Source organism: Bifidobacterium sp., from assembly GCF_022640935.1.
Classification (GTDB): Bacteria; Actinomycetota; Actinomycetes; order Actinomycetales; family Bifidobacteriaceae; genus Bifidobacterium.
This window is the reverse complement of sequence record NZ_JALCCV010000002.1, coordinates 115343-173013: the sequence shown is the minus strand read 5'-3', so window position 1 is coordinate 173013 and position 57671 is coordinate 115343. Positions and strand designations below refer to the sequence as shown.

53 protein-coding genes, 1 tRNA gene and 1 pseudogene (2 of these 55 running past the window's edge) are annotated in these 57671 nt (G+C 60.8%); 44 read left to right on the top strand and 11 right to left on the bottom strand.

Translation table 11 applies throughout. The features are described from left to right. Positions 1 to 107, bottom strand: the 5' end (the start) of a protein-coding gene (locus LKG04_RS01590; protein WP_291758954.1) for a peptidase A24. 373 nt of this gene lie to the left of the window's left edge; the window shows 107 of its 480 coding nt (coding positions 1–107); it begins with the start codon at positions 105 to 107; its stop codon lies beyond the left edge, outside the window. A gap of 44 nt (positions 108 to 151) precedes the next feature. On the opposite strand from LKG04_RS01590, the gene aroC reads away from it, so the two are divergent. The 12 genes from aroC (at position 152) to LKG04_RS01530 (ending at position 12736) form a co-directional block, all read left to right on the top strand. Next, on the top strand, positions 152 to 1339 hold the full coding sequence (aroC, locus tag LKG04_RS01585; RefSeq protein ID WP_291758950.1) for a chorismate synthase: 1188 nt from the start codon (positions 152 to 154) through the stop codon (positions 1337 to 1339). Positions 1340 to 1420: 81 nt separating this feature from the next. Then, a complete protein-coding gene (locus tag LKG04_RS01580) occupies positions 1421 to 3061 on the top strand; it encodes a bifunctional shikimate kinase/3-dehydroquinate synthase (protein WP_291758947.1) in 1641 nt (546 codons plus the stop codon). A 116-nt stretch (positions 3062 to 3177) separates the two neighbouring features. Beyond that, positions 3178 to 3633 (top strand): type II 3-dehydroquinate dehydratase, encoded by a 456-nt coding sequence (locus LKG04_RS01575; protein WP_291759341.1) that lies wholly within the window; start codon positions 3178 to 3180, stop codon positions 3631 to 3633. A 654-nt stretch (positions 3634 to 4287) separates the two neighbouring features. Then, a complete protein-coding gene (locus tag LKG04_RS01570) occupies positions 4288 to 4800 on the top strand; it encodes a ComEA family DNA-binding protein (RefSeq protein ID WP_291763171.1) in 513 nt (170 codons plus the stop codon). A 362-nt stretch (positions 4801 to 5162) separates the two neighbouring features. Beyond that, the gene (locus LKG04_RS01565) at positions 5163 to 6638 is read left to right on the top strand and encodes a ComEC/Rec2 family competence protein (protein WP_291758943.1); all 1476 of its coding nucleotides are present in this window, start codon (positions 5163 to 5165) and stop codon (positions 6636 to 6638) included. A gap of 110 nt (positions 6639 to 6748) precedes the next feature. Continuing rightward, positions 6749 to 7729 carry a DNA polymerase III subunit delta gene (gene holA, locus LKG04_RS01560; RefSeq protein WP_291758941.1) on the top strand — a complete coding sequence of 327 codons (981 nt, stop codon included), beginning with the start codon at positions 6749 to 6751 and terminating at the stop codon, positions 7727 to 7729. Positions 7730 to 8019: 290 nt separating this feature from the next. Then, positions 8020 to 8643, top strand: coding sequence for a tRNA (adenosine(37)-N6)-threonylcarbamoyltransferase complex ATPase subunit type 1 TsaE (gene tsaE, locus LKG04_RS01555; protein WP_291759338.1), 624 nt, complete (start codon positions 8020 to 8022; stop codon positions 8641 to 8643). Further along, on the top strand, positions 8640 to 9575 hold the full coding sequence (gene tsaB / locus LKG04_RS01550; RefSeq protein WP_291758938.1) for a tRNA (adenosine(37)-N6)-threonylcarbamoyltransferase complex dimerization subunit type 1 TsaB: 936 nt from the start codon (positions 8640 to 8642) through the stop codon (positions 9573 to 9575). The genes tsaE and tsaB overlap by 4 nt, the downstream gene beginning before the upstream one ends. Next, a complete protein-coding gene (rimI, locus tag LKG04_RS01545) occupies positions 9576 to 10202 on the top strand; it encodes a ribosomal protein S18-alanine N-acetyltransferase (protein WP_291758935.1) in 627 nt (208 codons plus the stop codon). It begins immediately after the preceding gene. Between the two features lie 55 nt (positions 10203 to 10257). Continuing rightward, positions 10258 to 11301 (top strand): tRNA (adenosine(37)-N6)-threonylcarbamoyltransferase complex transferase subunit TsaD, encoded by a 1044-nt coding sequence (tsaD, locus tag LKG04_RS01540; RefSeq protein ID WP_291758932.1) that lies wholly within the window; start codon positions 10258 to 10260, stop codon positions 11299 to 11301. Positions 11302 to 11467: 166 nt separating this feature from the next. Then, a complete protein-coding gene (locus tag LKG04_RS01535) occupies positions 11468 to 12115 on the top strand; it encodes a DUF1345 domain-containing protein (RefSeq protein ID WP_291758929.1) in 648 nt (215 codons plus the stop codon). A gap of 141 nt (positions 12116 to 12256) precedes the next feature. After that, a complete protein-coding gene (locus LKG04_RS01530) occupies positions 12257 to 12736 on the top strand; it encodes a hypothetical protein (RefSeq protein WP_291758927.1) in 480 nt (159 codons plus the stop codon). A 221-nt stretch (positions 12737 to 12957) separates the two neighbouring features. On the opposite strand, the gene LKG04_RS01525 is transcribed toward LKG04_RS01530, so the two are convergent. Then, positions 12958 to 13030: transfer RNA gene (locus tag LKG04_RS01525), tRNA-Asn, on the bottom strand. Between the two features lie 443 nt (positions 13031 to 13473). Between LKG04_RS01525 and LKG04_RS01520 the strand changes: the two genes are divergently transcribed. From LKG04_RS01520 to LKG04_RS01505, 4 genes are all read left to right on the top strand, one after another. Continuing rightward, a complete protein-coding gene (locus LKG04_RS01520; RefSeq protein WP_291758924.1) occupies positions 13474 to 15261 on the top strand; it encodes an oleate hydratase in 1788 nt (595 codons plus the stop codon). 119 nt (positions 15262 to 15380) lie between these two features. Further along, a complete protein-coding gene (locus LKG04_RS01515) occupies positions 15381 to 16682 on the top strand; it encodes an FAD-binding oxidoreductase (RefSeq protein WP_291758921.1) in 1302 nt (433 codons plus the stop codon). Next, the gene (locus tag LKG04_RS01510) at positions 16636 to 17163 is read left to right on the top strand and encodes a TIGR02328 family protein (protein ID WP_291758917.1); all 528 of its coding nucleotides are present in this window, start codon (positions 16636 to 16638) and stop codon (positions 17161 to 17163) included. Before LKG04_RS01515 ends, LKG04_RS01510 begins: the two co-directional genes overlap by 47 nt. Before the next feature lie 63 nt (positions 17164 to 17226). Then, positions 17227 to 18255 (top strand): alpha/beta hydrolase, encoded by a 1029-nt coding sequence (locus LKG04_RS01505; protein ID WP_291758914.1) that lies wholly within the window; start codon positions 17227 to 17229, stop codon positions 18253 to 18255. Between the two features lie 10 nt (positions 18256 to 18265). On the opposite strand, the gene LKG04_RS01500 is transcribed toward LKG04_RS01505, so the two are convergent. Further along, entirely contained in the window at positions 18266 to 19171 is a 906-nt protein-coding gene (locus LKG04_RS01500) for an EamA family transporter (RefSeq protein WP_291763168.1), read from the bottom strand. Positions 19172 to 19495: 324 nt separating this feature from the next. Here LKG04_RS01500 and LKG04_RS01495 point away from each other — a divergent pair, with 324 nt between their 5' ends. Both LKG04_RS01495 and LKG04_RS01490 read left to right on the top strand, forming a co-directional pair. After that, positions 19496 to 20173 carry a M23 family metallopeptidase gene (locus tag LKG04_RS01495; RefSeq protein ID WP_291758909.1) on the top strand — a complete coding sequence of 226 codons (678 nt, stop codon included), beginning with the start codon at positions 19496 to 19498 and terminating at the stop codon, positions 20171 to 20173. 87 nt (positions 20174 to 20260) lie between these two features. Continuing rightward, complete coding sequence (locus LKG04_RS01490; protein ID WP_291758906.1) at positions 20261 to 22078, top strand: AMP-dependent synthetase/ligase; 1818 nt, start codon at positions 20261 to 20263, stop codon at positions 22076 to 22078. 76 nt (positions 22079 to 22154) lie between these two features. Here the strand turns inward: LKG04_RS01490 and LKG04_RS01485 are convergent, their stop codons facing one another. Both LKG04_RS01485 and LKG04_RS01480 read right to left on the bottom strand, forming a co-directional pair. After that, on the bottom strand, positions 22155 to 23795 hold the full coding sequence (locus tag LKG04_RS01485) for a hypothetical protein (RefSeq protein WP_291758903.1): 1641 nt from the start codon (positions 23793 to 23795) through the stop codon (positions 22155 to 22157). 144 nt (positions 23796 to 23939) lie between these two features. Then, positions 23940 to 25166, bottom strand: coding sequence for an NADP-dependent isocitrate dehydrogenase (locus tag LKG04_RS01480; RefSeq protein WP_291758899.1), 1227 nt, complete (start codon positions 25164 to 25166; stop codon positions 23940 to 23942). 127 nt (positions 25167 to 25293) lie between these two features. Between LKG04_RS01480 and LKG04_RS01475 the strand changes: the two genes are divergently transcribed. The 26 genes and pseudogenes from LKG04_RS01475 (at position 25294) to LKG04_RS01350 (ending at position 50314) form a co-directional block, all read left to right on the top strand. After that, positions 25294 to 26418, top strand: coding sequence for a GuaB3 family IMP dehydrogenase-related protein (locus tag LKG04_RS01475; RefSeq protein ID WP_291758897.1), 1125 nt, complete (start codon positions 25294 to 25296; stop codon positions 26416 to 26418). Between the two features lie 334 nt (positions 26419 to 26752). Continuing rightward, a complete protein-coding gene (locus tag LKG04_RS01470) occupies positions 26753 to 27244 on the top strand; it encodes a hypothetical protein (protein ID WP_291758894.1) in 492 nt (163 codons plus the stop codon). A gap of 40 nt (positions 27245 to 27284) precedes the next feature. Continuing rightward, entirely contained in the window at positions 27285 to 29405 is a 2121-nt protein-coding gene (locus LKG04_RS01465) for an AMP-dependent synthetase/ligase (RefSeq protein WP_291758891.1), read from the top strand. Between the two features lie 195 nt (positions 29406 to 29600). Beyond that, positions 29601 to 30083 carry a peptide deformylase gene (locus LKG04_RS01460; RefSeq protein WP_291758889.1) on the top strand — a complete coding sequence of 161 codons (483 nt, stop codon included), beginning with the start codon at positions 29601 to 29603 and terminating at the stop codon, positions 30081 to 30083. 284 nt (positions 30084 to 30367) lie between these two features. Then, complete coding sequence (gene rpsB, locus LKG04_RS01455) at positions 30368 to 31246, top strand: 30S ribosomal protein S2 (RefSeq protein ID WP_291758886.1); 879 nt, start codon at positions 30368 to 30370, stop codon at positions 31244 to 31246. Between the two features lie 109 nt (positions 31247 to 31355). Then, the gene (tsf, locus tag LKG04_RS01450; protein WP_291758881.1) at positions 31356 to 32207 is read left to right on the top strand and encodes a translation elongation factor Ts; all 852 of its coding nucleotides are present in this window, start codon (positions 31356 to 31358) and stop codon (positions 32205 to 32207) included. 385 nt (positions 32208 to 32592) lie between these two features. Then, positions 32593 to 33339 (top strand): UMP kinase, encoded by a 747-nt coding sequence (gene pyrH / locus LKG04_RS01445; protein WP_291758878.1) that lies wholly within the window; start codon positions 32593 to 32595, stop codon positions 33337 to 33339. A 229-nt stretch (positions 33340 to 33568) separates the two neighbouring features. Continuing rightward, complete coding sequence (gene frr, locus LKG04_RS01440) at positions 33569 to 34123, top strand: ribosome recycling factor (protein WP_291758875.1); 555 nt, start codon at positions 33569 to 33571, stop codon at positions 34121 to 34123. A 68-nt stretch (positions 34124 to 34191) separates the two neighbouring features. Further along, on the top strand, positions 34192 to 35166 hold the full coding sequence (locus tag LKG04_RS01435) for a phosphatidate cytidylyltransferase (protein ID WP_291758873.1): 975 nt from the start codon (positions 34192 to 34194) through the stop codon (positions 35164 to 35166). 60 nt (positions 35167 to 35226) lie between these two features. Then, positions 35227 to 36417, top strand: coding sequence for a 23S rRNA (adenine(2503)-C(2))-methyltransferase RlmN (rlmN, locus tag LKG04_RS01430; protein WP_291759335.1), 1191 nt, complete (start codon positions 35227 to 35229; stop codon positions 36415 to 36417). Positions 36418 to 36514: 97 nt separating this feature from the next. Then, on the top strand, positions 36515 to 37285 hold the full coding sequence (gene hisF / locus LKG04_RS01425) for an imidazole glycerol phosphate synthase subunit HisF (RefSeq protein ID WP_291758870.1): 771 nt from the start codon (positions 36515 to 36517) through the stop codon (positions 37283 to 37285). Between the two features lie 63 nt (positions 37286 to 37348). Next, positions 37349 to 37723: pseudogene (hisI, locus tag LKG04_RS01420) on the top strand (phosphoribosyl-AMP cyclohydrolase); the annotation flags it as partial. Between the two features lie 98 nt (positions 37724 to 37821). After that, on the top strand, positions 37822 to 39384 hold the full coding sequence (locus LKG04_RS01415; RefSeq protein WP_291758868.1) for a chorismate-binding protein: 1563 nt from the start codon (positions 37822 to 37824) through the stop codon (positions 39382 to 39384). A gap of 77 nt (positions 39385 to 39461) precedes the next feature. After that, a complete protein-coding gene (locus LKG04_RS01410; protein WP_291758865.1) occupies positions 39462 to 41585 on the top strand; it encodes a bifunctional indole-3-glycerol phosphate synthase/tryptophan synthase subunit beta in 2124 nt (707 codons plus the stop codon). 1 nt (position 41586) lies between these two features. Beyond that, positions 41587 to 42492, top strand: a complete 906-nt coding sequence (gene trpA / locus LKG04_RS01405) for a tryptophan synthase subunit alpha (protein ID WP_291758862.1) — start codon at positions 41587 to 41589, stop codon at positions 42490 to 42492. 179 nt (positions 42493 to 42671) lie between these two features. Beyond that, positions 42672 to 43589 (top strand): prolipoprotein diacylglyceryl transferase, encoded by a 918-nt coding sequence (gene lgt, locus LKG04_RS01400; RefSeq protein WP_291759332.1) that lies wholly within the window; start codon positions 42672 to 42674, stop codon positions 43587 to 43589. 94 nt (positions 43590 to 43683) lie between these two features. Continuing rightward, entirely contained in the window at positions 43684 to 44358 is a 675-nt protein-coding gene (rpe, locus tag LKG04_RS01395; protein ID WP_291758859.1) for a ribulose-phosphate 3-epimerase, read from the top strand. Between the two features lie 183 nt (positions 44359 to 44541). Beyond that, a complete protein-coding gene (locus LKG04_RS01390; protein ID WP_291758858.1) occupies positions 44542 to 44805 on the top strand; it encodes a phosphoribosyl-ATP diphosphatase in 264 nt (87 codons plus the stop codon). Positions 44806 to 44843: 38 nt separating this feature from the next. Next, entirely contained in the window at positions 44844 to 45695 is an 852-nt protein-coding gene (gene hisG / locus LKG04_RS01385) for an ATP phosphoribosyltransferase (protein ID WP_291758856.1), read from the top strand. An 11-nt stretch (positions 45696 to 45706) separates the two neighbouring features. Continuing rightward, positions 45707 to 46306 carry a CDP-alcohol phosphatidyltransferase family protein gene (locus LKG04_RS01380; RefSeq protein ID WP_291758853.1) on the top strand — a complete coding sequence of 200 codons (600 nt, stop codon included), beginning with the start codon at positions 45707 to 45709 and terminating at the stop codon, positions 46304 to 46306. Beyond that, positions 46303 to 47430 carry a DUF881 domain-containing protein gene (locus LKG04_RS01375; RefSeq protein ID WP_363300626.1) on the top strand — a complete coding sequence of 376 codons (1128 nt, stop codon included), beginning with the start codon at positions 46303 to 46305 and terminating at the stop codon, positions 47428 to 47430. Before LKG04_RS01380 ends, LKG04_RS01375 begins: the two co-directional genes overlap by 4 nt. Continuing rightward, on the top strand, positions 47431 to 47763 hold the full coding sequence (locus LKG04_RS01370) for a small basic family protein (RefSeq protein WP_291758850.1): 333 nt from the start codon (positions 47431 to 47433) through the stop codon (positions 47761 to 47763). Positions 47764 to 47767: 4 nt separating this feature from the next. After that, a complete protein-coding gene (locus LKG04_RS01365; protein ID WP_291758847.1) occupies positions 47768 to 48589 on the top strand; it encodes a DUF881 domain-containing protein in 822 nt (273 codons plus the stop codon). A gap of 5 nt (positions 48590 to 48594) precedes the next feature. After that, positions 48595 to 49032 carry an FHA domain-containing protein gene (locus LKG04_RS01360; protein WP_291758845.1) on the top strand — a complete coding sequence of 146 codons (438 nt, stop codon included), beginning with the start codon at positions 48595 to 48597 and terminating at the stop codon, positions 49030 to 49032. A 127-nt stretch (positions 49033 to 49159) separates the two neighbouring features. Further along, entirely contained in the window at positions 49160 to 49822 is a 663-nt protein-coding gene (locus tag LKG04_RS01355; protein WP_291759327.1) for a MerR family transcriptional regulator, read from the top strand. Positions 49823 to 50014: 192 nt separating this feature from the next. Then, positions 50015 to 50314 (top strand): hypothetical protein, encoded by a 300-nt coding sequence (locus LKG04_RS01350; RefSeq protein ID WP_291758843.1) that lies wholly within the window; start codon positions 50015 to 50017, stop codon positions 50312 to 50314. A gap of 123 nt (positions 50315 to 50437) precedes the next feature. Here LKG04_RS01350 and LKG04_RS01345 read toward each other — a convergent pair whose 3' ends face one another. The 6 genes from LKG04_RS01345 to LKG04_RS01320 all read right to left on the bottom strand — a co-directional run. Then, positions 50438 to 51169: an HAD hydrolase-like protein gene (locus tag LKG04_RS01345; protein WP_434734830.1), complete on the bottom strand. Its 732-nt coding sequence runs from the start codon at positions 51167 to 51169 to the stop codon at positions 50438 to 50440. Positions 51170 to 51219: 50 nt separating this feature from the next. Continuing rightward, entirely contained in the window at positions 51220 to 51567 is a 348-nt protein-coding gene (locus LKG04_RS01340; protein ID WP_291758839.1) for an RNA polymerase-binding protein RbpA, read from the bottom strand. A 92-nt stretch (positions 51568 to 51659) separates the two neighbouring features. Then, positions 51660 to 54464, bottom strand: a complete 2805-nt coding sequence (locus tag LKG04_RS01335; protein WP_291758838.1) for a DEAD/DEAH box helicase — start codon at positions 54462 to 54464, stop codon at positions 51660 to 51662. A gap of 13 nt (positions 54465 to 54477) precedes the next feature. Further along, a complete protein-coding gene (locus LKG04_RS01330) occupies positions 54478 to 54798 on the bottom strand; it encodes a hypothetical protein (protein WP_291758836.1) in 321 nt (106 codons plus the stop codon). Between the two features lie 9 nt (positions 54799 to 54807). Continuing rightward, the gene (locus LKG04_RS01325) at positions 54808 to 56763 is read right to left on the bottom strand and encodes a helix-turn-helix transcriptional regulator (RefSeq protein ID WP_291758834.1); all 1956 of its coding nucleotides are present in this window, start codon (positions 56761 to 56763) and stop codon (positions 54808 to 54810) included. Positions 56764 to 56899: 136 nt separating this feature from the next. Continuing rightward, a protein-coding gene (locus tag LKG04_RS01320) for a UTP--glucose-1-phosphate uridylyltransferase (protein WP_363300621.1) crosses the window boundary here: on the bottom strand, positions 56900 to 57671 show its 3' portion. 656 nt of this gene lie beyond the right edge of the window; only the last 772 of its 1428 coding nucleotides appear in the window; its start codon lies beyond the right edge, outside the window — the gene reads right to left on this strand; its stop codon occupies positions 56900 to 56902.

The window sequence follows — 57671 nt, the reverse complement described above, 5'->3', positions numbered from 1 at the left end:
AGCATGCCTGCGCCGACCCAAGCGCGGGGCACGCGCCGGCTGCGGATATCCTCGAGGATCAGCAGGCATCCGCATATGAGACTGGGCAGAAGACAGAAGTAGGGCATGACAGTAAGATAGGGGAAGTTGTCCGCAGACGGAAGGAGAAGGCATGTTGCGCTGGCAGACTGCAGGCGAATCGCATGGCGAGGCGCTGGTGGCCATGATCGAGGGGATGCCCGCTGGAGTGCGCGTCACAAGCGCGGACGTCGCCGATGCACTGGCGCGACGCCGCTTGGGTTACGGGCGCGGTTCCCGGATGAAGTTTGAACAGGACAAGATCCGGCTGCTCACCGGCGTGCGCCACGGGCTGACGATCGGTTCGCCGATCTCCATCGAAATAGCCAACACCGAATGGCCCAAATGGACGGAAGTGATGAGCGCCGACCCGCTTGACCGCGAGCTGCCCGATACCGGCCGCAACGCGCCATTGACCCGGCCGCGCCCAGGGCACGCCGACCTGACTGGCATGCGCAAATACGGTTTCGTCGATGTGCGCGAGGTGCTCGAACGATCCAGCGCGCGCGAGACCGCATCCCGTGTGGCATTAGGCGCGGTTGCGGCGCGATTCCTAGAGCAATCGCTCGGCGTGCGCACTGTCTCGCATGTCATTTCGATCGGCGGAGTGGGCGTCGGCGACGACTATGAGCTGCCCACCCCGGACGATTTGGATGCGCTCGACGCCTCGCCGGTACGTACCTTGGACGCCGAAGCCGCGCGGCGCATGATGGCGCGCATCGACGAAGGCAAGGCCGCAGCCGACACGATTGGCGGCGTCGTCGAAGTGCTCGCCTACGGCATGCCCGCTGGCGTGGGCACCTACGTGGAATCCGACCGCCGGCTTGACGGGGCGCTGGCAGGCGCGCTCATGGGCATCCAGGCGATCAAAGGCGTCGAGATCGGCGACGGGTTCCGCGAGGCTGAACGCTTCGGCTCGCAGGCGCACGACGAAATGGTCCCGGGCGAAAACGGACGCATCACGCGACTGAGCAATCGCGCCGGCGGCATCGAGGGCGGCATGTCGAACGGCGAGACCATCCGTGTGCGGGCCGCGATGAAGCCTATTCCTTCGATCCCGCGCGCGCTGCGTACTGTCGACGTGCATACAGGCGAGGCTGCGCAGGCCATCAACCAGCGTTCCGACAGCACAGCGGTGCCCGCCGCCTCGGTGGTGTGCGAGGCGATGGTGAGGCTTACGCTGGCTGCATTCGCACTCGACAAGTTCGGCGGCGACAGCGTCGACGAAACCAAGCGAAACGCCGAGCAGTACCTCGCTTCTTGGCCGAAGCACATGTGCTGAACGGCTTCGTCTCTCACCGCGGCATCAGCACGGAATAACGCCCGACGAAATACCGGCAGACAGCTGAACAAAAGGATCGCCATGACATCACATCGACCGCTGGCCGTCATCATAGGCATGCCCGGAGCGGGCAAAACGCGCGTGGGGCGTCAGGCCGCCGCATTGCTCGGCGCGCCGTTCATCGACGCCGACCAGCGCATCGAAGATGAGATCGGCATGGGCATCGCCCAATACTTCGAACGGCACGGCGAAACTGCCTTCCGCAGCGTGGAAGCATCGCTGATCCAAGGCCTGCTTGAGGACTATGACGGCATACTCTCGCTTGGCGGGGGCGCGCCAATGACAACGGAGACGAGAAGGGCACTGAGACAATATGTGGCCGATGGCGGCAAACTGGTGTATTTGCAGGCCGATCCACGCGAGGCCATGGAGCGGGCACGACGGGGAGGCAACCGGCCTATGCTCAGCGGCGATGCCGATGCACGCTGGAAACAGCTGTTCGAACAGCGCGACCCGGTTTTCACGGCCTTGTCGAACCTGCATGTGCGCACGCACGGCTCGACACCGCATATGGCCGCGAAAAAACTGACGGAGGCGATCATGCAGCGAACGATTCACATCACCGGCAAGGCCATCGAAGCCTACGACGTGCGCGTCGGCGAAAGCTCGATGCGCCAGCTGCCCGAGACCTTAGGGGATAACCCTACGAAAGTGGCGCTGATCCACACCCAGCCGGTCCAGCGGCACGCCGACCATGCCAGGGCGTTGCTGCGGCAATCCGGGTATCTCGTTTCCGACGTCGTCATTCCGGATGCCGAGGCGGGCAAAACCGTGCAGGTGGCCAACGGCATCTGGGAGCGCTTGGGCCGCGAAGGATTCACCCGCTCCGACGCGATCGTAGGGCTGGGCGGGGGAGCGGCTACTGATCTGGCCGGATTCGTGGCAGCGACCTGGATGCGCGGCATTCGCTATGTGAACTGCCCGACCTCACTGCTGGCGATGGTCGATGCCTCGACCGGCGGCAAAACCGGCGTCAACACAACGCAAGGCAAGAATCTGGTCGGATCCTTCTACACGCCTGCCGGAGTGCTCGCCGATCTCAGGACACTCGAAACGCTGCCCAACGACATCTTCATCGAAGGCCTTGGCGAAGTCGCCAAATCCGGCCTCATCATGGATGAGGGCATTCTCGATCTGCTCGAAGACCACGCTGACGAGCTGCGCGGCTTCGATGGCGGATCGTTCATCGACTCGCCGTTGGAGCCGGTGGTCTCCGAACTGATTGAGCGGACCGTGCGCGTCAAGGCCTATCATGTTTCCAACGATCTCAAAGAGGCCGGGCTGCGCGAGTTCCTCAATTACGGGCACACGTTGGCCCACGCCATCGAAACGCTCGAGCATTTCACGTGGCGTCACGGCAACGCAGTGGCGGTCGGATGCGTGTACGCGGCCGAGCTGGCGCATCTTCTGGGCTATATCGACCAAGATCTGGTCGACTATCACCGCTCATTGCTCAGGTCTCTTGGCCTGCCCGTCGCGTGGCAGCACGAAAATTGGGATGAGGTGCTCGATCTCATGCATCGCGACAAAAAGGCGCGCGGCGACACGCTTCGATTCGTGATCTTGGACGGCATCGGCCACCCCATCCACCTCGATGACCCGCCACAAGAAGCCGTGCACGAGGCGTTCGTGCGCGTTCAGCAGGATCCGGCAGACAAGTAGCGCGCCGGTTCGGCCGGCCATGCAGCTATGAGCATGAGCGGCGGAACACGGGATTGCGAGCAGGAATCATGAAACAAGAAAGCAGGACAGCCATGGAAATGACTCGCAGCGAGGTCATGCGCACGGTCACACGCAACGTCATCGTCGTCAACGGACCGAATCTGGGTCGGCTTGGGGTACGGGAGCCCGATGTCTACGGGAACGAGGACATGGCTTCGTTGACCAAGCAGTGCGAACGCTGGGGACGTGAGCTCGGTCTGCACGTCGAGGTGCGGCAGAGCGATGACGAGGCCGAGATGATCGGGTGGATGCATCGGGCCGTCGACGAGAAAACGCCGGTGGTGATGAACCCCGCGGCATTCACCCATTACAGTTACGGCCTGTCCGATGCCGCCCACATGGTCACTGATGCCGGATTGCCTTTGCTGGAAGTCCATATTTCCAATCCGTCGGCGCGCGATGCCTTCCGCAAACACAGCGTCATCTCCCCGGTAGCCACCGGCACCATCACCGGCATGGGCTTCTATGGTTACCGGCTGGCATTGGAAGCCGTCGCGCATCTCATCGAGTGAGAAGGCATTGGCTGCCGGTTTTACGGCTCGACGTTCCTGTCCTCGGGCGTGCCGAAGACATAATCTGGTTCCTATTGGGCAGGGCTCAGCCACAGGCTGAGTCCTTCGCGCCCTTGGCAGGCGCTCGGTCGAGGCTACGAGCAGCGCGGTGCGCTGCTCGTAGCCTCGACACTCCAGTGCTGTGGATAAGCCCAGGCGTTTGACCACAAAGGTCGTTGCGGGTGGAGTGCATGGGATTCCTGCTTTATACAGGATGGTATGAGCCTCTTTGCACAACCGAGCGCAGCGAATCAGTCTGCGGATGCGTGGAACGGTCAGGACCGCCGAAGGCGCCGCCGCCACGCATCATTGCGTGCCGGCGCGCCAAAAGAGGAATCCCGGGGCGCGCTCCGCCTAGCCGAGTTGGACGGCTCTGTCAATGCTCTTCAGCACCACCAGCGTGAATTTCCGGGCCAAGCCTTCCGACAAGGTCGGCATCCCGATGTGAACAGCGCAGTTCACGATCCAATCCAGACATCCGGATTCGATTTGCTATACCAATATCCGTCGCCCCTGGTGCCTGCCGATAATGCCGGAAAAGAGGAAACGTCACCTGGGGGATCAGCGCGACGCGGAGCTGCGCCGCACGAGGCAAGGCGGCGGAAGCGGCGTGATATGCCTCGGCTGGTTTCCGAGCCTTGGTATGCGGTGGTGGTCATGTTTATCCTCGGCACTGCACTGTGCGCCAGCATGACCATGCTGATCAGGCAGTCAATAAACTACCATGCCGCTTCGGCGCAACAGCTGAACAGCAGTGACGTCTCTTCTGTTGGTGGGAACGCAAGCGATAACCCATCGAGCAACAGTTCTGCCGACGAATCAAAGAGCAATGCGCCCGAAGAAACCCAAATTCCCCAGCACACCGCCACTGCGCCGGCTGATGGCCCGACGGCCTCACTCGTGACGCCGAGCAATCCGGCGGCAAAGGATTCAGGCCTTGTGAACCTCAACACCGCCACCATGCAAGAGCTGGATACGATCTCCGGGGTAGGGCCGGTCACTGCGCAGCGCATACTCGAGCATCGCCAACGCATCGGACGATTCACCAGCATCGACCAGTTGCTCGATATCAGCGGCATTGGGCCTAAAACCTTAGAGAAACTGCGATCACAGGTGACCGTGTCATGACGGACGCCGAAATTTCGTTCAATGCACAAGGCAGTCGTGATTGGCGCATGCTGCCAGCAGCCTTTGCCGCATGGGCGTCATGCCTGTTTACGCGCTGGATATTCAATGCCGTGGTGACTGCCGAGCCGCACAAAGCAACAGGGTTGCGCGCTGCTCTCGCCGGCATGCCGACGCCCTTTCGCACGGCATGCGTGACGGCGACCGTCGTCATGGCAGTCGGCATAGCGGTTGCATCGGCCATGCTCATCCAGCATGCTGCCATACTGGTGCTGAGTTTGAGAACGAAATCGTATGCTGCACATCAGAGTATGCCGTTTGCGCGGTTGCCGGCGCAACGCCATTCCATGGGCAAGGCATGGCGCATGACGGGAATGCTGCTGACAGGCCTTGCTTTGCTGGGCGCAGCAGCCACATGGGGCAACGCCGCTATCGCTTGGCGAGATCCCGCGATGGCGCAGGCGAGGGCAAGCCCAGGGCAGCGGATCGCGCGCATGCGTATCAATACGCCCGTTCGCACTGCCGATCTCCGTCAAGCTGACTGCCAGATTGACGCGACATTGTCGATGATCGGCGATGGCCGTGTTATACAGCCCAGCACTCATGCCGTGCGTGTCTTCGCTGCGGGAGCGGATTGCGATCGCATGAAGAATGGGGCGACTGTTCAAGTATCCGCACGCTTGGAGCTGGCCCGTTTTGGCAAGGCCGATGTGTGGCTGATATGCCGCAGCGAGGACTGTGTGACGGCAATTCGCGCGCCGAACCCTATGCAGTCGACCATCACGAGCATGCAGGAACATTTCTTCGCCGTGACCGACGGCTTGTCCGATCAGGGTCGCATGCTCGTGCCCGGATTGACGATCGGCCTGCTTGGCCAAGAGCATGCCGCATCATCGGGGCGCGAGGTGGTGGACGCGACCTACGCCGGTCTGCTCGAGGAGCGTTTCGCCCGATCAGGCATCATGCATCTAATGGCCGTGTCAGGCGGCCATTTCGTGCTGATTGGAGCATTAGTCAAGCGTTTCGCTGCCTATCTGCGGGCGCCGCGCTATATCATCGCCGTATCGCTGGCCGGTGCGTTTGTGCTGCTGTCGATGCTCGTCTACCCTTCGGATTCAGTCATGCGCGCGCTGGTCATGGGCTTGCTGAACGCGGCGGCGCTGCTCGCCGGCAGACGTCCGCAGGCATTGAACGCGCTGTGCTGGACGACAGTGCTTGTGCTGATCGTCAATCCGACGATGGCTCACAGCTTCGGGTTCGCCTTATCCTGCGCCTCGGTGCTCGGCATCGTGCTGTTCGCCAAAGGCATGGCCCAACGGCTGGGAGCACTATTGCCAAAAAGCGTAGCCGAGGCTATGGCTGTGACGTTGTCGGCGCAATCGCTGACCCTGCCGATTCAAGTCATGATGGAGCCGCAAGTGCCGTTGCTCAGCGTGCCGGCAAACCTCATCATCAGCCCCGTGGTCGGCGCCGCCACCATGCTCGGTCTTGTCGCTCTCCTCACGGCAGTGTGCAACGCTCAGCTGTCATTTGCCTTTGCCTGGCTGGCGAGCGCCCTGACCGTGATCATGGAACGCTGCGCCCAATGGCTGGGCGGTAGTTCTTGGGCGGCTTTGCCTTGGGCTGAAGGCTGGCGAGGTGCGTTGCTGATCGCCATATGCGAAGCTATGGGCGCGTCGACAATCGTCATCGCACAGCGCTATCGGCTGCGCAACAGCGCACGCGCCGGTGAAACAGGAACCCCATACCGGCGCAACTGGCTTGCTCCCATCGCGTTGTGGATACGGGCAATGCCTGAAGCGTTCGATGCCAACAGAAGCGACAAGATCCGTGGCCCGTGATGTTGCATAAGCATAAGGGGAAACGTCCTCAGCGGCACTGGCAATGATGACGGCGCTGCCGGGAACAAACGCGGAATGCCCTTGTCCACCGATGCAGCGAGATTGAAAGCATGGCAAGAACAACAGCGGCGCCTGCGCCTTTCACCATCGTGCTGGGCGGCGACTCCTACCTCAATGAGCAGACCATGCGCGACTTGCGCGACCGCGCGCAACGGCAAATTCCGGGCGCGGAGCTCATCGAGTTTGACGCCGCGGATGGCGACCAATACGCCTTCGACGAGGCAGTAGGCCCGTCGCTGCTCAGCGATAGCGCGATTGTGCTCGTTCGCGCTCTGCAGAACGCCGACGATCAGCTTGGCGAGGCCATGGTCGCATACTGCCGCGGCGCGAACGCCGGCGAACCGGCTTCCGGCATCGTCATCGCCCAGCATGAGGGCGGCATGAAGGCCAAGCGCTTGGTTGACCAGCTGGTCAAGGCGGGTGCGTTTCAAGAGAAGATTCCCGATCTCAAACGCCCAGAAGCCCGCATCAACTTCGTCATGCAGCGTTTCGAGCGGGAACATCGCAGAGTCGACCCAATGGCCGCCCAGCAGCTTGTTTCGGTCCTTGGCGATAGGACAGGAGAGCTTGCCGCGATGTGCGCGCAGCTGTGCTTCGACTTCGACGACGACCCGATTGGGCTGGACAGGGTCAATCAGTATCTGACTGCCAACCCGCAGGTCACCGGATTCGCCGTCGCCGACGCGGCGGTGGAAGGCCACATGGCCGAGGCCATCATGTCGATGCGCGCCGCGCTGCAGCAAGGCATTGATCCCATCGCACTGATCGGCGCGCTCGCCATGAAGCTGCGCACCATCGCCAAGGCTTCGGCTGTACGCGCCGGAAGGATATCGCGTGCCGAGACGAAAACGAACCCGTGGGTGCTCAATAACGCGATGCGACAGCTGTCCGGCTGGACTTCGGCAGGCCTCGGCGCATGCATACAGATGCTGGCCTGGGCAGACGAGCAGGGCAAGAGCAGCGGCGGGGACCCGGTGTACGCGCTCGAACGCTCGATTGAAACCATCAGCGGCAAGGGACGAAGCTTGTGAGCGCCATCAAACCGCCACGTATCCAAGGCAACCAGCGACAACCGAGTAGGATACGCTGGGCTGAATAACGCGAATAACGGCAGCGCGGGCGGCGGCAACATACGAGTGCAACCAATGCGGTCGACGAGATTGACGGAGGAATCATGAACACAACACAGCCCGACAGCATTCGCTCGAACGCTGCTAAGAATACGAAGTCCGCGGCAGCGCCTTCCGCAGGGCAAGGCTCCGGCATCGACCGTTCCGCGCGCCCGCAATCAATCTCGCTGCGCATCCCCACACCGCATAGCATGCGTGCACTGGGCGAATATGTCGCTGGCTTGACGCGTGGCGGTGATGTCATCCTGCTGTCTGGGCCGCTGGGCGCCGGGAAAACGACGTTTGCGCAAGGCTTCGGCGCAGGGTTGGGCGTCACAGGGCCTATCGTGTCGCCCACGTTCACCATCGCGCGCGAAATGAACGGACATTTCGGCGATGGCAGCGCGGCCCATTGCGTGCACGTCGACGCGTATCGTCTCGGCGGCGAGCGCTTCGCACCCGGGCAGAACAGCGTCGATGCATTGCTAGACGAGCTCGAGTCGCTCGGGCTCGATGAAGAGCTGGAAGATCCGAGCGAGCATACGGTAGTGCTTATGGAATGGGGCGAGCAGATGGTCGCCGCGTTTGCCCCTGAACGGCTGGAAATCCATATCGCGCGCGGCAGTGGCTCCCGAGCCGTTGCCGATGCAATGGATGCCGGCCATCCGCACGATGGCACGGAACCGCCCGAACTGAGCGAGAACGGCGAACGCATCGTCACGCTTATTCCAGTCGGCAAACGGTGGAATGGAGAACAACTCGATGCCGTGCTTTCCAGTGCCGGTTGTACGCTCGTCGGTGGCAATGCCACAGGTGCGGGGGAGGAACAGCTATGACGAATACTTTGGTGATCGACACCTCATACGGCTCGACAGTAGGCGTCGTCGGCTATGAGCCGGTTATCGAACGCGATTCGCGCACCCATGTCGAACGTCTGCAAGTCGATATCGGCACAGCAACCAGCCGGGCAGGCTTGCAGCCATCCGACATCGAACGCATCGTCGTAGGCGTAGGCCCGGCTCCGTTCACCGGTTTGCGGGCAGGCATCGTGACGGCCAAGGCGCTCGCTTTCGCCACGGGCGCCGAGCTGCTTGGACAAGATATTCTGAGCGTGCAGGCGGGCATGATGGCGGCACATCGGCATGGCGAATTTTCGTTCCCCAAAACCGCCGAATTGCTCACGCTTGGTCGGCAGGAGGCGCTGCCCTCATCAGCGTCATCGGCAGACGTCTCCTATGTGACGCTGGCGGTCAATGACGCGCGCCGCAGGCAGCTGTATTTTACTGTGATGACCGGTGCCGACGATGCGGCTTCGTATCAGTCGCGTACCGCTGGCGACGTGCTGATCGATATGGATATCGACTATCCACAGCGCATCGCCGAACGGGTCGGTGAGGCCGTCAGGCAGCGTGATAATCGTTTGGGCACGCACACGGCAGTCGATATCGTCGGCCATGGCGCCGCCAAGTATGCCGCGTGCTGGTCGACGTTGTCGCGGCTCGGCTTGGTGCTTGACACTTCCGTGCTGGATATGGGCGCGCATGGGCTGGCTTGGTATGCCAATTATGCCCACTCGGATAGAGGGACAATGCATGCCGGTAAAGGTAACGGTAGCCATGGCGACAGAGTCGCCGATTCCCGTACGCGTCGCCGCGCTGTTTCCCCGGCCGATACGGTCGAGCCGCTGTACCTACGCCGTCCGGACGTTTCGGTGCCCAATCCGCTCAAACACGTGCTTCACCACGCCGGCGCCGACAGGGCCGAGTAAATGATCGTCGGCATTGACACATTCGAACGCGGCTCAGTCGTCATCCGCATCGCGCGAATGGAGCGCGAGCTGTTCGGGCGCGGCGCATGGAGCGAGGAAACCGTCCGCGAGGAGCTGTCGGCTCCTGCCCGCACATATGTCGTCGATATTCCCGATGCTGCCGCGCCCGTGATGTTGACAGAGGCTGATAAGGCAGCGCCTGCAACGCCGCCCATCCGCGGCTATGCAGGCTACTGGTACGACGGTGACGACGCCGAACTCATGACCATCGGCGTGGGCGAGGCATACCGCCGCAAAGGCATTGCCAACGGCATGCTTCGCCGGCTGATCGACGACGCCCGCGCGCACGGGGCGCGGCGCATGCTGCTCGAAGTCCGCGTCGACAACGAACCCGCATTGTCGCTGTATCACCGGTTCGGCTTCACACGGCTGGGCTTGCGCCGGAGATACTACCAGCCTGAAAACGTTGATGCGTATACGATGAGCTTGGATCTGCGGCCGCATATCGTGGGATTCCGGACAGAGCACGCAGAGTATATGAATGCGGACGGCATCAGGGCTAATATGCCCGACAGCCATGGAACCGCAGAACGCGCAATGGCAAAAAACGGAATCAACACGCAATGATGAACCGCGAAACGAACCGTCTTGCAACAGGCCGGACGCAGAAAAGGGAAGAACTATGAGCGAACCCGTAGTAATGGGCATCGAATCCACCTGCGACGAAACGGCTGCGGCCATTGTACGGGGCCGCACACTCGTCTCGAACGTTGTGGCCTCCTCGATGGACGAGCATGCACGCTACGGCGGCGTGATCCCTGAGATCGCATCGCGCGCACACGCCGAGGCATTCGTGCCGGTCGTCTCCAAGGCACTGGCCGATGCCGACATGACGCTGTCGGACATCGACGCGATTGCCGTATCCGCTGGCCCTGGCCTTGCCGGATGCCTGGCCGTGGGCGTGTCCGGCGCCAAGGCGCTGGCGTGGGCCGCGAACAAGCCGATCTACGGCATCAACCACGTCATCGGGCATATCGCCGTGACACAGCTGCAATTCGGAGATTTCCCGCCCGATGTGCTCGCGCTAATCGTTTCTGGCGGTCATACGTCGCTGCTGCACGTCGCTGACGTGGCGCGGCATGTGGATGTGGTCGGCACCACGCTGGATGACGCGGCAGGGGAGTGCTTCGACAAAGTCGCCCGGCTGCTCGGCTTCCCCTACCCGGGCGGCCCCCATATCGACAAGCATGCGCAAAACGGCGATCCGCAGGCCATTAAAGTGCCTCAAGGACTGACCCAGGGCAGGGCCGGGCGCGAGCACCCATACGATTTCAGCTTCTCCGGCGTCAAAACCGCCGTGGCCCGCTGGATCGAGCGGCAACAAGATGCCGGATGCGAAATCCCAGTCGACGACGTGTGTGCGTCCCTGGCTGATTCCGTCGCCACCGTGCTGGCGCACAAGGCGATTCATGGCTGCGAGCAGTACGGCTCCGGCACGCTGATTGTAGGCGGCGGATTCTCGGCCAATTCGCAGCTGCGCGCCAAGCTGCTCGAAGTCGGACCCGGGCACGGCATCGACGTGCGCATCCCGCAACTGAAGCTGTGCACCGACAATGGCGCGATGGTCGCCATGCTCGGCGTCAACCTCGTCGAGGCAGGCGTAACCCCTTCCGCGCCCGATTTCCCGATCGATTCCGCCATGCCCATGGACGTCATCAGCGTATGAGACCCGTCAGTCGTTCTCGTCATGTTGCGTGGCAATACCGCATACGTCAATCGAATATGCCCCACAACAGCATTCGCGTCGAGCGGCGTCTGATGGAACGGCCAGCCCGAAAGACGACACATCGCATGATGCGGGTGGCTGCGCATGCAGTGGTAGCATCGCGGCTATGACGGTTTTCTCGGCAATCGGGCGGCGTTCCGGCCGACGTCTGCTGCTCATGGTGGTCGCAGGGGTTCCGTGCGGCGCCATATCGCTGCTGCTGCATACGGACCTTCCCTCGTCGCTCGTAATCGCGTGGGTCGCTGCCTGCGCGGCATATCTCATCTGGGTCTGGCTGCGCATCGGATATCTGGACGCCGGGGCAACGAAGGACGATGCCCAAGAGGAGGAGCCCAGCCGGACGGTGGCCGATTTGCTGATCATCCTCGCAAGCCTGGCATCGGTGGGCACTGTGTTCCTGATGCTGGCAAAGGCGCGTGGACACAACGGCGATATCACGCTATCGGGAATGCTGACGCTGCTGAGTCTCCTGCTCACATGGGCGCTGATCCACACGTTGTACACGCTGCGCTACACAAGCATGTACTATGCCGATCCGATCGGCGGCATCGAATTCGCGGGCGGGGAGCAGCCGCGATACGTGGATTTCGCCTATGTGGCCTTCACCATGGGCATGACGTACCAAGTCTCCGACACAAATCTGACGACCAGCGACATGCGGCGCACTGCACTCGGCCACACGCTGCTGGCCTTCTTCTTCACCACGCTGCTGCTCGGCGCCACCATCAACCTGTTGGCGGGGCTTATTTCCTGAACGACTGAGTGCTGATGGCGGAGGCGTGCCTGCGCTTCGCCGAAATGTCGGTTTGCATATCCATGGCCTTTGTATCGTTGCCCAGCCAACCGTCTGTGCAACGATGGCTACCGCCCGTACACAAAAGAATCTGTGCTTTTCATGTCTGCCGTAATCGATTTTTCCCATGTGGCCACCGAGGAGTCGGATTCCTCGCTGATCGCCCAGGAGCTCGCGGGACGGCGCGCACATGAGTCCCGCTACTATTGGAATAGGCATCAGCGTCATTTCGCCGTCGGATCCGCCGAAGGAAGTCAAGAGAACGCTGCCGACGTCAGCCATATTCTCAAGGACGAGCGGGGCATCGGGCTGTTTCGCCAAGCTGCTGGAAACCTCGCCCCTCGAGTTCGCCGGGCTCAAAATGGCGTTCATGTTCTATCAAGATCGCTGTCGGTCAACGTGATGCATGCGGTTGACGAAGGCGGCAAGCGTGCTGTCGGATTCAAGTGTTCCGAGGGAATGGACGCGCCGAAGAACTTGGCACCTTCAAATTCGTCCGTCAGAAGTCCAAACCGGCAGACACCGTCCGAGGATCCTACTTCGCCATCAAAGGCGAATACTGAATTCATTCCTATTGTATGATTTTCGTGAGTACAGACTGTCGTGCGCCGGCAGTCCCTGGCAATCAAGGCATGACGGGCATTCGGCTGTTTCTGATGGCTTTCGCCTTTCGCCTGCGGCGCCGAAGCCGTTTCCAAGACAACAGAAGGTCTTTAGGCCAGAAAAACCATGACCCATAACATCGTATGGCGAGAATGGGCGCAGGAACGAAAAAGGCCGCCGGGGGAACGGCGGCCGTGAAGCTCCCGCAGCTGGGCTTGAACCAGCGACATTTCGATTAACAGTCGAACGCTCTGCCAACTGAGCTATGCGGGAATGCTCGCTTGTGCCCGACTTAGCGCCACGCACAAGAAATAAAGTTTAGCGTTGAATCGCGATGATGCAACTTATGAGTCATCCGGCGTGTCGCTCGCTGACGTAACGAAGAAGGCGAGGCCCTTATGTCCGCGCCTACCAGCGTGTCATCCGCGCGTCGCCGGGGAAGGGGAAATCAGTTCCGCTGACGAGCATATCCAACTCGGAGTAAACTCTATTCCAAGATTGACAACAGAAGACTCACCATTGGCGGTGGGCGTATGAACGGAGCGTGCAGAACGATCCAGGGAGACATCCGATCAGCACTCCCATTGGGAGGCTCGTCGACGCTCCGGCACCGGGGAGTTGCAGGCCTGCAACTCGGTATCGTCTTAATCGGTGATCCCGGGGCGGCTATCGGCGTGGCGCGCCAAGGCGTCGATGCTATCTGAAAGGAGAAGGCCATGCATTATTCCAGCGGCAACTACGAGGCCTTCGCGCACCCGCGCAAACCCGAACGATCAGATCGTGCGTCAGCGTATATCGTCGGAACTGGATTGGCCGGGCTCGCGGCCGCGGTATTTCTCATCCGTGACGGTCAGGTCCCCGGCGAGCGCATCCACCTGTTCGAGGAGCTGCCATTGGCAGGAGGCTCCCTCGATGGCGCGAAGCGCCCGGATATCGGATTCATCACGAGAGGCGGGCGGGAGATGGAAAACCATTTCGAATGCCTATGGGATATGTATAGGTCCATCCCGTCGCTTGAAGTTCCCGGGGCATCATACCTAGATGAATACTACTGGCTGGACAAGGACGATCCCAACTCGTCGAATTGCCGGCTTATTCATAATCGAGGCGACCGTGAACCAACCGACGGCGACTTCACGCTTAGCGACGCGGCCCAGAAAGAAATAGTCAAGCTGATCCTCACCTCGGAACAGGAAACTGGCGACAAGGCCATCGTCGACTTCTTCTCTGATGAGTTCTTTGCCAGCAACTTCTGGTACTACTGGTCCACCATGTTCGCATTCGAGAAATGGCATTCCCTCGCGGAAATGCGCCGCTATCTGTTGAGGTTCATTCACCACATCGACGGCCTGCCCGATTTCACCGCTTTGAAATTCAATCGGTACAATCAGTACGATTCCATGGTCAAACCGATACTGGCCTATCTGGATGGGCGGCATGTCGACATTCAATACGGCACCACGGTGCGCGACATCACGGTGAAGTCCTCCGCGGAAGGCATCGTGGCCACGAACCTGCTGCTGAGCAGCAACGGCGAGGATCAGGAGCAATCGCTGAGCCGGGACGATCTGGTATTCGTGACGAACGGCTCCATCACTGAATCCACAACGTATGGGGACCATCACACGCCGGCGCCCGTCACCAACGAACCGGGAGGCAGCTGGAGGCTATGGGAGAATCTGGCCAAGCAATCACCTGAATTCGGCCACCCGGAGGTGTTCTGCACAGGGATTCCGCGGCGCAGCTGGTTCGTATCCGCGACGGCGACCATCGAGAACACCGGGATCGACCCGTACCTCGAGCGCCTGACGAAGCGGCCCCTGCATGACAACAAGGTCAATACGGGCGGCATCGTCACGGTCACCGATTCCAACTGGCTACTCAGCTTCGCCGTGCACCGCCAACCGCATTTCAAGGAGCAACGGGCGAATGAGACCGTAGTGTGGATGTACGGGCTGTATTCAGACACCGAAGGCAACTATGTGCATAAAAAGATCACCGAATGCACCGGGGAGGAGATCACCCAGGAATGGCTCTATCACCTGGGCGTTCCCGAGGCGTTGATCCCCGGGCTTGCGAAGCAGGAATCCATCAACACCAACCCCGTATACATGCCGTTCATCACAAGCTACTTCATGCCGCGCAGACCGGGGGACAGACCGGCGGTCGTGCCCGAAGGATCGAAAAATCTCGCGTTCATCGGTAATTTCGCCAACTCGCCTACCAGGGACACCGTATTCACCACCGAATATTCCGTACGCACGGCGATGGAGGCGGTTTATGGACTTCTCGATGTGGAACGGGCCATCCCCGAGGTTTTCGCGTCGGCATACGACATCAGGGAGCTTTTGAAAGCCCCCTACTACCTTCGCGACAGGAAAAGCCTCGCCGAGGCCCCGCTCCAGACGAAACTGCCGCTGTCCGGGCTCATTACGGCCAGGATTCGCAAGAAGCTGAAGGGGACGTGGATCGAGGAGCTGCTCAAGGAGTCGCATCTTCTCTGAAGCCGGCTTTCAGGTATCCAGCCGCGCAGTTGAATCAGCTTCCGGCGTCATCGCAACGGGAATGTAGGGTGGATGGAATGCCGCAAGACCATAAGGAACAATCCCGAGGAGGGAATGATATGACTGCTCGCCTACGCGAAGCCATGGTGCTGGAGCCAGGTGATGAGGGTTATTCGGATGCCGTGACAACGGTTACGGGGACAGGCACTCCCGATGTTGTCGTGCGCCCGATCAGTACCGGCGACGTGGCGGACGCGCTGCTCTATGCCAAGCAGGAGGGAATGCTGGTTACCGTTCGAGGCGGAGGCCATAATCTGGCTGGGCTGACGCAGGCAAGGAACGGCCTGCTCATCGATATGCGGCGGCTGAATGCAGTTGAACGTGTCGGCAAGACGCCCCGCGTGCGCATCGGGGGAGGGGCAACCTGGGGCCGGGTGGCGAAGGCGCTCGAACCGGAAGGGCTGGCGCTGACCGCGGGCGACACCGCTGATGTCGGCGTTGCCGGACTCACCCTAGGCGGAGGCATTGGCTGGATGGTACGTGAGTATGGCCTGGCGGTCGACAGCCTTGTGGCTGCGGAGCTGGTCACGGCCGAAGGCAAGATCCTTCAGCTGTCGGAAGACGAGAACCCGGAGCTGTTCTGGGCGGTTCGCGGCGGAGGCGGAAATTTCGGCGTCCTGACCGGGCTCGAATTCGAAGCGCATCCCGTCACGAATGTCGTTTTCGGCACTGTGATGTTCGCTTTGGATTTGCTGACCGACGCACGCGCATTGGTCAGCGGATGGTTTGCGCATCAGAAGGACGCCGACCGACGTCTTACCAGCGTCTTGGCCTTGCTGCCTGCGATGCAGGGCAGTCCGGCGATGGGCATGCTGCAATTCTGCTTTGACGGTGATGAAACGGCAGCTGCCGAGCACATCAGCGCCTTCAAGGCCTTGGGGCCGTCGATGGGCGAGGATATCAGCTATCGGCCGTATGCGTCCATACTGGTGACGGATGATCCTTTCCCCGCGCCGCCTGCAGCACAGCAGAGCTCGCTGCTGCCTGATTTTGGCGTTGCCGAGCAGACGGCCGCATGCAAGGCTTTCGAAACCGGCGAGATTATGATGGCGCTAAGGGCCTTGGGCGGCGCCATGGCGGCTGTACCTGCAGAGGCTACGGCATTCGCCGCAAGGCATGCGCAAGTGATGGTCATCGGAACGCGTTTGCTGTCCGGTGAATCGGACGGGGATCAGAACATTCCAGGCTGGCGCCGAATTCAGGACTGTGCTGCAGGAGCATATGTGAACTGGCTTGATACCGCCGACGATAAAGCGTCCCGACTTTCCTACCCGCAGCAGACCCGTCGGCGCCTGTCACGGATTAAAGCCGAGTATGATCCACGCAACGTGTTCTCTCGGGCTGTGCAGTTCGCTGAATGACCGGGCCGCAGACCGGCTGGATTCCGTGCACAAAGAAAGGAAGGCCTGCAACGTGCGTTTGTGGCACCAGGAACTGATCAGTCGCCTGCCAAGGCAACAGCTGCTTGGCCAGCATCGTGAAATTGCCGCGTTGCGCGGCAACGGATGGGGGAGAAAGCATGCGACCGTCGATTATGTGTTCGCCCACTCGCCGTATAAGCTGTTCCAATTCCATTGTATCGTGATGCATGAGATGGAGCGGCGCGGCTATCATCCTGACCCGCAATGGTACGATCCCCGGTATCGGGGGAAGACGTGCCCGGCATACCACAGGCTGGCGGCTGTCGCATTGACCGACCCTATCTATTCGGAACATGATGACGCATACAAACAGGCATGTCTGGCGAATCTGCGCGATAAAGGGGTGTTTCTGTCACCTTGTGAGGCGCCGGTTCCGGCGAATAGACAGACACAGGTTCCGCATATCTGCGGGGTATCCTGAAGCCTGTGCCAGTGCACGATAAGGGAATGTTCGATTCGGGGCGTGAGCAAGCAGGTGGGTGTTATGAACAAGAGAATACGAAGGTTCGTCGTATGGACTCTGGGCGTTATTGTAGCGCCGTGCCTCATCGTCGTCATTGCGTTCAGCGTCTCCCCGGTCCCGGGCGCATTGGTGATTCGGCAGATGTTCAGCGGCAAGGTCGCGATAACCGATCCCAAGGCCTATCACGCGGCTGCAGGGAAGGTGCAATCCGTCGTCGACCGCACCTATCGGTCCTCGTTGAACGATAATACCTATGACACGTATTACCCGAAGTCGGATACCAACCCGGTGCCCGTGCTCATTTGGCTGCATGGCGGAGGATACGTGGGCGGCGACAAAGAATCCGTCAGGGAGTTTGCAACGAGGATCGTCGCGGATGCGGGCATCGCCGTCGTCGCGATGAATTACGAAAGGGCACCGGGCTCGCATTTCCCCAATCAAGTGCGGCAAGTGGACGAGCTAGTGCAGGATCTGCAGCACGCGAACGACAGCCGTTTGGATATGTCCGCGCTGTTTTTCGGCGGCGACAGCGCCGGCGCCCAGATCGCGCTGCAATACGCCACCGTGCAAACGAACCCGGCCTACGCCAAAGATACAGGGTTCAAGCAGTCTGTGGAAGCTCCTGCCATCAAAGGGGTCATTTCCTATTGCGGCCCGGTCGATCTGCGCCAAATGGCTGATGCCAAGACCACCAGCCGGTTCATGGCGTTTTTCATCAAAACCGTCGCATGGTCGCTGCTGGGATCGCGCGACTGGCGAGGAAGCCGACAATTGCAGCGGATCAGCCTAGTGGACAATGTAACCAAAGATTTTCCGCCAACATACATCACCGATGGGAACGCATATTCATTCCCGGAGCAGGGCATCGCGCTGGAGCGGAGGCTGCAGGCGCTTTCGGTTCCCGTGACAGGATTGCTCTTCGAGCACACCAGCAAACAAGTCTCGCATGAATACCAGTTCAACGATTCGACGCCAGAGGCTAGGCGATGCTATGAGCAGACGCTCGCGTTCGTCAATGCGCACAGCGGCCTGCCGGCTGAGCGGCGATAGCATTCTCTTTTCATGGGGACAGTTTCCCACGCTCATTGCCGCGATGCAGCGGCGGCGACTTCCTGTAGGCGATGAACTGGATAAAGGTCACGGCAATGACCATGACCATGCCGATAACGCTGTATTGGTTGGCCGACGTGCCCATGAATATGAATCCGAGGATCGCAGCGGTCAGCGGCTCAATGGCACCGAGGATGCTGGCGGTCGTTGCCTCGATGTATTTGAGACTTTGCAAATACAGCAGATATGCCATCGCTGTGCCGAATACGACAACGAACGCTACCTCAATCGCGCCGGGTACGTCCAGCTGCACCCGCTGCGCCCACGGCCGGAAAACCGCTTGCGTGATCAGTCCGCCGATCAACATCGACCAGCCGACCACGGGCAACGCTCCATAGCGCAGCAAGAGTTCGCGGGGCAGCAGCGTATACGCCACTGCACCCGCGGCGGCCAGCAATCCCCAGATGATCCCGGCAGGCGGCACCGCCAGCGTATCGGTCCTTCCCTGCGTCACGATAAGCGTGGTCCCCGCCACTGCGACAATCACAGATATGGCGTCAAGCTTTCTTGGCAGCCGCAGATTGCGCAGCGAAAGCAGCAGGATGATCATGACGGGGGAGAGGTATTGCAAAATAGTGGCGGTGGCGGCGTTGCCGGTGCTGATAGCCATGAAATAGCTCAGTTGCACGCCGGTCATGCCGAACACCGTAAACAGCAGCAGCCGCGCCGCGCTGCGCCGGTCAGCGAAAATCGACCAGATGTTGTCATGCAGGCAAGCTGCAAGCAGCAATAGAACAATACCGGTGAACGTCATGCGTACAGCGGTCAGCCAGCTGACAGAGACCCCTGCATGCTCGAACAGATGCTGCGCCACCGTTCCTGAGCTTCCCCACAGGAATGGGCCGAAGGAAGCCATCAACAGTCCCGCTCTTCTCATGTTGCGCATGCAAGCATTGTCGCACAGCTGGTGGAACCGGGCGGGGATGAAGCCGCGTCACGGTGCATTCGGCGCGATGCTCCCCGTGCATCATGAAGAAACGCCAAAAATGTGGATAAATCGAGGCGTTTGACCACAGTACCCAAATCAGCATGACGCGAAAACGCTTGGTGCGACAGCATGGTCATAGCTGTTCAGCTTGATATGCATGCCATGAATGTCGGCGAATGCAACGGACAGCACCGCGAGGCGAGCAGGGGACGCCACAAGCAGCAGATGCCCTGAACGATAAGGAGGAAACGCATGGACGACGGGCAGCAACGAGCGCGCAGACTGCGCTGCAGGGCGAGAATCGAAGAGGAGCGCAGACGCGCTGCCGCAGGCAAACTGCGGTTGTTCAGCGCGCTTTTAACGGCGCTCGCGGTCGGCGCGGTGCTGACGACCGGTCTCACGCCACCTGCATTGGCCATAACTACGATCCGTGAGCCATCAACGTGCCAGCGGCCAAGTCGGTTCAGACCAGGCGAGATTCCGGCAAAGAATGTGAATATCAGGTCTTCGAACGTCTCGCGTGACTGTACTGCTCGATTCATATGGCCAGTCAGGCACCCGGAAGTGGTCAAGGCTTTCGACGAGCCCGAGCACAATTGGAATCCGGGCCATCGAGGCGTCGATCTGCGCACGGCTCCGGGCGAGGAGCTGCTGGCTCCCGCCAAGGGCATCATCAGCTTCGCGGGGATTGTGGCAGGCAAATCGGTTGTCAGCATTCGGCATGGGCTGCTTACCTCTACTTTTGAACCGGCAATCAGCAGCAAGGGCGTCGGTGCCAGGCTTGAGAGCGGCGAGGTTTTCGCGAGCGTGCAAGGGGAGTCCGATCATTGCGAAGACCGTTGCGTGCACTGGGGACTCAAACGCGGAAAGGCTGATTATGTGGATCCTGCACAGTACGTGATTCCCCGCAAGATCGGGTTGTTGCCATGACCGCTAGGATTGAGACGGTCCGATACCTGCGGGTATCATACGAGAGGATCACATCATGTAACCGTCAACCGTTTATCAGGGAGAACCATGCTGCAGGAGTATACGCGTGTGCTGGAAGAGCCGATCGACAGCGACAGGAATCTGTTTTCAATTCTGCAGGAGCGCGCGCAGCGCGCGCCAGAGGATTCGCTGATCGAGTATGCCGGAGCGGGCGGCGTGTGGCAGTCCTTCACCGCGCTTCAATTCCGTGACAAAGTCGTTGCATTGGCGAAGGGACTGATCGCGCGGGGCGTCATGCCCGGGGACTGTGTGGCGATCATCGCGCACACATCATGGCAATGGACGGCGATCGATATGGCGATCATGTCGATCGGCGCGCTCACCGTGCCCGTGTACGAGACCAATTCGCCAGCGCAGGTCAGAACGATCTTCAACGATGCGAACGTCTCCATGGCATTTGCCGAAGACGACATGCAGCGCGACAAAATCGAACTGGTGCGCAAGGATTGCGCTGCGCTCAAAGACATCTACGTCTTCGGTTTCGGCGCGCTGGACACGATCGAAACCTTCGGCCGCGGCGTGGGCGACAAGGAGTTCGAAGAGCGTGAGCAATCGGTCAAAGGCTCGGACCTGGCCACGATCGTGTACACTTCGGGCTCTACCGGCACGCCGAAAGGCATCGAGCTGTCTCACGCGAACTTCGTGTTCATGACTATGTCGGGCATTCAGACGATGCCTGACGTGGTGAACAAGCCCAACCGTCGTCTTCTGCTGTTCCTGCCGTTGGCGCATGTGTTCGCCCGGTATCTGCAATTCGTCTGCTTCGCCGGCACGGTATCGCTCGGTCTGTCGAGCAATATGAAGACCATTCTTTCAGATTTCGGGGCATTCAAGCCGACGTTCATATTGGCCGTGCCGCGTATTTTCGAGAAGATCTACAATGCCGCTTCGCAGAAGGCCGGCGCCGGTTTCAAAGGCCGCATTTTCTCGCAGGCCACAAGGATCGCACGCGAATGGTCTCAGGCGCAGCAGTCGGGGGAGAGGATCCCGACGGCGTTGCAACTGCAGCACGCCGTGTATAAGAAGCTTGTCTATTCCTCGATCATGGCTGTTTTCGGCGGCCGCGTGGAATACGCGGTATCCGGCGGCGCCCCGCTGGATACCACGATCGCCCATTTCTTCAACGGGGTCGGTCTGCCGCTGCTCGAGGGATACGGCATGACCGAAACCTGCGCACCATGCACAGTAAATCCGACCGTGGGCTACCAGATCGGCACGGTCGGCCTGCCATTCCAAGGCATCAGCGTCGGCATTGACGACACGGGCGAGTTATGTATCAAAGGCCGTTCGATCTGCGTCGGCTATCATAACCATCCGGAAATCACCGCCGAGCAGATCACTGACGGCTGGCTGCACACCGGAGATCTTGGCACGATCGACGAGAAGGGCTTCGTAAGGCTGACCGGCCGCAAAAAAGACCTCATCATCACCGCAGGCGGCAAAAACGTCTCTCCTGGTGAGATGGAGGCTTCGGTGATGACTTCGCCGGTCGTGGACCAATGCGTGGTCGTTGGCGATCGCAAGCCCTTCATCGCCGCCATCATCTCATTGAACTTGCAGGAAACGAATCTTTGGCTGCAGTCGGAAGGCGCCGAAACGGTCGCGGACCTCGATGGGGCCAGTCGTAACCCGATCGTGTATGCCGAGGTCGAACGCGCGGTGAACAAGGCCAATGAACTGGTTTCGCGGGCCGAGTCGATCCGCAAATTCGAGATAGTGCCGGATGAATTCACCGAAGGCAACGGCATGATCACCCCGAGCCTGAAAGCCAAGCGTCAGGTCATCACCGATCATTACCGCGAGCTGATCGACACCGTGATATACAAGCCCCGCAGGGCAAAATAGGAGTCGAAGCGGCAACCGGGAGGGATGCGGTTGCGTTATGTATTATCACTATTTCAATCTCGCCGAACCGGTGACGTCAGAGCCCGGCATCGGCGAGCGAAATATATCCCGGATCGATCAATGTCCTCTTGAGATTGCTCGCACTGACGGCCAGCAGCTGCTCGTGGATGGCAGGCATTGTGACGCCGTCGATGCTCAAGGCCTCGACGGACGACATCGTGCCAAGTGTCTCGCCGCTATTGAGACGAACGCATGCCTGCGCAATATCCGTTGTCAAAGCCTGTCGATTCTCCAAAGCGGTCATCCACAGCTTCCCGTCGACGATCTGCGCGATCGTATCCCGGTAGGCGCCATAGCCAGTGACGATAGGCCAACGCGAATTGACCTTTTCCAGGCTTTCCGCCGTGTCACCGTTCTGCGGCACGGCCTGCTGCACGGGATCTGGCACAGCTTGGCGGGCCAGATCCTTGCGCCCGGTCATATTGTTGACGATACCCGAAATCGTGATGGAAGGATTGACGTCCGCAGCCGAACCAGTGTATTGCAGGCTGCCAAGCTCGGCGATGACGCCTGATGCCACGAAATCGTTCATGGCGACGATCCCGTCGATGCGCGTGTGTTTTCCACTTCCGCGAGCCATACCCAACCTCGCATCGATTTCGTCCTGCACCTGCTGGGTTTTGTCTGCATCGAAGGCGCTCGCACGCCAGTCATCAGGTGTCGTCGAGGCGTTGAATGATCCCGAAGGGCTGACAACCTTCCCGTTGGCAACATACGGTTCCAACACCCCCCAAACACCGGCGAAAGCCTCTTCGGCAAAAGCGTCGGCCGCCAGATCCGCATCATCGTCATCGCCTTCCTGCGCACCGGTAACAGGTAGCAGAATCTCGATTGATTTGGGATTGTCGCGCGAAACCTTGTCCAGCTGAAGCTTGCTTGCCAGGAGCCGTGCCTGAGCGGCGCCAATCTGCCGGGCAGTGGACATCTGCACGAACAGGTCAGGTTTGAAACCGCGTATCGGATTGGATACCACTATGATTCGCACACCCGATTCGCGCGCCAGCTGCAGCGCCGCCGTCAGCCGCTCCTCAACCTGCTCCAGCGTTTGCTCATCTTGATCCTGCCGTTTCTCATCAGTGGAACCCGAATCAGTGGAACCCGCAACCGCGCCGCCACGAGCGGTAATCGGACGGGTCGCGTAATCACCATATTGCGCGGACGATGGCGACACCTGCGCCACAGGAGCCACGATTATAGTGGCGTTGAGCTTCGCGTGCGACGTCGGACTTGCAGCAGCGCCAGCGGATGGTGTTGCCGAGAAAACCTCCGAGGATGGCGACGGGGATGCGGCGGATGACGATTCGTCGGCGGCGGACAACGTATTCACCACATAATCCTGGATGTCGCGGCTTTGCCCATCGAGGCTGTCCGAAGACTTCACGCTGATGTCGTCATGGGCGAATCCCTGGTTCTCGAGCGCCTTCGTAAGGTCGGGGGTGAAACTGGTCCATGCGTTCAGCGGCCGGTGCTGCGATATGGTCGGACCATCCGAGGGGACGAAAACCGCCACGCTGCCCGGTTGCGGCGAAGAAGAAGTCGAAACTGAAGGCGTGGGGCGTATCACAGGATTTGCGCAGGATGACAGGGCCGCCGCCAACGCCGCCGCAGCGAGCGCCGCGACGAGCATTCTCACACGGCGCATGCCTCGTCCTGCCATGAAACCGCCCTTCGACTTCTGCCGGCTGACCGGCCCGATTGCAACCTTGAGCCAGTCTAGTCGCAGCGCGGTCGAAGTGCACAAATTCCGGCCGCGAATTCACCTTTCTGCCATGAACTTCGAAGCTGTTGACCAGTTTCCTTATCAGTTATTGGCAGTGTCCAAAGCCTTGGCCAGCTCCTCGTCGAGCGCGTCCATGAAGCCTTCGGTGTCAAGCCATGGTTGGTCGGGGCCGACTAGCATAGCAAGGTCCTTGGTCATTCTGCCGGATTCGACGGTGGAGATGATGATCTGCTCAAGCGTCGAGGCGAAACGATCGACTTCGGGCGTGCCATCGAGTTCGGCGCGGTGCCTCAAGCCACCGGTCCACGCGTAGATCGAGGCGATCGGGTTGGTCGAGGTCTGCTCGCCCTTGAGCCACCGGCGATAATGCCTTGTCACGGTGCCGTGCGCGGCCTCGGCCTCGACGGTCTGCCCGTCCGGGGTCATGAGCACCGATGTCATCAGCCCGAGCGAGCCGAAGCCCTGCGCCACGGTGTCGGACTGCACGTCGCCGTCATAATTCTTGCACGCCCACACGTAGCCGCCGTGCCATTTGAGCGAGCTGGCAACCATGTCGTCGATAAGCCGGTGCTCATAGCTCAAGCCTTCGGCCTCATACCGAGCCTTGTACTCAGTCTCGAAAACTTGTGCGAAGATATCCTTGAACTCGCCGTCATAGGCTTTCAGGATCGTGTTCTTCGTCGACAGGTAGACCGGATAGTGGCGCAGCAGACCATAGTTGAAGCAGGCGCGCGCGAAGCCGCGGATGGATTCGTCGAGGTTGTACTGCACCTGTGCGACGCCGCCGCCAGGGTAGTCGAAGACCACATGCTCGATGGGGTCGCTGCCATCCTCGGGAGTGAAGGAGACGGTGAGCCGGCCCGGCCGGTCTATCTTGAAATCGGTGGCCTTGTACTGGTCGCCGAACGCGTGGCGGGCCACGATGATCGGCTTGGTCCAACCGGGAACCAGCCGCGGGATGTTCGAGATGACGATGGGCTCGCGGAAGATCGTGCCGCCCAGGATGTTGCGAATCGTGCCATTGGGTGATTTCCACATCTTTTTAAGACCGAACTCCTGCACACGCGCCTCATCAGGCGTAATCGTGGCGCATTTGACGCCCACATGCGTGCGCTTGATTGCTTCGGCCGCATCGACGGTGACCTGATCGTCGGTGGCGTCGCGGTTTTCGATGCCCAAATCGTAATATTCCAGATCAACGTCAAGATACGGTTTGATCAGCCGCTCCCGGATGTCTTTCCAGATGACGCGGGTCATTTCGTCGCCGTCGAGTTCGACGACCTTGCCTTCGACCTTGATTTTGGACATGGCGTGTGCCCTCCTGTTGGAATTGTTGCGTTTCCCTACTAGTCATAGCGCATTGTGGTAACGAACGCGCTCATCGTGTCATCGCCGGAACCGTTTTCGTCACAACCCGTCATTAGCCTTAGGGCTTATGTCTCAGGAAATTGAAATCGGTTTGGGAAAAAAGGGCCGGCTGGCATATTCGCTGGACGATATAGCCATCATGCCGTCCCGTCGTACACGCGATCCGGAGGATGTCTCCACGGCTTGGCAAGTGGATGCCTACGAATTCGATGTGCCGGTGCTCGGCGCGCCGATGGATTCGGTGAGCAGCCCGGCGAGCATCATCGAGATGGGCCGCCTTGGCGCCCTTGGCGTACTCGATCTCGAAGGGCTGTGGACCAGATACGAAGATCCTCAGCCACTGCTCGACGAAATCGCCCAGCTGCCTGCCAGCGTCGCCACAGCACGCATCCAGGAGATCTATGCCGAGCCGATGAAAGCCGAGCTGATCACGCAGCGGCTGCATGAGATCCGCAATGCGGGGGTGACTGTCGCCGCGTCGCTCTCCCCGCAGTACACGCAGGAATTCACTTCGACGGTGGTCGAGGCGGGCGTCGATCTTTTCGTCATCCGAGGTACCGTGGTTTCGGCCGAGCATGTGTCGAAGGACCATGAGACGCTGAACCTGAAGAAATTCATTTACGAGCTTGATGTGCCGGTCATTGTCGGCGGCGCGGCGAATTACACAGCGGCGCTGCACCTGATGCGTACCGGAGCGGCCGGCGTGCTGGTCGGTTTTGGCGGCGGCGCAGTCTCCGCCACCCGCGACACGCTGGGCGTCGAAGCCTCGATGGCTACCGCGATCGCCGATGTGTCCGAGGCCCGCCGCGATTACATGGACGAGTCCGGCGGACGCTATGTGCAGGTCATCGCCGATGGCGGAATGGGGACTTCCGGCAGCTTTGTGAAGGCGTTGGCAATGGGAGCTGACGCCGTGATGCTCGGCGCGCCCCTGGCGCGCGCCACCGAAGCTCCCGGCAAAGGCATGCATTGGGGTTCCGAGGCGCGGCACCCGACGCTGCCGCGCGGATTCCGCAGCGATGTCGGCACGGTCGGCTCGCTCAAGGAAATCCTGTACGGCCCCAGCCACCAAGCCGACGGCACGACGAACTTCATCGGCGCGCTGCGGCGTGCGATGGCTTCGACCGGCTACATCGATGTGAAAAGTTTCCAACGCTGCCAGGTCGTGGTCACGCCCGGCCATGACCTGTAGACGGCTCGCAGTCCTGCAAGACCAAAGTCATCCGCATATCCAAGTTATCCACATATCCACAGTGCCGTGGATCGGGGTTGACATGGCGTTATCGCTATGTTGAGCTGTTCTTGACGCCGTATTCACCTATTGTGGCTGTCCACGCCCGCAAAACGGAAACACAACGCGGACATCGTGCCGTCGCGACGCAGGCAGCCGCGGCAGCGCGATGCTGACCGGCGATGTGCCGTCTGCCTCCGGCAAAACCGGCGGCGGGCGACGCGGGCGGCGATGGGGCCGACGGCGGTTCGCACCGGTAAGAACGTGGGCGAGACGAACTGGAACGGAGATTGACATGGATAAGGATATGACCATATTCCCTGAACGCGCCTCGAGCTCACCGGCCGCCAAAGACGGGTTCATTCGACTGGAGCTTTCCAACGCCCCAGTCGCCTATCACCTGATCTGGGCTGCCGGGGAAGCACTGAAGGATTCAGACTGCAATGCGTTGGCCATGCGTTCGTGTCGGATCGCTTGCCTGACGGCTGACGTCATCCGTGGGCGACCGGTGGCGCACAAGCTGCGCAATGCGTTGAGCGAAGGCTGCTTGAAACGGTTGGAAGTGGTGTCGCACTTGCTCGACAATCATCTGCGCATGCATCAGGAGTTGCGCGCCCAAATGCACCGCTTCCCGGTGATTCCACTGCTGCTCGAAGGCATGTTCGTCGCGCGGGACAAGCTCGAAATGACGGTATGCCTGTGCATCGGACCGGCGACATACTGGGCCAATCTCGTTCTGCGCACAGCGGGCAACCGGTGGCTGTGCGTATACGCCGATATCGGCTAGGTCCCGCCTTTGCCCTTTCGCATGGTTTATAGTGGAAACTATGTTGCGAGAATATGCGGTGGATATCATCCACCCCACCACCGAGAAGGACACTATTTATTCACTGCTGGCGAATCGCGCGGCGCGAGACCATGATGATCTCATCGCGCAATGGCAGGACGAGCGCACCCGCCGCTGGCATGACGTGAGCGCGGGGGAGATGCTCGGTCGGGTTCGGCAAGTGGCCAAAGGCCTGCTTGGCCTTGGTGTAAAGGCGGGCAGCATGGTCGTCATTTATTCGGCCACCTGCTACGAATGGGGCGTCGTCGATTTCGCGTGCGCAGCCATAGGTGCCGTCTCCGTGCCGATCTACGAGACGGATTCGGCGATCCAGGCCTCGTCGATCGTGTCCGAAGTCGAGCCGATGATCGCTTTCGCAGGAGACTACGATCATGCGCAGACGCTTGAGCAGATTAGAAAAAACCAGGAAAGCCTGAACTATGTGTTCAACTTCAAGGCCGAGGGCCTGGATGCAGTGGCTGATTTCGGTAAATCCCTCGACGATGAGGAGCTGGATCGGGCCATCGGCCGCGTAAGCGCGGACGACATGGCCACCATCGTATACACGTCCGGATCCACCGGCAAGCCCAAGGGCGCGATGCTCTCCCATCGCAATTTCACCACGATCGTCTTCGCAGGCTATGACGTGCTCGACGAAATGCTCTATCAACCGAGCCGTCTGCTGCTTTTCCTGCCGCTGGCGCACTGCTTCGCGCGCTACATCCAATATGTGGCGATCGGCGCCCGCGGCGTCGTCGGATACGTCCCCAGCGCGTCGCATCTGCTCGCCGACCTGCGCAGCTTCAGGCCGACATATCTGCTCGGGGTGCCGCGCGTGTTCGAAAAGGTCTACAACGCGGCGACCCAGAAGGCCGGGGCCGGAATCAAGGGCCGCATCTTCGCCAATGGGTTCCGTCATTTCGTGCAATGGTCCAAGGACGAACGCGACGGGAAACCGCATTCCCTCATGGCGCGGCTGACCCATTCCTTCTACATGAGCGCCATCGGTTCCTCGGTGCGCTCCGCGCTGGGGCCGAACCTGAGCTATCTGGCCTGCGGCGGCGCACCGATGAACGCCGATCTTGCGCATTTCTTCAACGGCATGGACGGCATCACGTTCATTCAGGGCTACGGCATGACCGAAACCGCGGCGCCGTGCGTGGTGAACTTCGAAAAGGCGAATCGTGTCGGGTCGGTCGGCAGGCCTGGCCCGGGCATCGCCTACAAGCTTGGCGATGACGACGAGGTCATGATCAAAGGCGAGAACGTGTTCCTGGGCTATTACAAGCAGCCCGGGCTCACCAAGGATGTCCTCGGCGAAGACGGCTGGCTGCGCAGCGGCGACTTGGGCCGGATCGACGACGACGGCTTCCTGTATATCACCGGACGCAAGAAGGACATCATCATCACCGCGGGCGGCAAGAACATCAGCCCGGCGCCGATGGAAGACACGATAAACACCTGTCCGATCGTCTCGCACTGCGTGGTGGTCGGCGATGGCAAACCCTTCGTCTCCGCGCTCATCGCGCTCGATCAGGAGATGACCTACTCGTGGTTGATTCAACGGGGCATGGACGGGGATAGGCCGATGGATCAGATCGCGAAAAGCGATGCGGTGCGCGCCTGCGTCCAGCAGTATGTCGACCAGGCGAACAGCAGTGTCTCGCGCGCCGAATCGGTGCGCAAGTTCGTCATCGTGGACAAGGACTTCAACCAGGAGGACGGCACGTTGACGCCCAGCCTCAAGGTCGTGCGCCCCAAGGTGCTGCAGCACTACGCCAACCTGATCGAAACGGTGCTCTACGCTCCGCGCACCCAGTCTCGGGAGCCCACGACGACGGTGAAGATTCTGGATCGCGCGACCGAAACCGTCAGGCAGGCGTCGGAAAGCGCCAAGCAGGCTTCGGAGACGGTGAGCCCCAAGGTGCGGCAGGCTTTCGATCAGGCCAGAACGTTCATCACTTTGCCACAGCGACATCCCGGCGACGCCGAACCCGCCACGGTCACGCCGTCCACGGCGCCGGACATATCTGACGGTGGAGATGGCGACAACTCGCCTGCTGCGCCACGCGCCGCAGCCAATGCAGACGACACGGTTGCGCAACAACCCGACAAAGACTGAACCGCCGCCCGAACGCCGCTTCCTGCCATAGGATTACGCTGATTATCCGGCAGGAGGTTTCGTTGTCGTGCCTGGACATAGGCACACGCCGACAGGACCGTGCTGACAGCCTTCTGCTGCAGCTCATGTTGCCATCCTGCTGAAAGACGCCTGCGGCGAAGAGAGGCGACAAGAAGAAGCCAGAGGAGAACAGCTGTGACGATACGCGAGATCCGTGTGATACCCGACCCTGTGCTGCGCACGCCGTGCGACCCGATCAGGAAGATCACCCCGGCGGTGCGCCGGCTGGTCGAGGACCTGCTCGAAACAGTCGATGACCCGGGCAGGGCAGGGCTGTCCGCAAACCAGATCGGCGTAAGCCTGCGCGCCTTCTCATATAACATCGATGGCACAGTCGGCTATATTCTCAACCCGGTGATGGAAGAGACCAGTGGCGAGCAGTACGGCGACGAGGGATGCCTGTCGGTTCCAGGCCTGTGGTACGCCACCCGGCGGGCCAACTACGCGCGCGTGCGCGGCATCGATCTGGACGGCAAGACGGTGATGCTGGAGGGCCACGGCATGATGGGGCGCATGCTGCAGCACGAATATGATCATCTCGACGGTCATATCTACCTCGATCGGCTCGAGAAGCAAGTGAGGCGCGAGGCCATGCGCCGGCTGCGCGCCCAGCGCTGACGCATTAACGCAGGAAGGCTAAAGCCCCGGCGCCAATGCGTTTGCCGGGCCACGGCAGCTACGCGCCACGAGAAAATACAGCCCTTGCAGTATGCTGAACCATCGTGTGCCAACCGGATTCATGCACGGTCGTGCGGTGTTTGGGTCCAACCAGCATTTCCAACCGGCACACCAAAAATCGCGTCATGTCCACGACGATCCGTGTCGGTCGGCGCTCGTGAAGAGCGCTGCATGCGGATGCACATGACCAGGCAATAACCGACATGAAAGGCAAGAGCATTATTATGGCTCAGATCACCATGAGTGACATGCTGAAGGCAGGACTGCACTTCGGCCATCAGACCCGTCGTTGGAACCCGAAGATGAAGCAGTACATCCTCACCCAGCGCAACGGTATCCATATCATCAATCTCTTCAAGTCTCTCGATCTGATCGACGTGGCCTACGACTTCATCAAGACGACCGTCGCCCACAATGGCACCATTCTGTTCGTCGGCACGAAGAAGCAGGCTCAGGAGGCGATTGAGAAGCAGGCAACTCGCGTGAACATGCCCTACGTCAGCGAACGCTGGCTCGGTGGCATGCTGACCAACTTCCAAACCGTGTCCAAGCGCGTCACCCGTCTCAAGGAACTCGAGGAGATGGACTTTTCCGACGTGCGCGGCTCGGGACTTACCAAGAAGGAACTGTTGCTGCTGGAGCGCGAGAAGGACAAGCTCAACAAGCAGCTCGGCGGCATCCGCAACATGGGCCGCACCCCCTCGGCGATGTTCATTGTGGACATCAGCAAAGAGGCGCTGGCCGTCGAAGAGGCGCACAAGCTGGGCATCCCGGTAGTTGCCGTAGTCGACACCAACACCGACCCAGAGACTGTCGACTACCCGATCCCGGCCAACGATGACGCCATTCGCGGCATCGAGCTGCTCACCAGCCTCATGGCTGACGCCGTGGCCGACGGCCTGCTCGATCGTTCCGGCAAGGCCGCCAAGGTCGAAGGTGAAACCGCCGACCAGCCGATGGCCGCTTGGGAAAAGGAGCTCCTGACCAAGGATGCTCCCGCCGCCGAAGCCGAGGCAGGCGTCCAGACGCCGACGACCGGCGAACAGCCGACCGAAGCGCAGCCAGAGACCGCTCCGGCAACCGAGGCTCCTGCAGAAGCCTGACCAGAGTAGCAGTGCATACGGTTTGCGCCTGGAGCTGGCAACGAAACCAGAGCCAGGCGCAAAGCATATGCAACTCACTATTTGCAATCCAACAGAGGAGACAACAGCAATGGCAGCAATAACCGCAGCATTGATCAAGCAGGTGCGCGAAGACACCGGCGCCGGCATGATGGACGTCAAGAAGGCCCTGACCGAGGCCGAGGGCGATGTCGCACGCGCCAAGGAGATCATCCGCGCCAAGGGCATTCAGGCCGCAGGCAAGCGCGAAGGCCGCAGCGCCAAGGAAGGCACGATCGCGTCCAAGGTCGTTCAGTCCGCCAACGGCGAGACCGGATACGCGATCGAAGTCAATTCCGAGACCGACTTCGTGGCTAAGACCCCGAAGTTCATCGAATTCGCCGATAGCATCGTGGACAAGGCCATCGCGGCCAAGGCCAGTTCCGTGGATGAGCTGCTCGCGGCAGCCGATGGCGAGGCCACCATCAAGGAGACCGTCGAAGAGGCGGCCGCGCTGTTCGGCGAGCATGTCAAGCTCGACCAGTTCGCGACGATCGAAGGCCCACACGTCGAGATCTACGCGCACAAGCGCTCCGTCGAGATGCCGCCGAGCATCGTGGCCATGATCGCGACCGACGAGGCTGGCGCGCAAGTGGCGCACGAGGCCGCGCTGCAGATCTCCGCACTCGGTGCCCGATGGCTCACCCGCGAGGACGTCCCGGCTGATGTGGTCGAGTCCGAGCGTCGTGTGGCCACTGAGAAGTCCTTGGCCGAAGGCAAGCCCGAGAAGATTGTTCCCAAGATCGTGGAAGGCCGCCTAGGCGCCTTCTACAAGGAGAACGTGCTGCTCGAACAGGAGTACGTCAAGGATCCCTCCAAGAGCGTCGGCGATCTGTTCAAGAAGGTCGGCGGCAAGGCCTTGGCCTTCGCTCGTCTCGAAGTCGGCAAAGGCGACGAAAAGTAGTCCTTTACGATAACAGCTTCGTCGTTGAACGAGAGCGGTGATTTGATATGGCTAGTGCCTGCAGATGCGGCAATACATCTGCAGGCACTAGCCATATCATGTTGTGCCTGAAAAGTCTTCGCAGCCTTGATGCAGACGTCGGCCCTGCCTCCACGACCTTGGCGGTCATTCACCTCACCTACGGGAAGACGATGCCGATGGCATCGTCTTCGGCCCATTGGCGGGGCCTCACTTCGCCTACGAACAGTCTGCAGGGCACGATTCGTTTTACGACACGAGCCGCGCCCTGCGCTTAATGGCTCGGCTCGTGTCGGTGTTGACGGATACCCTATAGAGCGGAAAATATGCATATGCGTGGAAAAACGCATGGCGAGAAAGGCTGGCTATGAGCGACGAAGACGCAGCAGGCAAACCCCGACGGGTTCTGCTCAAGCTTTCAGGGGAGGCCTTCGGCGGCGGCGCCGTCGGCATCGATACGCAGGTCGTGCGCCGGGTGGCGGCGGAAATCGTTCCGGCGGTGCAACGCGGCGTGCAGGTCGCGATCGTGGTCGGCGGCGGCAACTTCTTCCGCGGCGCCGAACTTCAACAGGCCGGCATCGACCGCAGCCGCGGCGATTACATGGGCATGCTCGGCACCGTGATGAACTGCCTGGCGCTGCAGGACTTCCTCGAGCAGGAAGGGCAGGCCACACGCGTGCAGACCGCCATCGCCATGGGCCAGGTGGCCGAGCCTTACATCCCGCTCAAAGCCATCCGTCATTTGGAGAAGGGCCGTGTGGTCATCTTCGGCGCCGGCGCCGGCATGCCGTATTTCTCCACTGACACTGTCTCTATTCAGCGCGCCTTGGAAATCCACTGCGACGAGGTGCTGATGGGCAAGAATGGCGTCGACGGCATCTATACCGCCGACCCGCGCAAGGACCCTGCGGCGCAACGCTTCGAGACCCTGAGTTACAGCCGCGCACTGGTCGACAACCTCGCCGTAATGGATGCTTCGGCGCTCTCCATGGCCCGTGACAATGCAACCCCCATCCGTGTATTCGGACTCGAGGGCCAGGGCGATGTGACCCGCGCGCTGGTCGGCGAACGGCTCGGCACCCTCGTTTCATCGGCTGAATCGAAGATCGCCTGATCTGGCGTTATACGCGCCGAAGCCCAGTCCGCTTCGCGATTCGCATCGCGCCGTGCGCACCGGTAACCCGCCGGGCGATGCGCGCAGCGCGGATAACGACTAGTGTTGCATAAAAGAATGCAGCGCGATCCTCTCTCAATGTAGAACATCGTCACCCGCATGCAACACACGGCAACACGTCAGACAAACAGGCACAAGTCCACACGTCAAGTAATCGGAAGGAACTTCCATGGCATCCGTCATCGATCAAGCAAGCGCCCAGATGGCCAAATCCGTCGAGGCGACCAAGGAGAATTTCTCCGGCATCCGCACTGGCCGGGCCAACCCGGCATTGCTCAACGGCCTAATGGTCGATTATTACGGTGCGCCCACGCCTATCAAAGCCGTCGCGACAATCGGCGTGCCTGAGCCACGCTCCCTGTCGATTACCCCGTACGATCCTTCTCAGGCAAATGCAGTGGAGAAGGCGATCCGCGATTCGGATCTCGGCGTCAGTCCTCGCCGTGACGGCAACGTCATTCGCGTCACCATGCCCGAACTGACCGAAGACCGCCGCAAGGAGTATGTCAAGCTCGCCAAGACCAAGGCCGAGGACGGCAAGATAGCCGTGCGCAATATTCGCCGCAAGGCCAAGGAGTCCGTCGATAAGGCCGTCAAAGACGGCGATATGGGTGAGGACGAGGGCGATCGGCTGCTCAAAGATCTCGACAAGGTCACCAAGCGGATCACGGATGAACTCGACGCGCTGCTTGACACCAAGCAAAAGGAAATTATGGAGGTCTGAGCCATTCGGCACAGATCGAAATGGTGGTATCGCGGCACCGTTAACTGGCTGAAGGACGCAAATCAAGCATGCATAGGCACGAACACCACAGTGGCGAGGCCGAAGAAGCGCTGCAGGACATCAACAAGAAAACCGGGCGCAATATGCCGCAGGCGGTGGCTACCGCCATCGTGCTGATCGTGCTGATCCTGGCCTGCCTGCTCATCCGCATCGACGTCTTCGTCGCGCTCATCGTCGTTTTCATGTTGCTGGCGCTGTGGGAGCTGCGCGTCGATTTTGCGGCGGCCGGCCTGCGTTTCCCACTGGTAATCACAGGTGTTTGCTCAGCGGTTACGTTACTGACCACGTATTATGCCCCCGATCCCATTCTCGCCGCTGCAGTGTGCTTGACCGCGTCGGTGCCGCTCGTAATCATCGGCGCGAACGTCAGTCTGAGCACGAGCGTACGACTGGCCTCGGCGGTGGCGGGCAAACTCAATCAAGGCGGCGGGGCATCGGCAGGATCCGGCTCCGTGCCGGCTGCGCCTGCGTACCGCCGCTTGGACAATGTCGCTCTCGCCGTGTTCACCGTGCTGTACATTCCGGCACTCGCATCCTGCATCGTGCTGCCGCTGACATTCAACGCCCACGCCGTGGCTCACGCTGTCATCATCGTCTTTTTGCCGGCCATCAGCGACACCGGCGGTCTGTTCGCCGGGGCATGGCTAGGCAGGCACAAGCTTTCGCCACGCATTTCGCCGAAAAAATCCGTCGAAGGCCTTGCCGGATCGATTCTCGCCTCGGTTCTCGGCGCCTACGTCGTCTTCGCCGTCACATACGGCAGCCTATGGGCTTCGCGCTGGTGGGTACCGATCCTCATGGGAGCAATGGTCGGCGTTGTAGGAACGTTCGGCGACCTGTGCGCTTCGATGCTCAAACGCGACATCGGCATCAAGGATATGGGCCATCTGCTCAAAGGACACGGCGGGGTGATGGACCGGGTCGATTCGATCCTGCTGTGCGCTCCGTTCCTGGCGGCCCTGCTCTGGGCGACCGGGCTGTAGGCGCGCAGGTGAAAGATGATACGGATGAAAGACGTGCAGATGACAGGCAGGCATAGCGACATGACGCAGCACGAAACGCAGGAGGACGCGGCTAACGGCATCACGCCCGGCGGCACTACCGGCGCATTCCGCGATGTGCTGGCCAAAGACCATGCGCGCCGGGGCAAGCCGCCGCTGCATCTGGTCGATATGAACGCCGAGCAACGCATTGAAGCTGCGAACCAGCTCGGTTTGCAGCCCTTCCGTGTCAAACAGCTGGCAAATCACTATTTCGCGCATTACGCCGTCGACGCCGCACGGTTCACCGATTTCCCGGAAAGCATGCGGCAGCAGGCCAGCCGCATCTTCCTGCCCAGGCTCATCAATGAAGTGACCAGACAGACCGCCGACGAAGGAACCACCGTGAAAACACTGTGGGAGCTCTTCGATGGCGCGCGCATAGAATCCGTGCTCATGCGCTACCCCAAGCGCACGACCCTGTGCATTTCCAGCCAAGTAGGCTGCGGGATGGGCTGCCCCTTCTGCGCAACCGGTCAGCTTGGCCTGACACGCAACATGTCCGCCGGCGAGATACTCGAACAGGTGCGCGTCGCCGCAAAGGCCATGCGCGACGGCGATATCGCAGGAGGCCCGGGCCGCTTGAGCAATGTCGTGTTCATGGGCATGGGCGAACCCATGGGCAATTATCGCGCGGTGATCTCGGCTGTGCGTCAGATGAGCGCATTGCCTCCGAACGGATTCGGCATCTCCGCGCGTAATATCACCGTTTCCACGGTTGGCGTGGTGCCCGGCATCAACAAGCTGGCCAAGGAAGGCCTGCCGCTGCGTCTGGCCGTATCGCTGCATGCGCCGACCGACGCGCTGCGCGACGAGCTGGTGCCGATGAACAAGCGTTTCAACACCACGCAGGTACTTGATGCCGCGCATGCGTACTATCTGGCCAGCAAACGGCGCGTGAGCATCGAGTACGCCCTGATGCGCGGCATCAACGACCAGGCCGAGCATGCCAGGGAATTGGCGAGACGGCTGAACCATTATGGTGACGACTGGGTGCATGTCAATCCGATCCCGCTCAACCCCATCGAGGGCTCACGCTGGACGGCCTCCAAACCGCAGGACGAGCGGCAATTCCTTGAGATCCTGCACCACGCGGGCATCACCGCGACTTTGCGTGACACGCGCGGCTCCGACATCGACGGGGCCTGCGGGCAACTGGCTGCGAAGAACCTCCCCGTCGCGGCAGCCGTCTGAGGCTGCAATTCAGTGTTTTCTGGACGCGCAAACCCTCTTGACGCCGGCAACCGCTACCCTAGGAGGCGAATAATCCGGCTGTGAGCAGGGAGTTGCAATGTCATTGGCTGTGCGGGTCATCCCATGTCTGGACGTCGATGAGGGTCGTGTGGTCAAAGGGGTGCATTTCGAGCATCTGCGCGATGCCGGCGACCCTGTCGAACTGGCCGCCGAATATTACCGGCAAGGTGCCGATGAGCTGACTTTCCTCGATGTAACCGCTTCCAGCGGCCACCGGCAAACCATGGTCGACGTCGTCGGCCGTACCGCCGAGCAGCTATTCATCCCGCTGACGGTCGGCGGCGGCGTACGCTCTGTGGAGGATGTCGACTCGCTGCTGCGTTGCGGCGCTGACAAGATCAGCGTGAACACCGCTGCGATCAACGATCCCACACTTATCAGCAAAGTCACCCGGCGCTTCGGCAACCAAGTCCTCGTGCTTTCCGTCGACGCGCGCCGTGAGCGCGGCGAGAAGCACACCGAATCGGGTTTCGAAGTCACCACGATGGGCGGGCGACGTTCCACCGGCATCGACGCCGTATGGTGGGCGCGTCGGGCCGAAAACCTCGGCGCAGGCGAAATCCTGCTCAACTCGATGGATGCGGACGGCACCGAACGAGGCTTCGACCTTGAGATGATCCGCACGATGCGACGCGCAGTGACCATACCCATCATCGCCAGCGGCGGGGCCGGGGGAGCCAAGGATTTTCCCCCGGCCGTCGAAGCCGGGGCGGATGCAGTGCTCGCCGCCTCGATTTTCCACTTCGGCACGACCACCATCCGCGAGGTCAAGAACGAGCTGCGCCACGCAGGCTACTGCGTCAGGTAGCCGCGCCTGGACAAGCTTGTCCAGGCGCGCCCGTTGCCAATATGTGAGAGGAATGCAAGAGGAATGGCATACGATAATTCAACCGGTCTCGACCCGCATATCGCCCGGCGGCTCAAGCGCGACAACAAGGGCCTGGTCGCTGCCGTCATCCAGCAGTACGACACGCATGAGGTGCTGATGGTGGGTTACATGGACGATGAGGCGCTGCGCCGCACCTTAAGCACAGGCCGGGTGACGTTCTGGTCCCGTTCGCGGCAAGAATACTGGCGCAAAGGCGACACATCAGGCCATGTGCAGTATGTCAAGGGCGCAGCCATCGACTGCGACGGCGACGCGCTGCTTATCGAGGTCGATCAGATCGGTGCTGCCTGCCACACCGGCGCGCGCAGCTGCTTCGATGCCGGGGGACCGCTTCCCGTAGTGACCGGCCCGGCAGAAAACCTGCGGGACGCGCAAGATGCAAAGACTCGGCGACCCGACGATGGCATTCGACCGTTGCCCGCCCGGCCCGTTTCGGCACGACAGGAGACAGCGCGATGAATGCATGCAGCGTCGAGCATTTGCAGTGGGGCGGAACCTGGCCCAGCCGAGAGGAATTCCATGAGCTGGCTGATGCGGGATACCGCATTATCCCCATCGTGCGCCGCCTGTTGGCCGATTCGCTCACGCCTGTGGGGTTCTATGAGCGGCTGGCGGGCGGGCGCAGCGGCACGTTCATTCTCGAATCCGCGGAATACGGCGGTTCGTGGAGCCGATACAGTTTCATCGGCGTCGATTCGTTGGCTCAGTTACGGTCGAACAAGGGCCAGGCCGACTGGCTCGGCAAAGTTCCGTCAGGCATCCCGCTGCATGGCGACGTGCTTGACGTGGCTCATGCCGTGCTGCGCACGCTCAAGGCCCCGCACATCGCCGGGCTGCCGAATCTGACCGGCGGGCTGGTCGGCTCGGTCGGCTGGGACGCCTTGCGCCACTGGGAGCCTACGCTGCGCGCGCAGGCCCCGATAGAGACCACGCAATCCGAGCTGGTGCTCGCCTTGGCCACGGATATAGCGGTCATCGACCATCTCACCGGATCGATATGGCTGATCGCCAACGCAGTCAATATGGATGACAAACCGACGCGCGCCGACGCTGCCTACGACAACGCTCTCAAACGCCTTGAGGCGATGCAGCGCGCGGCGGTCACCCCGGTCCCGGGGGAGTCCAGGATCAGTGTGCTCGACAGCGCTGCACCGCAGCCTGAATTGCGTTTCCGTACCGAACGCGACGTTTACGAACAGGCCGTTGAAATCGCTAAACGGCATATCGTGGACGGTGACGTGTTCCAGGTCGTGATCTCCCAACGGCTCGAAATCGATTCGCCGGCCGACCCCTTCGACGTCTATCGGGTCTTGCGCACGCTCAACCCCAGCCCATATATGTACTTCCTTTCGCTCACTGACGCGCAGGGCCGCGATTTCAATGTGATCGGCTCCAGCCCGGAGACGCTCATCAAAGTGGACGACGGCCAAGCCGTCACCTTCCCGATCGCAGGATCGCGCCCGCGCGGGAAAACCATCGAAGATGACGAACGGCTGGCCAAGGAGCTGCTGGAAGATCCCAAGGAACGCAGCGAGCACATCATGCTCGTCGATCTGTCGCGCAACGACTTGAGCCGCGTGTGCGAGCCGCAAAGCGTCGAAGTCGTCTCGCTCATGGACATCAAACGCTTCAGCCACATCATGCACATCTGTTCGACCGTCACCGGCCGCGTGGCGCCAGGGCTCACCGCTTTCGACGTGTTCATGTCCGCGTTCCCGGCCGGCACGCTGTCAGGCGCGCCCAAGCCACGCGCCATCGAGATCATCGACAAATTGGAGCCCGCCGACCGCGGCATCTACGGCGGCACCATCGGCTACTTCGATTTCTCGGGCAACATGGATATGGCCATCGCCATCCGCACGGCGTATCTGTGCGACCATCAAGCCTCGGTGCAGGCAGGCGCCGGCATCGTGCTCGATTCGGTGCCTGAGCATGAATGGCAGGAAACGCGCAACAAGGCGGAGGCCAGCGTGGAGGCCATCCAGATCGCGTCCCAGCTGCGCTCGCTGCACTCGTGAAGATACGCCTGCGCGTGCGAAACCCCGTATACACAGGATCGTATAGAGTTACCCATGACAGAATCGAAAGGTTGACCATGTCCGTACTCGATGAATTGGTGGCTGGAGCTCTCGAGGACCAGCAGGCGCGCGCACGCGTCGTGTCCCTCGATACGATCAAACGGATGGCGGCCGATGCGCCGGCAGCCTTTGATGCGCGCCGATGGCTCGAGGCCGCCGACAAGGTTCCTGTCATCGCCGAGATCAAACGCGCCTCGCCATCCAAGGGGCATCTGAATGACATTCCCGACCCGGCTGCTTTGGCGCGCCAATACGAGTCGGGCGGCGCCAGCGCGATATCCGTGCTGACTGAAGGCCGCCGTTTTCTGGGTTCGCTCGACGACTTCGATCAAGTACGGGCAGCCGTGCATATCCCGCTGCTGCGCAAGGATTTCATGGTCAATGAATACCAAATCTGGGAATCACGCGCTCATGGTGCCGACATCGTGCTGCTCATCGTCGCCGCTCTTGACGACGATACGCTCGCCCGGCTGCTGAAGCTCGCCGAATCCTTGGGCATGACCGTGCTGGTCGAGGCGCATAACCGCGAAGAGATCGCGCGTGCCGAGGCAGCCGGGGCCACGGTCATCGGCATCAATGCCAGAAACCTCAAGAACCTGCACGTCGACATATCCACTTACGGCGAGCTGGCCGCCGATCTGCCGGGCAACGTCATCCGCGTGGCGGAATCGGGCGTGTTCGGCAGCGTCGAAGTCGAGGATTACGCCCGCGCCGGGGCCGATGCCGTACTCGTAGGCGAAGGCGTCGCCACGGCCGAGGACCATGAGGGGGCCGTGCGCGCGTTGGTCGCTGCTGGCAAGCGCGTCAAGGCCTCCGAGCAGCGACCGCTGTCCACGCATGAGGGACCGTATTTCGGCCAATTCGGCGGCCGATATGTGCCCGAGGCGCTGGTCGGCGCTTTGGACGAGCTCGAATCGGTCTACGAACAGGCCAAGGCCGACCCCGAATTCCACAAGGAGTTTGCCAAGCTCAATCGCCAGTACGTCGGCAGGCCCTCTTCGCTGACCGAGGCCCCGCGCTTCGCGGAACGGCTCAACGCAAAAACCGGGCTCAACGCGCGTGTGTTCCTCAAACGCGAGGATCTCAACCATACCGGCGCGCATAAGATCAACAACGCGCTCGGCCAGGCCCTGCTTGTCAAGCGCATGGGCAAGACCCGCGTCATCGCCGAGACCGGGGCCGGGCAGCACGGCGTGGCCACGGCTACCGTATGCGCCCTGTTCGGCCTCAGGTGCCGCATCTACATGGGCCAGATCGATGCCCGCCGACAGGCCCTCAATGTCGCCAGAATGCGGCTGCTTGGCGCCGAAGTCGTCGAAGTTACGCAGGGCACGAAGATCCTCAAGGACGCGATCAACGAGGCGCTGCGCGACTGGGTCACCAACGTAGAGAGTACGCATTACCTACTGGGCACGGTCGCAGGGCCTCATCCCTTCCCTTCGATGGTGCGCGACTTCCAGAAGATTATCGGCGAAGAGGCCAAACGCCAGCTGAACGAGGAATACGGCATCGAGCATCCCGATGCGGTATGCGCCTGCGTGGGCGGCGGCTCGAATGCCATCGGCGTCATGAACGCCTTCCTTGACGATGACCGCGTGAACCTCTATGGCTACGAGGCCGGCGGCAACGGGCCCGCATCCGGCGAACACGCCATTAGATTCGCGCCGGACACCGGCGAGGTCGGCATGTTCCAAGGTGCGAAATCCTATCTGCTTGAGGATGAGCAAGGCCAGACACGCGATACGTATTCGATCTCTGCGGGCCTCGACTATGCTTCGGTGGGTCCCGAGCACGCTTGGCTCAAAGACATCGGCCGCGTCAACTACTCTTGGTCTACCGACGACGAGGCCATGAGCGCTTTTAAAGACCTGTGCGAGACCGAAGGCATCATCCCGGCGATCGAAAGCGCCCACGCCGTGGCCGGCGCATACAAAGCCGCCGCCGATCTCAAGGCGAAGGGCTACAGCAGCCCTGTGATCCTCATCAACATCTCCGGACGAGGGGACAAGGACGTGGCCACGGCGGGCAAATGGTTCGGCTATCTGACCGACGAGCAAAGCAAGGCATTGGAGGCCAATGGCGCGCATGGCACGTCTAGCGACGATGCCGGGTCCGACAACACAGGCACGGATGGGGAATGATATGACTGAAACGAATGCAACCGCCGCCCGCTCAAGTGCTCGGCCAGATGTGCAGGCCGATTTTCAACCATTGGGCATCAGCCATCGGCCGAGCCCGACCGAAACGCTGCTGAGGGATCTCAAGGCCAAGGACTCGCCTGCCTTCATCGGCTACTTGCCGTACGGCTTCCCCGATGCGCGGGGTTCGCTGGAGGCGCTGCGCTGCATAGTCGAAAACGGCGTCGACATCGTCGAGATCGGTCTGCCGTACTCCGACCCGGTCATGGACGGCCCGGTGATCCAGTCCGCCTCCCAACTCGCCATCGCGCATGGAGGACGCCTTGAGGGCGTGTTCGATGCTGTGCGCACCGTGGCCCAGGCGGGCGCCGTTCCGCTCATCATGAGCTATTGGAACCTAATCTTTCACTACGGCGTCGAACGGTTCGCCACGAAATTCGAAGCTGCGGGCGGCGCGGGGCTCATCACGCCGGATCTGATTCCCGACGAGGCAGGGGAGTGGATTGAGGCTTCGCAGCGTCACGGGCTGGACCGCATCTTCCTCGTCTCGCCCGATTCCAGCGATGCACGGCTCGCGGCTGTCGCCAAACATGCACGCGGCTTCGTCTACGCCGCCTCGCGCATGGGCGTGACCGGCGAACGGACGACGCTCAGCGCTTCGCCGCAGGAGCTCGTGCGGCGCACCCGGCGGGCGGGCGCCCGCAACGTCTGCGTGGGCATCGGCGTGTCCACGCCCGAACAGGGCGCGCAGGTCGGCGCATATGCCGACGGCGTCATCGTCGGCTCGGCGCTGGTGCATACCCTGCTCGACGATACCGGCGTCAACGTCCGTGATCTGCGCGATGGCCTCGATGCGTTGGCAGCCACTACCGCCGCTTTGGCAAAAGGCATTCATGGTGCCCGGAGATAACGGCCTCACGCTCACTGAGCGGCCAAACCACATGCGTTGATAAACACATGGATACCGAAGAACACAACCACCACAGGCGAGAACAGCACGCGTAGGCCGGCTATCGGCCAGCGCCCGGACATCGCCGCGAACGATGAGCATTAGGTGATCATGATATGAGCTATATACCGCTGGGCAACTTGCCGCTGGCATACATACCCTCGCCGACGATTTCGCAGTTTTCGATCGGTCCGCTGACGATTCATTTCTACGCGTTGTGCATCCTCGCCGGCATCGTCGCCGCCGTCTGGATCGGCAACGCGCGCTGGACACGGCTAGGCGGCAATTTCGATCAGATCCTTGACATCACGCTGTGCGCCGTGCCCGCCGGCATCATCGGCGCCAGAATCTACCATATCATCACCACGCCGGAGCGATTCTTCGGTTCCACTGGCAATTGGACCGACATGTTCCGCATCTGGAACGGGGGTCTTGGCATCTGGGGCGGCATCGCCTTCGGCGCACTGGCCGCATGGGCATGGTGCCGCCACAAGCGCTATCCGATGGCGCTGCTGGCCGACTGCATCGCGCCGGGACTGCTCGTAGCGCAAGCGATCGGCAGGCTGGGAAACTGGTTCAACCAAGAACTCTATGGGAAGCCCACAACGCTGCCCTGGGGTCTGAAACTCAACAATGTCGGCACCGCCATCGGGCAGAGCGAACAATGCTATGACGGCTCGTCGTGCCCGACCGGCACCCTGTTCCAACCGACCTTCCTGTACGAGATGATCTGGAACCTCATCGGCGCGGCGCTGATCGTGTGGCTCGGCCGCAAAACGCTGCACACGCTCAAGGCCGGCTCGCAGTTCACGCTGTACGTCATGTGGTACACCGCAGGACGCACTTGGATCGAGGCGCTGCGCATTGATTTCGCCCATGAGCTGCTCGGGGTGCGTGTCAACGTCTGGGTCTCCATCGCCGTCTTCGTAGCCGGCGCCGTCGCCTTCATACTCGTGCAACGGTATGGCAGATCATCCGCCCCGCTCGCCGAGCAGCTGCGCACGGTGAGCGGGGCGGAACGCCAGGACGAGACGCGCAGCCCCGAGAACGCGGCTTGACCGTCTGGGATACGCTTGTTTCGCAAGATGACCCATGACAGCATGCAGAAAATCATTCTGAAGTATCATATCCAAGTCGCTCGTCCTCAATAGAATGAAAGCCATGACCATTCGTATCGCTCCCAGCATCCTATCCGCTGATTTTTGTAATCTCGAACGTGACCTCAAGGCCATCTCCAATGCCGATCTGGTTCACGTCGACGTCATGGACCACCATTTCGTCCCGAATCTGACACTCGGCGAACCAATTGTGAAGCGGATCTGCGAAGTGACCGAACTGCCGGTCGACGTGCATCTCATGATCGAGGATCCAGATCGGTGGGCGCCCGAGTACGCCAAGCTCGGAGCCGCTTCGGTCAGTTTCCACATGGGCGCCGCCCACGCCCCCGTGCGCTTGGCCCGCCAGCTGCGCGAAATGGGCTGCCAAGCGTGCTACGCCGTGCGCCCGGCCGAGCCGGTCGAGCCGATCTTCGACATCCTCGACGAATTCGATATGATACTCATCATGACGGTCGAACCTGGCTTCGGCGGCCAGAAATTCCTCACCAACCAGATGGCCAAGGTGCGTCGTTTGCGCGATGAAATCACACGCCGCGGCCTAGGCACGCATATCCAAGTGGACGGCGGCGTCAGTCCTTCCACGGCGACGACTGTGGCCGCGGCCGGGGCAGATGTGTTGGTTGCTGGTTCGGCGGTCTACGGGGCTGCGAGCCCGGTGGCAGCCATCGACGCGATACGAGAGCGTGCGCAGGGCGCATACCGCGACTGAACGAGATCCTGCGCTCAATGACTCTGATGACGGCGTTTCCCAAAGGAACAGCCGGATGGAATCGCACATAGCAGCTGACAGAACAATAATCAATATCATAATAATCACGATATCAAAACGATAGGCGGCACATCGATGGGCACAGGCCTGGTTGAGAGCGGGAACACTGGCAAGGAGCCGAACATGAAGACATTCGAATCGTTGTTCGCCGAGCTGAGCGCAAAGGCGCAGGAGCGCCCCGAAGGCTCGCTGACTGTGGGCGAGCTTGACAAAGGCACGCATTTCATCGGCAAGAAGATCATCGAAGAGGCGGGGGAGACGTGGATCGCCGCGGAATACGAAGGGGCCGACCGCACCGCCGAGGAGATGAGCCAGCTGCTCTATCATCTGCAGGTCATGATGATCGATCGCGGCATTGCTTTGGACGACGTTTACCGGTATTTGTGAGAGAACGATCCGACGGGGATCGGATTCGAGGAGGAAACATGTTGCGAATCGCCGTGCCCAACAAGGGCATGCTGTCCGAGCCGGCGTGGAATATGCTCGGCGAAGCCGGATACCGCCTGCGCAGCAACCCGCGCCAGCTCGTCGTGCAGGACCCGGACAACGAGGTTGAACTGTTCTATCTGCGCCCGATCGACATCGCCGTCTACGTCGGCCATGGCACAATCGACGTTGGCATCACCGGACGCGATCTGCTGCTCAATTCGCGTACGGATGCAGGAGAGCACCTGCCGCTCGGCTTCGGGGCTTCGACGTTCCGCTTCGCGGCCCCCGAGGCTTCGGACATCCAACAACTCGACGACGTCGATGGCAAACGGGTCGCCACTACCTACGACAAGCTGCTTGCCGACTATCTGGCCGGCCACGGCATCCATGCCGAGATCATTCATTTGGACGGCGCCGTCGAATCCTCGGTGCAGCTGGGCGTCGCTGATCTCATCGCCGACGTGGTCTCCACGGGCACCACGCTGCGCAACGCGGGTCTGCGCGTGTTCGGGGAGCCGATCCTGCGCTCCGAGGCGGTGCTCGTGCGCTCCCCGCGCGTGGCCAGCAACGATGAACGCCTGGTCATATTAGAACGACGCCTGCAAGGCGTGCTCACCGCGCAGCGTTACGTGCTCATGGATTACGACATCCCGGTATCCAAGGTGTCGGCCGCGGTCGCAGTGACTCCAGGCTTCGAAAGCCCGACCGTCTCGCCGTTGCACGACAAGCAATGGGCCGCCGTGCGCGTCATGGTTCCCAGGGAGAAGGTGAACCGGCTGATGGACCGGCTCTACGACGTTGGAGCCAGAGGCATCATCGTCACCGCGCTGCAGGCCTCGAGGATGTAGTGCCGGATACGATGAACAGGCATTTCGACAAGCACAGGTACAGCCCAGAGGCCCGCAATGTGTATCTCACCATTCCGAACATCATCAGCGTGCTGCGCATCCTCTCCATCCCATTGATCGCGGAGCTGGTCTCGCACCGTCGCATGATCCCCGCGCTCATCGTGCTTGCCATTTCGGCGTTCTCCGACGGACTGGACGGCATGATCGCCCGCACCTTCAACCAAGTGAGCAAAATCGGTCAGCTCCTCGATCCTATCGCCGATCGCCTGCTGATCCTGTGCAGCGTGCTGGCGCTGGGATTGGCAGGCATCATCCCAATGTGGATGCTCATCATCGTGGCGTTGCGAGATCTGTTCATGGGCGTCCAGGTGCTTGTGCTCGCCCAGTACGACTACGGTCCGTTGCCAGTGCATTTCGTGGGCAAAACCGGCACAGCCCTCCTGATGGTGGCCATCGTCGCGCTGATCGTGGCAGACGTCTGGCGCAACCCTATCGTGACCTTGCTGCATCTTATTGGTCTTGCCATCGGCATCTGGGGCATAGGCGTCTACTGGCTCGCCGGCTACATCTATTTCAGGCAGGGTCTCGCCCTGCTGCGTGATCAGCGATGAACCGGAAGTCTGCGTCCGGCCCATCGGCCGAACCGCCGTTCGAGCCTTGGACCGCACCGGACCCGGGCTTCTTCGAATCTCAGCGGCCCGTCAGTCCTGCTGATCCCGGCGGTTCCCCGCAGGATGATGCCCTGGCATTTCCCCAAGGCCATCTTCAGCCCCAGCCCGTGCGCTATCCCACACGCGCTGACAACCGTCCAGCGCGCACCAGAGCGGCGTTCTCCCGCATGGCCTTCGGATTGGAATCGCATCATGCCGGTTCAGTTACGGATTCCGCTGCGCAGCGCCGCGCACGCAGACGCAAGACGGACGACGATTCTCTGCGGCTCATCGACGATCTGACGAACCGCCCCTTGGACCCGATGTTCTCTGACGCCCAGCTCGCGCGCAGGCCGCAATCGCGCCTGTCGATATGGGCATCCCATGCGATCGTGTTTCTCATCTGCGTGGTCGTAGGCTTCAGTGGCTTTCTCTTTGTTCGTCAGCTGCACGCGGATCCGCGCAAAGAGGTGCGCGACGCGCTCATATCGCAGCTGAATCAGGTCAACGATGAGGTCGCCGCACTTTCCGGGGACGCGAAATCGTTGCATTCCCAAGTCGACGAGCAATCCAAGAAGCTCGGCACGTTCGGCGACGACCAGACGAAGATCGAGGATGATCTGGTCAATGGCGCGAGCAACATCTCAGGAGAGGGGATCACCCTGACCCTGGCGGATCCGATAGCCGCGAACACGGGTTCGGGCAGCGGCTCGAACCCCCGCGAGGGCCAGGGCGCCCGCATTCGCGTCATCACCGATACGGATTTGCAGCAGTTGGTCTCCCTCATGTGGCGCTCGGGAGCCGAAGCGATAGCAATCAACGGCCACCGCCTCGGCGTGCGCACTTCGATCAGGCTGGCCGGGCAGACGATCCTGGTAGGCATCGACCAGATCGAAAGCCCGTACCGGATCCAAGCGATCGGCAGCGCCAACACCTTGGCCCAGGCACTGGGCGCCAAGGCGCAGCCCAAGCTGTATGATTCGTTCAAGGAGTCGGGCATATACCCGCAGATCAGCAAGGCCGATTCGATGACGCTGGAATCAGCGGACACCGGTGATGTGACCTACGCGAGAAGGAGCGACTAGATGGCAGCTGTGCTTGGTTTGATCATAGGCGTTGTCATAGGCATTTTTGTCCAGCCGGATATCCCTGTCGTGCTCCAGCCTTACCTGCCCATCATGGTGGTGGCGGCGCTGGATGCGCTGCTGGGCGCCGCCCGCTCGTATTTCGAACGCAGTTTCTCCGACAGGGTATTCGTCATATCCTTTGTCTCGAACGTGCTCACCGCCACCCTGTTGGTGCTGCTGGGCAACCAGTTGGGCGTGGGCTCGCAGCTGCAGACCGCCGTCATCGTGGTGCTGGGCATCCGGATCTTCTCGAATGTGTCGGCCATTCGCCGATTCATCTTCCAAAGCTGAGCTCATGTCACGACGCAAACAGAACAAGGATATGCTCAGCCGGATGCACAGCCAGCATGCCCAGGATTCGCAGAACGACCAGATGCAGACTGGATCGTTCCCTGTGGTCAAACGCAAAGCCAAGGGCATACGCACGCCCAATCCGATACGCGCCAGGATGACGACGAGCATCCTCATCGTCATCCTATGCGCTTTTCTGGGCTTCGGCTATGCTATCCAGCTCAACAACCCGACATCCTCCTACGAGACCATGAGCGAGGAGGAGCTCACCCGTCTGCTCAGCGAAACGAGCACGCAGGTGCAAAGTCTCGAACAGCGCAAGGGCGAGCTGACCAGCCAGCTCAACTCGCTGAAGGCCGCGGCGAACAAACAGCAGGAGGCGGAGCGCATCGCCAAGGAGAACGAGCAGACCAGCGGCATTCTCTCCGGTCGCCTGCCGGCCGCCGGCGAGGGAGTGATCATCTCCATCTCGCAAGGCTCCAAGGATCGCATCGACGCCTCCACGATGTTCCAGCTTATCGAAGAGCTGCGCAATGCGGGCGTGGAGGTGATGGCGATCAATAATGTGCGCGTCGTCACATCGACCTATGTCAGCGACACGGAAGACGGTCTGGAATGCGATGGCCAGATCCTTGATCCGCCATACACGGTCAAAGCCATTGGCGATCCGCAGAACCTGCAGAACGCGGTGAATATCGCCGGCGGTGTCGGTTCTCGTCTCAAGGTGAAATTCGGCGCGAACGTTCGCGTCTCGGTGCCTGACAAGGTCACTATCGGCGAGATTCACCAGTCACGGCAATACCGGTACGCAAAGACGGTAGAATAGCGATTATGACTGATCCGATTCCAAGCGCGGGCGAAACCACCAACATTGGCATGCCCGCCATCACCATACCCATCACCACTACCGGGGACCGCCCGCTCACCCAGGAGGACCTGGATACGATCACCCGGCTTTCCCCTGGAACGGCGCTGCTTATTTCAACGCGTGGCGCAGTATCCGGATCCCGATATCTGCTGGATGAAGACGAGATCAGCGTAGGGCGTGATCCCCGCGCCGATATTCTCCTCGACGATTCGACCGTTTCCCGGACGCATGCGGTCTTCCGCCGTACCGGCGACACGTTCAGCGTGATCGATGCCGGAAGCCTCAACGGCACCTACGTGAACCGCAAGCGCGTCGATGAGCAGCAGCTGAACAATGGCGACGAAATCATGATCGGTAAGTTCCGTCTCGTCTTCTTCACGAAATCCGCCGTTCTCAAGTAGTTTCCCTCTGCGCGACCGCGATAGACTGGAAACCAGAAATCGCAGGGATGTGATTACACCAGTGTGAGTTGGAATGAGTGCGAGCTGGATGTCGTCCATCGTATATGACGAAAGCTGGGAGGGCGCTATGGCCGGGAAAACTGGAGTCGAGGCAACGGGCGCGAACGCCTTGAAGCTGCATGTCAGGCTGGAGGATCGCGTGGATGTGACGGCCGAAAATGCCGTGCAGGGGGAGTTGTTCGCTTTCGACGACGACGAGCCGATCACCCGGGGCTACCGCGGCACTGTGGCTTCAAAGGTCGCGGGCATCACATACCGGCAGCTTGACTACTGGGCCCGCAAGCAGATCGTCGAGCCTTCGATCACTCCGTCGCACGGGTCGGGTTCACGACGGCTGTATTCGTTCAAGGATGTGGTGATCCTCGCGGTTTCCAAGCGTCTGCTTGACGCCGGGGTCAATCTGCAGAACGTGACAGCCGCTATTGGCTTCCTTTCCGGCCTAGGCGTCGCCGAGATTGGGCGAGTCACTATCATGTGCGATGGGGAACAGGTCTACCAGTGCACGAGTGCCGATCAGATCATCGATCTCGTGCATAGCGGCATGGCGTTCTTCAGCGTTTCCGTCGATTCGCTGTGGCACCAGATTGATGAGATGCTGGGGCGGGAGGATAGCGTCGACCTGACTGCATCTCCCGCAACAGCGACCACAAGTCGTCCGATCGACGAATTGACCGCTATGCGCATGCGCAAGAGGCTCGATGCGCAGAAAGCCGCACGGCAGGCGGCATAAGCACCACTGATGCAATACGAGTGGTGTGCAGCCGCGCTGACGCGATATAACGAAGTAACATAAAACCGAGGCAGGGGAGTGACGCCCATGTGGAGTGCAGCGCTTCCGGCAGTCGTGTGGGTGCTGTCCATATCAAGCTGCATTTGCGTAGCCGTCATCTGCATTGCACGAAGCCATTATGGCCGCTCGCTCGTGTTCAGCGAATCTTCCGCACTTGGTCAACCTGTACGTGTTCGTCCTGTCACATGGCCGGTGATCACATGGCATCTCATTTCGCTGGCTCTGGGTTTGTTGGCGTATGGCATCTATATGGCCGACGGCGCCAATTACCCGATTGCCGCAATCGAATTCTACACGAACGCCGGCTGGATCTCCGCCGCGCTGCTGGTGCTTCTCATAGCCGTCAGTCTGCTGCTCATGTATATCCAGGCGCGCCGCGCAACCCGCAGCCAAATCGAAGAAGTCCTTGCTGGGGCAACAATGCATCACTGAGCTAGCCTGAGCCTGCAAAAAAACGGGGGCGTATGACTATTAGGCCTTGTGATATAACCACAACGTTATGCCAGATTAAAATCTGACATAACGTACATTATCGGATATATTTCGCTGATGCGCTCAACCGAAATATTCGGCTACGGCATCGTGCAACTGCTCTACACGGTCGATGACGCGGTAGGCACCGTGCTCTTCGAGTTCGTTTCGTTCGGCGTAGCCCCAACGGCAGCCGAGACAATCAATGCCGCATGAGATCGCGCCATCCACGTCCGTCCAGCGGTCGCCGACCATCAGCGCCCTGTCGCCTCTGCCGGGATCATAGTTGAGTCCGGCAAAGGCGTAGCGGATAACCTGATCTTTGTTCAAGCGGGAAAGGTCCCGGCTGGCGCCGTACAAGGCGTCGATCATACGGTCGATGCCGAAATGCTCGCAAACAGGCTGCGCTTGGTATTCGGGTTTCGCCGTGGCCAGCGCCAACAGGAAACCGTCGGCACGCAGTGCCGCCAGCTGCCTCGGTATGCCTTCAAACACGCTGCTGCAAAAATGCCCGGGGACTTTATGACCGGGATTGTTCGGGTCGTCAAAGGCCGGGATTTCGGAATAATAGCTGCGATATGCGGCTACGCCCTGCTGCAGCATCCCGTCAGGTACATGGTTGCGCCGCAATGATTCGATGATCGCCGGACCGATGAAACGATGCAGCTCAGCATCATCAGGCACCGTGAGCCCTAGGCTCTCATAGGCCTTCATTACACTGGCGATGATGCCGGGCGCCGAAGCGGTCAGAGTGCCATCGAGGTCCAGCAGGACAATCTTCCTCGCCTGCGCGCCCGTTGCTGCACTCACTGTCACTCCCCTGTCATCTTCGAATGGCCTCATTGAATACTGTCAAACAGCCGATCTCACCCGTAATCGGGTATCCATCCCTCGTGATGCATGGTGAGACGCTTCGTAAGCAGCTCTTTGAGCTCGGTTTTGCTGCGGCGTTCGCACAGCATATCCCAGTGGGTGCGTGTCGGCTTGGTGATTTCGTTCGCCTCATCGTCACCATCGCCCTCACGGTGGGCCACTGCCCCGCAACGGCACTCCCATTCGGCGGGAGCCTCCGCCCCTTCGGCGAAGGGCAGGATCGTGCGATGCCCGTTCGGGCAGATGTACGTCACGTCAGCACGCGCCGCGAAATCCACATTATCATCGGATTCCAATGATTTTGCGCCGATGCTCATGCCGCGCAGACTACGTTCAGCCATTGATTACGCCTCCTAATTCGATCCAACCATCCAAGCTACAGAACAGTTCGGACGAGCTGTTTATTCCAACACCATTGTTTTTAAAGGTGTTTTCAGCCGACGCCGGAATAGGCGACGACGCCACGGTTGACGTCCAAGACCGCCTCATGCGCTGTTTGCGCAAGCTGCGCACCTGCATCGCCAAGATAATGTGCAGCCTGAGCGATCTGCTGCAGCATGTCGCACAGCCGTTTGGCGGTACGCACGAAATCGCCGCCGGTCAGTTCGCTTTCGCGCAGCACTTCGCTCAAATCAGCCCCGCTTGCCCAGGCATGCATACTATCGACCACGCCGAAGTCCAAGGGTTGCAATGGCTCCAAACCGGCCTCACGGCACATGTCATCGACTCGGGAGAAGCGCTCCCGCAACCCAGCTGACGCCTGCATCACAGGGCCGAGCGGCCCGCCGGGATAATAACGTGGCTCTCCCCCACCACGTCTTGACTGGAAGACCAAGGACGAAAGCGTTGCCGCCATATCGGGAGGGTCCAGCACATCCAAGTCGCCGGCGATGATGGCCTGGGCCAGCACCAGGTCCTGCTCGCTGTACAAGTGCCGCAGCAGCTGCCCACGCGCAGTGAGCCGCAGTTCGCTGAAGGTATCCGATGAGGCGACAGGAGCCGCGTTGGCACCCACTGGAAAGGGCCCGGACAATGACCTGGTCTGCGATCCAACCCATGTCGTCTGCGTCTGCGTCGTAGTGTCGACACGCTCCACATAGCCCAAGGCAAACAGAATATCGCAGATGCGATCGAACTGGCGCGCCACCGAACCGGTGCGTGCCTCGTACCGCTCCTGCAGTTGGAGCAGCTCGTGCCGCTCTCGCATCCAGCGATTGCCCCATTTCATGTGCTCCGCCAGATCAGGGCATTGGCGGCAGGGCTGATCCCTATCGATTTCGCGCAATTGCGCGATCTGCGCATCGAGTTGTTCGAACGCCTGCCGACGCATGGCCTCGGTAGTGAATATCTGACGTTTAAGGCGACGACGCTCGTTTTTCGTCAGTTCGCTCAAACGCATGCGGATGGTGATCAGCGATTTGAAATCCCCATGCTCGCAAGCGAAAGCCTCTTCATATCCTGCGATCGCCTGTTTGAGCGCGGTGATGCTCGATTCAAGCTGCCATGCCGATTCGTTGGCCTCCCATTGGGCGAAAGAATGGTCGAGCGTGGCGCGGGCGGTGCGGTAATCGCTGGAATTGAGCAGGTTGACGGCCATATTGAATGTCGTGGCGAAACTCGAATGCAGCGGGTAAACGCGTTTGCTGGAGAGCGAGGCGACTGCTGCCGGCACAAGCTCGCTGTTGTCTACCACGATGGCATGTCCCAGCGTATCAATGCCCCTACGTCCGGCGCGCCCGGTCAGCTGGGTGAACTCCCCTGGAGTCAGGCTCACATGTTCGACGCCGTTGAATTTTTCGAGCTTCTCGACGATCACACTGCGCGCCGGCATATTGATGCCCAGCGCCAGCGTCTCCGTGGCGAAAACCATCTTCACCAAGCCCATTTCGAACAGCGTTTCGACGATCTGCCGGAATAGAGCGATCATACCGGCATGATGTGGCGCGAAGCCGCGTTCCAATGCGAAACAGAAACGTGAGAATCCCAAGGCTTTGAGATCGTCACGCGACATCGGCGCGTCCTGCGCGCCATCGTCCGCCCTGTCGTCTGCCCTCCCCCTGGCTCTTGAAGCCGGCACGCCGCCGGTCGCATTGCCTGCGTCATCGAGCGCATCATCGACCATGTCATCGACGATATGGCGCACCCGCATCGCCTCTTCGTCGCTGGTAAGTTCAAGGCCGGCGTCCAGGCATTGCTGGACTGCCTGGTCGCAGCCTTTACGAGAGAAAATGAAGTATATCCCGGGTAGCAGGCCCAGATAGTTGAGTTCGTCGACGACGGCCCACCGCCGTGGCGTATAGCGTTGCGGCTGGGCCACGCGCTCGTGCGAATGGCGGTTCCGCATGCGCTTGCCAGACCGCTGAGTTTCTTTTGCATGCCGGGACGCACGACGGTCCAGCTGATCCAGCCGGTTGATCAGCTCCGCGTTGAGCTTGTCGCTTTGATTGCCGGCGCCGTCTCGTCGGTACAGGTCGAGCAGCTCTGGTTCGGTGTGCACATCCGCTTGGACAATCACATGCTGGTCGAGCGGGACCGGCCGGCGTTCGCTGACCACGAGCTGCGTGTCTCCGCGGATCGAAGCGATCCACGATGAGAAGTCCTCGACGTTCGAGACCGTAGCTGATAATGCGATGATCTGCACCGACGAGGGCAAGTGGATGAGCACCTCTTCCCATACCGGGCCGCGCAACCGGTCGGCGAGATAGTGCACTTCGTCAAGCACGACATAACGCAGGGCGTCGAGGCTGGTGGAATGCTCGTATAGCATGTTGCGCAGCACCTCAGTGGTCATCACTACGATATCGGCCTGCGGGTTGATAGATGTGTCTCCGGTGAGCAGGCCCACGTCGTCCGGGCCGTACATGGCTACGAGATCATGGTACTTCTGGTTGCTCAACGCCTTGATCGGCGTGGTGTAAAAGGCTTTGACGTTCTTCTCTCGGGCGAGGAACATCGCGAAATCGGCAACAACCGTCTTGCCCGCCCCTGTTGGCGCCGCGACCAGTACGTTGCGTCCCTCTTCAAGGGCCCGGTCCGCGTCACGCTGGAACTCATCGAGATCGAACGGCAAAGTCCTTGCGAAACGGGCCGCCGCCGAAGCTTCGAAGGCCCGGGTCTGCTGGAAGGCCGCGTAGCGCTGCGCTGGCGTGCGCTCTGACGACGCCCGTTCCGACTGCGCTGACGATCCCGCGGCCGACGATCTCCCGCCGGTATGCTGATGGTGACGATGATGTGTCATGACGCCTTTGGAGCTATCGGTTGAATGTGCGCCATTGCGTCCAACGCTCGACATGGCGTTCGTGACGGCGCATGCGCCGGGCGATTACCCGGGAATGCGCCTGTGCGTACCGTTCGCTGGCCGTGCGCAGTGGTTGGGCGAATACCGCCGTGGCGTTTTGCGTTTCGCCGCTCTCGTCGCGCTCGCTCATCGCCGCGATGCGGTCGTTGACCGCCGAACCGACATCTGAAATGACGCGCATGGCCCTGATCGCGTGAACCACGACGAAAGCCGCACCTGCAACAAGTACGACGAGCATGAAGAGCACCAGCACGACCCAAATCCACCCTGGCATGGCGACCTCCTATTCCCCGACCAGTTCCGCAGCGAGGTCTGGCTGGGCAGCCATCTCGTCATCGTGCACAAGGCTCAATTCGCGCTCGGCTCTGGCCAGAATCATTGAAAGCAAAGTTTCCGGGGCGACCGCGATGATGTGGCGTGCGTGCGCGATGCAGAAGGCGACGAACCAGGAGTCGGAGGATACCGTCAAATGCACCTTCTCCCCCTTGCCGCAAGCCTCGACTGTCGCATCAGGCAAGGTCGAAATATACGGCAGCCGATGCTGATCCGTAATGAATACGGCTGGCGTGCCATTGTCGAAGCTCCATAGGCGCAACTCGCTGACCGGCACATCGGGGATTTCCACCGGCCCGGTCGGTTCGACGATTTCGGCGCGCTCGATGCGCGAAAGCCTGAGGACCTGCCAGATGCGCGGCTGCCCGGTCACTTTGTTGATCGTCGTGTCCTTGGAGACGAATTTCTCCTTATCTTCCGGGGCTACCCGCTCGACGTCGGTCCACACAGCCGTATAATACCGGCCTTCGTCCACATAGATCTTCGCCGGCGCGACCAGCTTGCGGCGCGTGCGTCCGGCGCCGTCAGTGTACTCCATATCGAGCAGCGTTCCAGTGGAGATCGCCCGATTGACCACTGTGAAACTGCGCGGTTCCATCTCGTAGCCGGTCAGGCTCAGCCATGGGGTCTCCCCCGGCTCGACATGCTGTCGTAGCCGCATATACAAGGACTGCGCCTGCTTCCGCTGGGCGTCGGGCAGCAGCGGCGAATGGGCCAAGTAGCTTACCGAAGCGGTCAGCATGCTCAGATACTGCTGTGAAATGCCAGCCAGGCGCTCAAGACCGAGCGAGTTGGTGGCGGAGACGATGCCCTCGGAGTCCAACAGCGACCAGTCGATGTCGAAGAATTGGCTTCCCGCCATCTCACCGTCGTCGGAAACGGTTGTCAACGTATTGATGTCTTTGCGGATGACTGCAACATACTTCTTGAGTTCCTCCTGCGATTTCGGTTCGCCGATGAAACGTTCCGCAAGCTCGCCGAGCGAGAACTCCTCCCCCAAGTGGGCCGACAGGAAAAGCATGAGACGCAGCCGACGGTCGACCTCGCTGCCGGTTTGGAAGGATGCGATAGGCCTTTTCTGATGGTCTTTGGAATATTCCGGGTCGTCGGGTTCTTCGATGCGACGGCTGATCGTCTCGGGGACCACGCTTGCGCCGGCTCCGTTTTGCGAAGAGTCGGCAAGCGTGAATTGGGTGGCCGCGTGAAGCCTGCGGTTCAATGCCTCTGCGGCCTCCCGAGGGCTGACGACGTAGGCCCCGGGGTGCTCGAGGACGAACATGGCCAGATCGTCCGAATCAGTGTAGGCGACATTCAGGTGCTCGCCGTTGACGTCGATGGTCGCAGCAAAGCGGCGTGAATCAATTACTTTGACCAGCGCGTCAGGGATAGTCTGCGTGCCTAGACCAGGGGCTATGGAGTCCAATCCCAGTCCTGGGATGGGCGTCTGCGGCACGCGTGGCGCGGTGCGCGACGTATGTTGCTCCGGCTGGTGGGAGGCCGATGACGAGATCGACATGGAGCGGGCGAGATAATTCGCAGCCGCCAGCACCGGCAGATCCTCCTGCTCGAAGCGCAGACGCACGCGCGGCTCATCGCCCAGCTGCAGTCGATACGAAGCGAAGTCCTGGCCTTCTGATTTCGAAGAATACTCCGGCTGACGCGATTCGATGGCAATGCCCATCGCGGCCAGTTTGGCGCGGTCTCTCTGGAATTGCTTGGCGAACGCCGCTTTGGCCGCTTGGTCGGCCAATTCCCCGTACGAATCGGCATAAGCCTTCACGCGCTGAGCGATCTGGCGTGATGTGAGCCATTGCGGGAACGCGGATGACAACACGGCCAGCACGTCCAACTCATGCTTGCCCCACTTGTCGGAAAACCGTCGCCGTCCGTTGCTACCTTCTGCCATTGGTCCTCACGTATCATTATCGTTTCGTTCTAGTGCGCAGTGTGCCCCGCACATCTCTCTATCTTAGATGCCTTTGCGGGGTTCGCGACACCAAATCGGCAAAATCGTGCTTTTTCCTTAGCGGCTTAATCGCGTATCATGCCCAATCATCGGGCTCAATGCCTTGCGGCCCAACGTATTCGCCGTTCGGCACGTAGCTTGGCCGGCCTTGGTCTTCCAGCGTTGCGTCGGAGTATAGAACCACATTCTGGCCAAATGTCCAGTCCCCTGTGATGCTCACTGAGTTGGCAGCGGCCAACGAGGGTATCGAATAGGGGAAACGCTCGTTGAAATCATTGATGTTCTTGTAGTACCGCTCATCCAGCTCGACGTTGGGAAAGATGTAGTTGCCATCTTCCATCTCATAGGAATCGGTCAGATGGAAGCGGTCGGAGCGCATGATGAACAGGTCGTCGGTCGTCTTGACAGGCAGGAAACGCATACGGTCGACCTGCACGCAGATGGCGCCCTCGAACACGCCGATGGCCGCGCCCATCGCCGTTTCCAGCTGCATGACCTTGGTGGAGTTCGGATCGGTCGGGTCCACTGTTTTCTCATTGCGGATCACCGGGAGCGGCAGCACGCCGTCGTATTCTGCCAGTTTTTCCTTGAGGGCGTCGATGCGCACCCAAATGCTGTTCGTGTTGAAATACGGGTGCTTGACGATGTCTTGCGCCGCCGCCTTGTCGCCGGGGTGCACCTGGCTCATCTCGCGCAGCATGAGCCGGCCGCTGTGCTTGTCGCGCACGATGTGCCCGCCTTTCCTGTCGGCCTCGGTGCGCGTGGCGACTTCGACCATGAATGGCGCGCCTGTGTTCTCGAAATGCTGGGCGAGCGTGCGCGAGGGCCGCGCCCCAAGGTTGTCCGAA

Excerpts from the sequence above, each read along its gene's own strand:
- aroC (WP_291758950.1), top strand. The coding sequence starts at position 152 with ATGTTGCGCTGGCAGACTGCAGGCGAATCGCATGGCGAGGCGCTGGTG.
- LKG04_RS01580 (WP_291758947.1), top strand. The coding sequence starts at position 1,421 with ATGACATCACATCGACCGCTGGCCGTCATCATAGGCATGCCCGGAGCG.
- LKG04_RS01575 (WP_291759341.1), top strand. The coding sequence starts at position 3,178 with ATGCGCACGGTCACACGCAACGTCATCGTCGTCAACGGACCGAATCTG.
- LKG04_RS01570 (WP_291763171.1), top strand. The coding sequence starts at position 4,288 with ATGCCTCGGCTGGTTTCCGAGCCTTGGTATGCGGTGGTGGTCATGTTT.
- LKG04_RS01565 (WP_291758943.1), top strand. The coding sequence starts at position 5,163 with ATGACGGGAATGCTGCTGACAGGCCTTGCTTTGCTGGGCGCAGCAGCC.
- holA (WP_291758941.1), top strand. The coding sequence starts at position 6,749 with ATGGCAAGAACAACAGCGGCGCCTGCGCCTTTCACCATCGTGCTGGGC.
- tsaE (WP_291759338.1), top strand. The coding sequence starts at position 8,020 with ATGCGTGCACTGGGCGAATATGTCGCTGGCTTGACGCGTGGCGGTGAT.
- tsaB (WP_291758938.1), top strand. The coding sequence starts at position 8,640 with ATGACGAATACTTTGGTGATCGACACCTCATACGGCTCGACAGTAGGC.
- rimI (WP_291758935.1), top strand. The coding sequence starts at position 9,576 with ATGATCGTCGGCATTGACACATTCGAACGCGGCTCAGTCGTCATCCGC.
- tsaD (WP_291758932.1), top strand. The coding sequence starts at position 10,258 with ATGAGCGAACCCGTAGTAATGGGCATCGAATCCACCTGCGACGAAACG.
- LKG04_RS01535 (WP_291758929.1), top strand. The coding sequence starts at position 11,468 with ATGACGGTTTTCTCGGCAATCGGGCGGCGTTCCGGCCGACGTCTGCTG.
- LKG04_RS01530 (WP_291758927.1), top strand. The coding sequence starts at position 12,257 with ATGTCTGCCGTAATCGATTTTTCCCATGTGGCCACCGAGGAGTCGGAT.
- LKG04_RS01520 (WP_291758924.1), top strand. The coding sequence starts at position 13,474 with ATGCATTATTCCAGCGGCAACTACGAGGCCTTCGCGCACCCGCGCAAA.
- LKG04_RS01515 (WP_291758921.1), top strand. The coding sequence starts at position 15,381 with ATGACTGCTCGCCTACGCGAAGCCATGGTGCTGGAGCCAGGTGATGAG.
- LKG04_RS01510 (WP_291758917.1), top strand. The coding sequence starts at position 16,636 with ATGATCCACGCAACGTGTTCTCTCGGGCTGTGCAGTTCGCTGAATGAC.
- LKG04_RS01505 (WP_291758914.1), top strand. The coding sequence starts at position 17,227 with ATGAACAAGAGAATACGAAGGTTCGTCGTATGGACTCTGGGCGTTATT.
- LKG04_RS01500 (WP_291763168.1), bottom strand. The coding sequence starts at position 19,171 with ATGGCTTCCTTCGGCCCATTCCTGTGGGGAAGCTCAGGAACGGTGGCG.
- LKG04_RS01495 (WP_291758909.1), top strand. The coding sequence starts at position 19,496 with ATGGACGACGGGCAGCAACGAGCGCGCAGACTGCGCTGCAGGGCGAGA.
- LKG04_RS01490 (WP_291758906.1), top strand. The coding sequence starts at position 20,261 with ATGCTGCAGGAGTATACGCGTGTGCTGGAAGAGCCGATCGACAGCGAC.
- LKG04_RS01485 (WP_291758903.1), bottom strand. The coding sequence starts at position 23,795 with ATGGCAGGACGAGGCATGCGCCGTGTGAGAATGCTCGTCGCGGCGCTC.
- LKG04_RS01480 (WP_291758899.1), bottom strand. The coding sequence starts at position 25,166 with ATGTCCAAAATCAAGGTCGAAGGCAAGGTCGTCGAACTCGACGGCGAC.
- LKG04_RS01475 (WP_291758897.1), top strand. The coding sequence starts at position 25,294 with ATGTCTCAGGAAATTGAAATCGGTTTGGGAAAAAAGGGCCGGCTGGCA.
- LKG04_RS01470 (WP_291758894.1), top strand. The coding sequence starts at position 26,753 with ATGGATAAGGATATGACCATATTCCCTGAACGCGCCTCGAGCTCACCG.
- LKG04_RS01465 (WP_291758891.1), top strand. The coding sequence starts at position 27,285 with ATGTTGCGAGAATATGCGGTGGATATCATCCACCCCACCACCGAGAAG.
- rpsB (WP_291758886.1), top strand. The coding sequence starts at position 30,368 with ATGGCTCAGATCACCATGAGTGACATGCTGAAGGCAGGACTGCACTTC.
- tsf (WP_291758881.1), top strand. The coding sequence starts at position 31,356 with ATGGCAGCAATAACCGCAGCATTGATCAAGCAGGTGCGCGAAGACACC.
- pyrH (WP_291758878.1), top strand. The coding sequence starts at position 32,593 with ATGAGCGACGAAGACGCAGCAGGCAAACCCCGACGGGTTCTGCTCAAG.
- frr (WP_291758875.1), top strand. The coding sequence starts at position 33,569 with ATGGCATCCGTCATCGATCAAGCAAGCGCCCAGATGGCCAAATCCGTC.
- LKG04_RS01435 (WP_291758873.1), top strand. The coding sequence starts at position 34,192 with ATGCATAGGCACGAACACCACAGTGGCGAGGCCGAAGAAGCGCTGCAG.
- rlmN (WP_291759335.1), top strand. The coding sequence starts at position 35,227 with ATGACGCAGCACGAAACGCAGGAGGACGCGGCTAACGGCATCACGCCC.
- hisF (WP_291758870.1), top strand. The coding sequence starts at position 36,515 with ATGTCATTGGCTGTGCGGGTCATCCCATGTCTGGACGTCGATGAGGGT.
- LKG04_RS01415 (WP_291758868.1), top strand. The coding sequence starts at position 37,822 with ATGAATGCATGCAGCGTCGAGCATTTGCAGTGGGGCGGAACCTGGCCC.
- LKG04_RS01410 (WP_291758865.1), top strand. The coding sequence starts at position 39,462 with ATGTCCGTACTCGATGAATTGGTGGCTGGAGCTCTCGAGGACCAGCAG.
- trpA (WP_291758862.1), top strand. The coding sequence starts at position 41,587 with ATGACTGAAACGAATGCAACCGCCGCCCGCTCAAGTGCTCGGCCAGAT.
- rpe (WP_291758859.1), top strand. The coding sequence starts at position 43,684 with ATGAAAGCCATGACCATTCGTATCGCTCCCAGCATCCTATCCGCTGAT.
- LKG04_RS01390 (WP_291758858.1), top strand. The coding sequence starts at position 44,542 with ATGAAGACATTCGAATCGTTGTTCGCCGAGCTGAGCGCAAAGGCGCAG.
- hisG (WP_291758856.1), top strand. The coding sequence starts at position 44,844 with ATGTTGCGAATCGCCGTGCCCAACAAGGGCATGCTGTCCGAGCCGGCG.
- LKG04_RS01380 (WP_291758853.1), top strand. The coding sequence starts at position 45,707 with ATGAACAGGCATTTCGACAAGCACAGGTACAGCCCAGAGGCCCGCAAT.
- LKG04_RS01375 (WP_363300626.1), top strand. The coding sequence starts at position 46,303 with ATGAACCGGAAGTCTGCGTCCGGCCCATCGGCCGAACCGCCGTTCGAG.
- LKG04_RS01370 (WP_291758850.1), top strand. The coding sequence starts at position 47,431 with ATGGCAGCTGTGCTTGGTTTGATCATAGGCGTTGTCATAGGCATTTTT.
- LKG04_RS01365 (WP_291758847.1), top strand. The coding sequence starts at position 47,768 with ATGTCACGACGCAAACAGAACAAGGATATGCTCAGCCGGATGCACAGC.
- LKG04_RS01360 (WP_291758845.1), top strand. The coding sequence starts at position 48,595 with ATGACTGATCCGATTCCAAGCGCGGGCGAAACCACCAACATTGGCATG.
- LKG04_RS01355 (WP_291759327.1), top strand. The coding sequence starts at position 49,160 with ATGGCCGGGAAAACTGGAGTCGAGGCAACGGGCGCGAACGCCTTGAAG.
- LKG04_RS01340 (WP_291758839.1), bottom strand. The coding sequence starts at position 51,567 with ATGGCTGAACGTAGTCTGCGCGGCATGAGCATCGGCGCAAAATCATTG.
- LKG04_RS01335 (WP_291758838.1), bottom strand. The coding sequence starts at position 54,464 with ATGACACATCATCGTCACCATCAGCATACCGGCGGGAGATCGTCGGCC.
- LKG04_RS01330 (WP_291758836.1), bottom strand. The coding sequence starts at position 54,798 with ATGCCAGGGTGGATTTGGGTCGTGCTGGTGCTCTTCATGCTCGTCGTA.
- LKG04_RS01325 (WP_291758834.1), bottom strand. The coding sequence starts at position 56,763 with ATGGCAGAAGGTAGCAACGGACGGCGACGGTTTTCCGACAAGTGGGGC.